This window comes from Streptomyces sp. SolWspMP-5a-2, from assembly GCF_900091845.1.
GTDB classification, from domain to species: domain Bacteria; phylum Actinomycetota; class Actinomycetes; order Streptomycetales; family Streptomycetaceae; genus Streptomyces; species Streptomyces doudnae.
This window is the reverse complement of sequence record NZ_FMCI01000087.1, coordinates 1-55,792: the sequence shown is the minus strand read 5'-3', so window position 1 is coordinate 55,792 and position 55,792 is coordinate 1. Positions and strand designations below refer to the sequence as shown.

Below are 55,792 nucleotides of genomic sequence, written 5' to 3'. Positions count from 1 at the left end.
CGCACGTCTTCGATGCCGCGAACGGCGGAGCACTGCTCTGGCAACATCTCTTCTGGTTCTTCGGCCATCCAGAGGTGTACATCATCGCCTTGCCGTTCTTCGGCATCATCAGTGAGGTCATCCCGGTCTTCTCCCGCAAGCCGATGTTCGGCTACATGGGTCTGATCGGCGCGACCATCGCCATCGCGGGCCTCTCCGTGACGGTGTGGGCGCACCACATGTACGTCACCGGCGGTGTGCTGCTGCCGTTCTTCTCCTTCATGACCTTCCTGATCGCGGTACCGACCGGTGTGAAGTTCTTCAACTGGATCGGCACCATGTGGAAGGGGTCACTGAGCTTCGAGACACCGATGCTCTGGGCCACCGGCTTCCTGATCACCTTCACCTTCGGTGGTCTGACCGGCGTCATCCTGGCCTCGCCCCCGATGGACTTCCACGTCTCCGACTCCTACTTCGTGGTGGCGCACTTCCACTACGTGGTCTTCGGGACGGTCGTCTTCGCGATGTTCTCCGGCTTCCACTTCTGGTGGCCGAAGTTCACCGGCAAGATGCTCGACGAGCGGCTCGGCAAGATCACCTTCTGGACGCTGTTCATCGGCTTCCACGGCACCTTCCTGGTCCAGCACTGGCTGGGCGCCGAGGGCATGCCCCGCCGGTACGCGGACTATCTCGCGGCCGACGGCTTCACCGCCCTGAACACGATCTCGACGATCAGCTCCTTCCTGCTCGGCCTGTCGATCCTGCCGTTCCTCTACAACGTGTGGAAGACGGCCAAGTACGGCAAGCCGGTCGGGGTCGACGACCCGTGGGGCTACGGCCGCTCCCTCGAGTGGGCCACCTCGTGCCCGCCGCCGCGGCACAACTTCCTCACCCTGCCGCGGATCCGCAGCGAATCCCCGGCGTTCGACCTGCACCACCCGGAGATCGCCGCTCTGGACCAGCTCCAGAACGCGCCTCACGGTGACAAGGCTCTCGCGGGTGGCAAGGAGGCCGGCAAGTGAAGATCCAGGGCAAGATGTTCATGTGGCTGAGCGTCTTCGTCCTCGCCATGGCGGTCGTCTATGGCGTGTGGTCGAAGGAGCCGGCCGGTACCACGGCCCTCTTCCTGGCCTTCGGCCTGTGCATCATGGTCGGCTTCTACCTGGGCTTCACCGCCCGGCGGGTCGACGCGGGCGCGCAGGACGACAAGGAAGCCGATGTGGCGGACGACGCCGGCGAGGTCGGGTTCTTCAGCCCGCACAGCTGGCAGCCGCTCTCCCTCGCGGTCGGCGGCGCGTTCGCCTTCCTCGGGGTGGCGCTCGGCTGGTGGTTGCTGTACTTCTCGGCGCCGCTGGTCCTCATCGGCCTGTGGGGCTGGGTCTTCGAGTACTACCGCGGTGAGAACCGCACCCAGTAAGCACGCGCGGCACCGCCGCCGGGCCCGGACCTTCCGCCAGGAGGGTCCGGGCTCGTGCTTTTGCCGCACCGCCGCTACCACGTCCGGGTTACCCGGCGTGCCGGAGCGGGGGCGACTCCTTAGCGTGAGGCCATGAGCCACTCTCCGCGCACCCGCACCGTCGTCAGCTGCACGCTGCTGGTGATCGCCCTCGGTGCGGGCGTCACCGCGTGCGGCGACAGCGGCAACCCGCTGTCCTCCAAGCCGTACGACGCGTCGGCCCAGATCTCCTTCAACGGGCCGAAGGGCGGCCTGAAGAAGGTCGACCCGGACAAGCCCCTGGAGGTGACGGCGTCGGGCGAGGACAACCACATCACCGACGTCACCGCCACCGATGCCATGGGCCGCTACGTGACGGGCGAACTCAGCGCCGACGGCCGTCGCTGGCACTCCACCTCCGCGCTGGCCTCCGACGCCCGCTACACGGTCCACGTGAGCACCGAGAACGAGGACGGGGCGCCCGGCCGCAAGGTCCTCACCTTCGACACCAGCAAGCCGACCAGCAAGAAGCGGCTGACGGTGACGTTCGGCCCCGACGCCGGTGAGTACGGCGTCGGCCAGCCGGTCACCGCCGAGCTGAGCGAGCCGGTCAAGGACAAGGCCCAGCGGGCCATCGTCGAACGGGGGTTGCGGGTCACCTCGGTGCCCGCGACCCAGGGCACCTGGCACTGGGTCGACGACAAGGAACTGCACTTCAGGCCCAAGGAGTACTGGCCCGCCCACGCCACCATCCAGGCCCGCGGCGAACTGGACGGCGTGAAGATCAGCGACCGGATGTGGGGCGCGAGGACCAAGCCGCTGAAGCTGACCACCGGCGACCGGGTCATCGCCGTCACCGACGCCTCCGCGCACTCGATGACGGTCTACCGCAACGGCGAGGAGATCAACGAGATCCCCGTCACCACCGGCAAGCCCGGCTTCGAGACCCGCAACGGCGTCAAGGTCGTGCTGGGCAAGGAGTACTTCGTACGGATGCGCGGCACCACGGTCGGCATCTCCGCGGGTTCCTCGGACGGCTACGACCTGCCCGTGTACTACGCCACCCGGGTCACCTGGAGCGGCGAGTACGTGCACGCCGCGCCCTGGTCGGTCGGCTCACAGGGCTCCGCGAACGTCAGCCACGGCTGCACCGGCATGAGCACCGGCAACGCCGCCTGGTTCTTCGAGAACGTCCAGGACGGCGACGTGGTCAAGGTCATCAACTCGTACGGCGACGACATGGAGCCGTTCGGCAACGGCTACGGCGACTGGAACCTCGACTGGAAGGAATGGCGCGACGGCAGCGCCCTGGTGGGCGGCAGGCCGGAGGGCCCGCGGCCGGAGGAAGCGGCCAGGCTCCGTCCGACGGCCGTGTGAGCGCCGACGGCACGACGGCCCGCGGTCACCCGACCGCGGGCCGTCCGGCGGCCGTCTCAGGCGTTCAGGGACCGCTTCTCGCGCAGCAGGGCGGCCAGCGCCGTGGCGAACTCCACCGGGTCCACCGGAAGCGTCACGGCGGCCTCGGCGCGGCTCCAGGTGGCCAGCCAGGCGTCCTGCGGGCGCCCGATCAGCACCAGGGACGGCGGGCAGTTGAAAATCTCGTCCTTGATCTGGCGGCACAGGCCCATGCCGCCCATCGGCGCGGCCTCACCGTCCAGGACGCACACGTCGACGCCGCCGCGGTCCAGCTCCTTCAGCACGGCGGCGGGCGTCGCGCACTCCAGGAACTCCACCACGGGGACGTCGGGGGCCGGCCTGCGTCCGGTGGCCAGGCGGACCTGTTCGCGGGTGTTGGAGTCGTCGCTGTAGACCAGCACCGTGGCGGTCGGCTGCATTCTTCCTCCGGCGGGACGTCGTCGTCTTACGGACAGGAGCGATGCGCCGGATGCTACTCCCTTGAACACCCCGTCAACACCTGTGGGAACACGGCTTCGACAGGGCGCCGGATGGGCCATACGGGCAGTACACGGGGTACGGACACTCCGAACGGCACCCCCGGGAGTGAGGGCGGGATAAGCGACCGACATAATGTCGGTCGTGGCGACAGCAACGACAGTAGAAACCGGGCACGCGCACCCGTCGGTCAACCGGCCGAACCTCACCAGCGTCGGAACCATCATCTGGCTGAGTTCCGAGCTGATGTTCTTCGCGGCCCTCTTCGCGATGTACTTCACCCTGCGATCGGTGACCGGTCCGGATCACTGGAAGGAGATGGCGAGCCATCTCAACTTCCCGTTCTCCGCGACCAACACGACGATCCTGGTGCTCTCCTCCCTCACCTGCCAGCTCGGCGTCTTCGCCGCCGAGCGCGGGGACGTGAAGAAGCTCCGGGGATGGTTCATCGTCACCTTCATCATGGGTGCGATCTTCATCGGCGGTCAGATCTACGAGTACACCGAGCTGGTGAAGGAGGACGGCCTCTCGCTCTCCTCCGACCCGTACGGCTCGGTCTTCTACCTGACCACCGGCTTCCACGGCATGCACGTGACGGGCGGCCTGATCGCCTTCCTGTTCGTTCTGGGCAGGACGTACGCGGCCAAGAGGTTCACCCACGAGCAGGCGACCGCGGCGATCGTCGTGTCCTATTACTGGCACTTCGTCGATGTCGTCTGGATCGGCCTCTTCGCGACGATCTACATGATCAAGTAGCCGGGCCCGTTCCACGCGCACAGCCGAAGCGCACTTTCCAGAAGCATCGACGCAGAAGATCCTGACACCGGGGTAATCCGTGAAAAAGCTCTCCGCACGACGACGCCATCCGCTGGCGGCCGTCGTCGTCCTACTCCTCGCGCTGGCGGCCACCGGGGGGCTGTACGCCGCGTTCGCGCCCGCGAGCAAGGCGCAGGCCGATGAAACCTCCCAGTCTCTCGCCATCGACGAAGGCAAGAAGCTGTACGCCGTGGGCTGCGCCAGCTGCCACGGAACCGGCGGTCAGGGCACCTCCGACGGGCCGAGCCTCGTGGGTGTGGGCGCCGCCGCCGTCGACTTCCAGGTCGGCACCGGCCGGATGCCGGCCCAGCAGCCCGGCGCGCAGATCCCCAGCAAGAAGGTCATCTACTCGCAGGCCGAGATCGACCAGCTTGCCGCGTACATCTCCTCGCTCGGCGCGGGTCCCGCCGTCCCCGGCAAGGCCCAGTACGGCCCCGAGGGCGCCGACATCGCCAAGGGCGGCGAGCTGTTCCGCACCAACTGCGCGCAGTGCCACAACTTCACCGGCAAGGGCGGCGCGCTGACGCACGGCAAGTTCGCGCCGAGCCTGGAGGGCGTCAGCCCGAAGCACATCTACGAGGCCATGCAGACCGGCCCGCAGAACATGCCGTCCTTCAACGACACCACGCTCACCGAGCAGAACAAGAAGGACATCATCGCGTACCTGAACGCGGTCAACGGGGAAGAGACCGAGAGCCCCGGCGGCCTGGAGCTGGGCGGCCTCGGGCCGGTCAGTGAGGGTCTGTTCGCCTGGATCTTCGGACTGGGTGCCCTGATCGCGGTCGCCGTCTGGGTCGCCGCTCGGACCGCAAAGGCCAAGAAGTCATGAGTAGCCAAGACATTCCAGAAGAGAACCTGCCCGCAGAGCAGGACCACGCGCACGGCGCGGTGACCGTCGCCGACGACACGGACCCGTTCGCGGACCCCGGTCTCCCGCCCCACGAGCACCGTGTCCAGGACATCGACGAGCAGGCCGCCAAGCGGTCCGAGCGCGCCGTCGCCCTCCTGTTCACGCTGTCGATGCTCGCCACGGTCGGCTTCATCGCCTCCTACGTGGCGATCCCGCACGACCAGGCCGTCTACGTCTTCCCGATCGGGCACATCAACGCGCTGAACTTCGCGCTGGGCCTGACCCTCGGGGTGGCGCTCTTCGCGATCGGCGCGGGCGCGGTCCACTGGGCCCGCACCCTGATGTCCGACGTGGAGGTCGCCGACGAGCGGCACCCGATCGAGGCGGCCCCCGAGGTCAAGGCCAAGGTCATGGCCGACTTCAAGCAGGGCGCCAAGGAGTCCGCGCTCGGCCGCCGCAAGCTGATCCGCAACACCATGTTCGGCGCGCTGGCCCTGTTCCCGCTCTCCGGCGTCATGCTGCTGCGCGACCTCGGCCCGCTGCCCGGCACCAAGCTGCGTCACACCCTGTGGTCCAAGGGCAAGCTGCTCGTCAACATGAACACCAACGAGCCGCTGCGCGCCTCCGACGTCGCCGTCGGCTCGCTGACCTTCGCCAAGCCCGAGGGCCTGGAGGAGCACGACGAGGACTTCCAGAAGGAGATCGCCAAGGCCGCCCTGATGATCGTCCGCATCCAGCCGGACAACATCAAGGACAAGCGCGAGCTCCAGTGGTCGCACGAGGGCATCGTCGCGTACTCGAAGATCTGCACCCACGTGGGCTGCCCGATCTCGCTGTACGAGCAGCAGACGCACCACGTGCTGTGCCCCTGCCACCAGTCCACCTTCGACCTCTCCGACGGTGCCCGAGTGATCTTCGGCCCCGCCGGTCACGCCCTGCCGCAGCTGCGCATCGGCGTGAACGACGAGGGCTACCTCGAGGCGCTCGGCGACTTCGAAGAGCCCGTCGGTCCTGCATTCTGGGAGCGCGGATGAGCACCAACGAGAGCACCGAGACCCGGCGCGGCAAAGCGCCGGCCGGCGAGCGCGTCGCCGACTGGGCCGACGGCAGGCTGGGGATCTACTCCCTCGCCAAGAGCAACATGCGCAAGATCTTCCCCGACCACTGGTCGTTCATGTTGGGCGAGGTCTGCCTCTACAGCTTCATCATCATCATCCTCACGGGTGTGTACCTGACGCTGTTCTTCCACCCGTCGATGAACGAGGTGGAGTACCACGGCAGCTACGTCCCGCTCCAGGGACAGCTGATGTCGGAGGCGTTCAGCTCGACCCTGCACATCTCCTTCGAGGTGCGCGGTGGCCTGCTCATCCGGCAGATCCACCACTGGGCCGCGCTGATCTTCCTGGCCGGCATGTTCGTGCACATGATGCGGGTCTTCTTCACGGGCGCGTTCCGCAAGCCGCGTGAGATCAACTGGCTGTTCGGCTTCCTGCTGTTCGTCCTGGGCATGTTCACCGGCTTCACCGGTTACTCGCTCCCCGACGACCTGCTCTCCGGCACCGGTGTCCGCTTCATGGAGGGCGCGATCCTGTCCGTGCCGATCGTCGGCACGTACCTGTCGTTCTTCCTCTTCGGCGGCGAGTTCCCGGGCGGCGACTTCGTGGCCCGCTTCTACTCGATCCACATCCTGCTGCTGCCCGGCATCATGCTCGGCCTGGTGGTCGGCCACCTGATCCTGGTCTTCTACCACAAGCACACGCAGTTCGCGGGCCCCGGAAAGACGAACAACAACGTCGTCGGCATGCCCCTGCTGCCCGTGTACATGGCGAAGGCGGGCGGCTTCTTCTTCCTGGTCTTCGGCGTCATCGCGGTCGTCGCGGCGATCGCCTCGATCAACCCGATCTGGGCCCTCGGCCCGTACCGGCCCGACCAGGTCTCCACGGGCGCGCAGCCCGACTGGTACATGGGCTTCTCCGAAGGCCTGATCCGTGTGATGCCGGGCTGGGAGATCAACCTCTGGGGCCACACGCTCGTCCTGGGCGTGTTCATCCCGCTGGTCATCTTCCCGCTGGTGCTGGTCTCGATCGCGGTCTACCCGTTCATCGAGTCCTGGGTCACCGGTGACAAGCGCGAGCACCACATCCTGGACCGCCCGCGCAACGCCCCGACCCGCACCGCGTTCGGCGTCGCCTGGATCTCCTGGTACTTCGTGCTGCTCGTCGGTGGTGGGAACGACCTCTGGGCCACCCACTTCCACCTGTCGATCAACGCGATCACCTGGTTCGTGCGCGTCGGCTTCTTCGTCGTGCCGGTCCTCGTCTTCATCGCCACCAAGCGGATCTGCCTCGGCCTCCAGCGCCGGGACCGCGAGAAGGTGCTGCACGGTCGGGAGACCGGCACCATCAAGCGGCTGCCGCACGGCGAGTTCATCGAGGTCCACGAGCCGCTCAGCCAGGACGCGCTGCACACGCTCACCGCGCACGAGCAGTACCGCCCGGTCGAGATCGGCGGCACCGTCGACGAGAACGGCGTCGAGCGCAAGGTGAAGGGCTCCGAGAAGCTGCGCGCCAAGCTCAGCGAGTCGTACTACGGCGCGGAGTCGCAGATCCCGAAGCCGACGGTCGAGGAGTACAAGGAGATCACCAGCGGCCACGGCCACCACTGATCACCGCGTCGCCACACGACGGTCGAAGGGCCCCCGTCCGGTCTCCGGACGGGGGCCCTTCCACGTGCCCCGGGCTGGATAGGGTGGGGAGCGGGACGAATCCCCTTCCCCGACCCTTCCACGACACCCCAGGAGCGGCCTGATGAGCGCTGTGACCCCCGCCGGAGGCGACACCGCGGCGGCCCGTTCCTGGCCCGTCCTGCTGAACGGCCTGCTCGCCGGGCAGGACCTGAGCGCGGACGACACCGCCTGGGCGATGGACCTGATCATGCGCGGTGAGGCGACCGACGCGCAGATCGCCGGGTTCGTGGTGGCGCTGCGCGCCAAGGGCGAGACCGTCCAGGAGATCGACGGGCTGGTCCGCACGATGTACGCGCACGCCAACGTGATCGAGGTGCCCGGTCCCTGCGTGGACATCGTCGGCACCGGCGGCGACGGCGCGAAGACGGTGAACATCTCCACCATGTCGTCGATCGTGGTGGCCGGTACCGGCGCGCGGGTCGTCAAGCACGGCAACCGGGCCGCCTCCTCCGCGTCGGGGGCGTCCGACGTCCTGGAGAAGCTCGGCGTCAACCTGGACCTGCCGCTGAAGCGGGTGCCCGAGGTCGCCATGGAGGCCGGGATCACCTTCTGCTTCGCGGTGAAGTTCCACCCGGCGCTGCGGCACGCGGGCGCCGCCCGCGGCCAGTTGGGCATCCGCACCGTCTTCAACGCGCTCGGCCCGCTCACCAACCCGGCCCGGGTGGGGGCGCAGGCGGTCGGTGTGGCCGATCCGCGGATGGCGCCGATCGTGGCCGGTGTCTTCGCCGCCCGGGGCAACTCCTCGCTGGTCTTCCGGGGCGACGACGGCCTCGACGAGCTGACCACGACGGCCACCTCCCGGGTCTGGACCGTCGCCGACGGCCAGGTCGCCGAGGAGCGCTTCGACCCGCGCGACGTCGGCCTCGACCTGGTACCGGTGGAGGCGCTGCGCGGCGGCGACCCGTCGTACAACGCGGAGGTCGCCCGCAGGCTCCTGGACGGCGAGGGCGGCCCGGTGCGCGACGCCGTCCTGCTGAACTCGGCGGCCGCGCTGGTGGCCCTGGAACGGGGCTCGGGCACGCTCGTCGAGCGGATCGCCGCCGGGATGGCGAAGGCGGCCGAGTCGATCGACTCCGGCGCGGCCGGGCGGGTCCTCGACCGCTGGGTGGCGGCCAGCAACGCCTGACCGGACGCCGTCACGGTCCCGCGATCCGGACACGGGTTGCGGGACCGCGCGCGTTTCGCATAAGTTCCGGAGCAGGTCATGAGTGACAGTCATGAGGCCCCGGCCGACTGTCCGGCAACCCTCCGTCCGTGGCGGGGTGCCCCGGGTGAAGACCAGGCCGTGGGCAGCGAGGTCCACGGCAAGCGCGGACCCCTCGTGCCACCAGGGGTCCTGGTCGTCGAGGAGCCTTCCGTGAGCAAGCGAATGCGCTAGGGCGCGTCAGCGGACCCCTGTCCGCCCGGCGACGCCCGGCACGTCCTCCCGCCGCACCCGGCACAGACCCGCGTACGCCCCGTACGAGGGTCCGCGGCCGGCCCGCCGGGAGGACGGCACCGGATGACGCCGGTCCCGCCCGCCGGGCGGACGACAGGACTCCGCGGATCCGCCCAGGGCGTCGAGCCCCGCCTCCGCACCCCTTCTTCCCTTCCTCGCCCGGAGCCCTTCCGCGTTCGAGCCGTACCCGCTCGCGCGGCCGACTCCGCCGTCCTCTCACGGGAGTTCGCCATGTCTGTCCCCACCGCTGCCGCCGACCGTTCCGTCTGTGCCCCGCTGCCCGTCCTCGGCCGGGACGTGACCGTTCCGCTCGTCACCGGCGGCGAGGTCGGCTACGCGGCCCTCGACTACGCGGCGAGCGCCCCGGCCCTCCAGCGGGTCTGGGACGACGTGGCCGCCTACGCCCCCTACTACGGCAGCGTCCACCGGGGTGCCGGATACCTCTCGCAGCTCTCCACCGACCTCTTCGAGAACGCCCGCAGGACCGTCGCCGAGTTCCTCGACTGCCGCGCCGACGACCAGCTCGTCTTCACCCGCTCCACCACCGACTCGCTGAACCTCCTCGCCGCCGCGCTCCCCGAGGACTGCCAGGTCTTCGTCTTCGAGACCGAGCACCACGCCTCGCTGCTGCCCTGGAAGGACGCCCGGGTCAGCTACCTGGACGCCCCGCGCACCCCGCGCCAGGCGGTCCTGACCCTGGAGCGGGCCCTCGCCGACCGGGACCCGCACGGCCCGGCCCTGGTCTGCGTCACCGGCGCCTCGAACGTCACCGGTGAGCTGTGGCCGGTGCGGGAGCTGGCCGCCGCCGCCCACGCGCACGGCGCCCGGATCGTCCTGGACGCCGCCCAGCTCGCCCCGCACCACCCGGTCTCCGTCCAGGACCTCGACGTCGACTGGGTCGCCTTCTCCGGCCACAAGCTGTACGCCCCGTTCGGCTCCGGCGTCCTCGCGGGCCGCGCCGACTGGCTGACCGCGGCCGACCCCTACCTCGCGGGCGGCGGCGCCAGCCGCAAGGTCACCCGGCGCGCGGACGGCGGGGTGGACGTGGAGTGGCACGAGAGCGCCGCCCGGCACGAGGCGGGCTCCCCGAACGTGATCGGCGCCTACTCCATCGCCGCCGCCTGCAAGGCGCTCACCGAGGCGGGCTTCGACACCCTGGTCGCCCGCGAGCAGCACCTCGTGGACACCGTCAGGGCCGGGCTCGCGGACGTGCCCGAGGTGCGCGTGCTGTCCCTGTTCGGCGACGACGCGCCGCGGGTCGGGGTGCTCTCGTTCGTCGTCGACGGCTGGAACAGCTCCCACTTCGCCGCCGCGCTCTCCGCCGAGTACGGCATCGGCGTCCGGGACGGTCTGTTCTGCGCCCACCCGCTGGTGCGCACCCTGCTGGACAGCGCCCCCGAGGCGCAGGGCGAGTGCGGGGCACCGGAGGCCGCGCCGGGCGAGAAGTCCCTGAACGCGATCCGGGTGAGCTTCGGCGCGGGGACCCCGGACGAGCACATCGAGCGCTTCGTGACGGCGGTCCGTGAGCTGGTCGCGGACGGCGCCCGGTGGAGCTACCGCACCGAGAACGGCCGCTGCGTGCCCGCGCTGGGCTGACGCCGGCCGGTCGCGGACGTCAGGAGTCGAGGCCGATGGCGAAGGCGGCCTCCAGGTCGTGCTGCGAGTAGGTGCGGAAGGCCACGTGGGTGTCGGTGCCCTCGACGCCGGGGATCTTGCTGATCCGCCCCGGGATGACGTCCGCGAGGTCCTCGTGCTGGCGCACCCGCACCATCGCGATCAGGTCGTAGGTGCCGGTCACCGAGAACACCTCGCTCACCGACTCCAGCGCCGCGATCGACTCCGCGATCTCGGGGATCCGGTCCACGCTGGTCTTGATGAGGACGATCGCGGTGATCACGGCTGGTTCTCTCCCTCGGGAGCCGGAGCTGGGGCGGCCCTCACTCTAGTCGTCCGGCCGAAGGCCACCCACGCGTAGAGGAAGCCGAGCCCGAAGCCCACCAGGTGGGCGAGGTAGGCGACCCCGGGGCCCTCCTCGGCCCGGCCCGCCGCCAGCCACTGCAGGGCCGCCCAGAACGGCAGCACCAGCCAGGCCGGGAAGCGCAGCGGCAGGAAGAACAGGAACGGCAGCAGACTGGTGACCCGGGCGCGGGGAAAGAGGAACAGGAACGCGCCCAGGACCGCCGAGATCGCCCCGGACGCGCCGACCAGCGACTGCTCCGAGGTGGCGTTGGCGACGGCGTACCCGAGGAGGGCGAGGTAGCCGGAGCAGAGGTAGAAGAGGGTGAAGCGCAGGCGGCCCACGCGGTCCTCGGTCATGGCCCCGAAGACGTAGAGGAAGAGCATGTTGCCCAGCAGATGCATCCAGCTTCCGTGGACGAAGAGTGCCGTGGCCGGGGTGAGCGCCTCCCTGGGGGACCAGTCGAACAACTGTGCTGGAACGACGCCCCAGTGCCGGAAGTACTCCTGCTGGGCCGCGAGCAGGGTGTCCCCCGAGCCGTAGCCGGGGTTCAGGCCCGACGCGGGGCTGATCGCGAAGGTCAGACAGCACAGCGCGATCAGGCCGTAGGTGACCGGGGCCGCGGGTCTGGCGGCCTGGCCGGGGAGCGGACCGGCCGTCGTGCTCCAGTTGCTGGTCATGACTACAGAGCATGACGTAACGGGACGCACCGGGCCCGGCCGCCTCGCCGCCGCGGACAGGCGGGCGGCGACGGTCCGGCAGGCCGTAGGGTTACCGCCACACGCTCCAGGGAAGCTGGCGCGTCACGGACACTAGAAGGAAAGTGAACACGCCACGATGACGGTTCCCCTGCCGACCGCCTCGACGCGGTGGCGCTGCACGCTCTGCGGCAACCTCACCCGCTTCGACGTGACCCGCTCCTCGAAGGTCGTGGAGTACGTCCACCTCGACCTCGCCGGTGAGCCCAAGGTCGAGGAGCGCGAGGTGGTCAGTGAGACCATCGAGTCGGTGCGCTGCCGGTGGTGCAACGCGGTGGACCAGGTGGAACTCGTGGACAGGCCGGGCACCGACTCCTGACGGGAGCGGCCCCGCACAGGCATAGGGGTGTGACGGATGGTGGAGACCACGGGCGGGGCGCCGGGCGACGGCGCCGCCGAGGTGCTCGACCGTCCGCTGCCCGACGGGGTGCGCAAACGGGTCGTCCAGATCGCCTCGGACGGCTTCGGCGGACTCACCGTCGGCGAGCTGCCCGCCCAGCTCCGGCAGTACGCCCGGTTCACGCCGAGCCGCCGCGCCAAGTTCGCGGGCAACGCCATGGCCTCCGCGCTGGAGACCGACGCCCTCTTCCGCCAGCGGATCGGGGAACGGCTCAGAGAGGCCCAGCCGGAACTCGCCGGCGCCCTCGACTCCGGCGCCCCGCCCCCGGCCGCGGACCCGCTCGACGTGGCGGCCGCGGCCTACGTACTGCGCCCCACCGGCTGGGTGAAGCTGGTCACGGCCGCGGGCGAGGAGGCCCAGCGCGCCGACGCCGAACGCGCCGACGAGGAGAGCCGCGCCGAACTGGACCGGCTGCGCCAGGAGTTGGCCGCCGCCCGGGACCACACCCGGGCCGAGACCGAACGGCTGCGCGCCGACCTGGACGCCGCCAGGCGGGAGGCTGAGGCGCTGCAGCGCAAACTGCGCGCCGCCCTCAGCGACGTCAAGCGGGGCGAGGCCGCCCTGCGCAGGCTGCGCGGCGAGGCCGAGGCGGCGCGCGCCGAGGGGCAGACCCAGGTGTCCGCGGCGGAGAGCGAGACCCGGCGCCTCAAGGCGCGGCTCGGCGAGGCCGAGGCGGCGCTCGAGGCCTCCCGCAAGGCCGCGCGCGAGGGGCGCAGCGTCGAGGACATGCGGCTGCGGCTGCTGCTCGACACGGTGCTGGACGCGGCCCAGGGGCTGCGCCGGGAGCTGGCGCTGCCGCCGGTCGCGGTGCGGCCCGCGGAGACGGTGGACGCCGTCGAGCCGGGGCGGATGACCCCGAAGGACATCGCGGCGCGGGCGCTGTCGGAGCACGATCCCGCCGTCCTGGACCAGCTTCTCGCGCTGCCGCAGGCGCACTTGGTGGTCGACGGCTACAACGTCACCAAGACCGGTTATCCGCAGATGCCGCTGGAGAAGCAGCGGTTGCGGCTGCTCGGCCAGCTCTCCCAGCTCGCCGCGCAGACCGGTGCCGAGGTCACCTGTGTCTTCGACGGCGCCGAACTGCTCGCCCCGGTGCTGCTGGCGCCGCCGCGCGGGGTGCGGGTGCTGTTCTCCAAACCGGGCGTCACGGCCGACGAGTTGATCCGCCAGCTGGTGCGCGCGGAGCCGCCGGGGCGTCCGGTCATCGTGGCCTCCACGGACCGTGAGGTGGCCGACGGGGTGGCCCGCGCGGGCGCCCGTCCGATCGCGTCCGCGATGCTCCTCAAGCGGCTGATCTGACGCCCGTCCGGGCGGGTGCGGCGGGGCCGTTCCCGGCCTCTGTCCCGATCGTCAACGTACAGGTTCAATGCCCGAATTGATGGTTTCGTCACGCAACGTAGCGTCAATCGAGCATCACTGCACGTGTGTTGAGTGTAAAGAATGCGGTCGGTGACCGACATTTTTCACCCGAGGATTTGAACTGATCACAAGAACATCACTATGGTCTGGGCTCGAACCTCCGAACGGGTGATCACTCACATGAAGGAGCCCGCGTCCGTGGCGTCCCATCGTCGACCGAAGCAGCCGAGCCGCGCTCGTGTGACTGTGCTCACCACCGCAGCCGCCGCCGCTGTCGCGCTCAGTTCCCAGGCCGCCAACGCGGCACCCAGCGAGAAGCTGAGCAAGGACGAGGTCAAGTCCAAGGTCGACAAGCTCTACGAGCAGGCGGAGCAGGCCACCGAGAAGTACAACGGCGCCAAGGAGAAGCAGGAGAAGCTCCAGAAGGAGATCTCCAGCATCCAGGACAACGTCGCCCGCGGCCAGGAGGAGCTCAACGAGCTGCGTGACTCCATGGGCCTCGCGGCGGCCGCCCAGTACCGCACCGGCTCCATCGACTCCTCGCTCCAGCTGTTCCTGTCGTCGGACCCCGACGACTACCTGGACAAGGCGTCCACCGCCGACCAGCTCAGCAGCCAGCAGGTCGAGGCGCTGAAGAAGATCCAGCAGAAGCAGCGCGAGCTGGCCCAGGAGCGCTCCGAGGCCTCCGGCAAGCTCAAGGACCTCGCCTCCACCCGGACCGAACTGGGCAAGAAGAAGAAGGAAGTCCAGGGCAAGCTCGCCGAGGCGCAGAAGCTGCTCAACACACTGACGGCGAAGGAGCGGGCCGCGCTCGCCGCCGCCGACGAGCGTGCCAGCCGCTCCTCCAGCAGCCGCGTGGACCTGGGCGACGTGCCCAGCGCCTCCGGCCGCGCCGGGGCCGCGTTCTCCGCCGCGCAGACCAAGCTGGGCAGCGCCTACGTCTACGGCGCCACCGGCCCGTCCTCCTTCGACTGCTCGGGCCTGACCTCCTGGGCCTACGCCCAGGCCGGCGTCACCATCCCGCGCACCTCCCAGGCCCAGGCCAACGCCGGTACCCGGATCTACAGCGCGAGCGACCTCAAGGTCGGCGACCTGGTGATCTTCTACGGCGACCAGCACCACGTCGGCCTCTACGCGGGCAACGGCCAGGTGCTGCACGCCCCGCGCACCGGCACCGTCGTCCGCTACGAGTCGATCGGCAACATGCCGTTCCAGTTCGGCGTCCGTATCTGAGCCCGCCCCGGTCGTCCGGCTCCCGCGGGATCCGGACGACACACCGCCCGAACGGGCGAATCCGGTGAGCCTTCGCTGACCCCGCGCCCCGCCCATGACCTGCGTCAGAGGCGGGGCGTCACCGTGTGTGCGCACGGCGGTCTTTGGCCGACCCCCGGTCGCGGGGCTACTGTCTGCCGCGTTCCTCGTCCGCCAGCGGAAGGAGTGCGGCTTCTCGTGGGTTCCCATCGCCGCCTTGCACCGTCGTCCGGGTTCAACCGGGGGGCCGGCACCGCCCTGTGCGTGCTGTCGGCCGCCGCGGCGGGACTCTCCGCCGTCCCGGCCGACGCCGCCCCGCACACCGACACCCGCGCCGAGGTGGACCGGCTCTACACCGCGGCCGAGAAGGCGACCGAGGCCTACAACAAGGCCGGGGAGCGCGCCGGTGTGCTGCGCCGCGAGCTCTCCGCCACCCAGGACCGCATCGCCCGCCAGCAGGAGCGCATCAACTCCCTGCGGGACAAGCTCGGTTCGCTGGCCGGGGCGCAGTACCGCTCCGGCGGCATGGACCCCTCGCTCGCGCTGCTGTTCTCCGACGACCCGGCCGAGTACCTCGACAAGGCCGCCGCCCTGGACCGGATCAACGCCCGCGAGGCCGGCCGGCTGCGGGAACTCGGATCGGCCCTGCGCGAGCTGGACCAGGAGCGCGCCGAGGCCGACGGGAGCCTCGCCGAACTGGACCGCAGCCGCCGGGCGGTGGCCACCCACAAGCGGACCGTCGAGCGCAAGCTCGCCACCGCCCGCCGCCTCCTCGACTCGCTGCCGCACGCCGAACGCGCCGCGTGGGACCGCGCCTCCCGGGGCACCCGCGAGGAACTCCCCGACCCCGGCGCCGCCGCCCCCTCGGGCCGCGCGGCCGCCGCCGTCGCCGCCGCCCGCTCCGCCCTCGGCAGGCCCTACGTGTGGGGCGCCAACGGGCCCTCCGGGTTCGACTGTTCGGGCCTGATGCAGTGGTCGTACGCGCGGGCCGGGGTCGCCCTGCCGCGCACCTCGCAGCAGCAGCGGTTCGCCGGGCACCACGTCCCGCTCTCCCAAGCCCGCCCCGGCGACCTGGTCACCTACCGGTCCGACGCCAGCCACGTCGCGATGTACGTGGGCGGCGGCCAGGTCATCCACGCCCCCTACCCGGGCGCCCCGGTCCGCTACGACCGGGTCGGCATGATGCCGATCTCCTCGGTCACGCGGGTCTGACCTCCCCGCGCCGCTGCCCGTACGATCAGGACGTGGCTGGTCGCGGGCGCGCATCGAGGACGGCGGCGGTGCTCCTCGCGCTGCTGCTGGTCGGTCTGGTGTCGTGCGGCGGGCGGCACACCGGGAACGCCGACACCGCCCGGCTCCAGCGGGTCCTGGACCGGCGGGCCGCCGCCGTCCTGGCCGGGGACCGGGCCGCCTTCCTCGCCACCGGCACCCTCGGCTGGTTCGAGAACCTCCGCGCGGTCCCGCTGGCCGCCTGGTCGTACCGGGTCACCTCGCTGCGCGGCACCGGCGACGACGCCACCGCCGACGCCGAGCTGAGCTACCGGGTGCGCGGCTGGGACCGCGCCCCGGTCACCGTGCACCGCGCCCTGGCCCTGTCCCGGAAGGCCGACGGGCAGTGGTCCGTGGACGCCGAGCGGCCCGCCGCGAAGGCACCGCAGCTGCTCTGGGACCAGGGGCGGGTGACCGCCGTGCGCGGGGCGCACGCCCTGGTCCTGGGGGTCGGGCAGTCGCAGGCGGCCCTGCGCTCCTACGCGGACCTCGCCGACCGGGCCGTACCGGCCGTCTCCGGGGCCTGGGGGAGCGACTGGGCGGCCCGCGTCATGGTGCTGGTCCCGCGGTCGCTGGAGGGCATGGCGGGGCTCCTGGGCACGCCTCCGTCCTCGTACCGGGGCATCGCCGCCGTCACCACCGGCGAGGTGGGCGGCGCGGCGAAGGCACCGGCCGACCGGGTCATCGTCAATCCGGACGCCTACGCGGTCCTCGGCGACCTCGGCAGACAGGTCGTCCTCACCCACGAGACGACCCATGTCGCCAGCCGCGCCCACACCAGCGCGGCCACCCCGCTCTGGCTCTCCGAGGGGTACGCGGACTGGGTCGGCTACCGGGGCACCGGACGCACCCCGCGGCAGGCCGCGCCCGAGCTGGAGCGCGCGGTGGCCGCGGGACGGACGCCGAAGGCGCTGCCGACCGACGACGACTTCGGGTTCGGCAGCGACGCGACGGCGCTGGCGCGCGCCTACGAGGGCGGCTGGCTGGCCTGCCGGATGATCGCCGACGAGTGGGGCGAGGAGCGGCTCGGCCGGTTCTACCGGGCGGTGGGCGACCACCAGGGCCGGTCGGGGTCGGTGGCCGAGGCGCTGCGGCAGGTGCTCGGCACCACCCCGGAGCGGTTCACCGCGCGCTGGCGCGACTACCTGGACGAGCGGCTCGGCTGACCGCTCAGGACGGCACCGACGACTCCCGGGTGCGGGACGCCTGGCCGGGCAGCCGGGCCGGGGTGTCGCGGGGCGCCGTCTCCTTCCACAGGACGCGGGCCGCGACGAGGGTGGCGACCACCAGCAGGCCGTTGCGGGCCACCAGCAGGCAGACGCCGAGGGTGTCGCTCTGCACGACGTGCGAGAACCAGATCGGGAACTCCAGCAGGGTCAGCCCGGAGGCCGCGAGGACCAGCACCGCGGGCAGCCCCATCCGGCTGCCCCGCAGGCAGACGCAGACCGCCGCGAGACCGATCAGCCACACCATGTACTGGGGGCTGATCACCCGGCTGGTCACGGTGAACATCAGCACCGCGACGAAGGCCGCGTCCGCCGCCGTGCGGGTGCCGAACCGGGTCGCCGCCAGCCGCCACAGCAGCAGCCAGCCGAACGCCATCCCGGTCAGGAACAGGGCTGCCGTGCTCACCAGGCCCACGTACGGCCCGACGAACTCCACCGAGCCGTAGTTGAGCAGCACCTGCCCGTCCCAGCCGTGGTGGCGGGCGACGTGGAAGACCAGCGAGCCCAGCGACTCGACCTCGGTGCCCCGGTCGCGCTGGAAGGTGAGGAACGCGAACGCGCCCGGCATCGACACCGCGAACAGCGCGGCGAGCCCGCTGACGCTCACCAGCGCGGCCAGCCACACCGACCAGCGGCGCACCCCGACCAGCAGCAGCGCGGGCCACACCTTGAGCATCGCGCCGAGACCGATCAGCGCGCCCATCACCCGCGGGTGCCTGGCCCCGGCGAGCAGCGCGGCGACCGCGACCGCGGTGACCATCACGTCGTAGCGGGCGTAGACGGTCGGGCCCAGCAGGGGTACGCCCACCACCCAGACCCAGGCGCCGCGCATGGACCGGCCGGGCCGCCGTCCCGCACGGCCGAGCAGCGCGAAGGCGGCCAGGTCGGCGAGGAAGGCCAGGCAGAAGAACGCGTGCGCGTAGTCCAGGAACGGCAGCAGGCCGGGGGAGAGGATCGCCAGGGCGGCGGCCGGCGGGTACTGCCAGGTCACGTCGTCCAGCGGGAAGGAGCCGGTGCGCAGCACCTCGAACCAGCCCTGGTAGATGACGGACACGTCGCTGGTGACGTCCGGGCCGGGGAAGACCCACACCTTGAAGACGAACAGCAGCAGCAGGAGGCGGGTCGCCCCCCAGGTCACCAGCAGCCACACCGGTGGCCGCGCCGTCGTCTTCACGTCATCCCCTGCCGTCCGCGTCCCGCTTTGAGGGGAACATGATGTCCCGCCCGACGGCGAGCGTGCCACACGACGTGCCAGGCCCGGCCGCCAGGCCACCGTTGGGTAGGGTCGGCGGCGATGCACAAGACCCTGATCGTCACGAACGACTTCCCGCCCCGCCCCGGTGGCATCCAGGCGTTCCTGCACAACATGGCGCTGCGCCTCGACCCGGAGCGGGTCGTGGTCTACGCCTCCACCTGGAAGCGGACCCGGGAGGGCGTCGAGGCCACCGCGGCCTTCGACGCCGAGCAGCCCTTCACCGTCGTCCGGGACCGTACGACGATGCTGCTGCCGACGCCCGCCGCGACCCGGCGTGCGGTCGGGCTGCTGCGGGAACACGGCTGCACGTCGGTCTGGTTCGGGGCGGCGGCGCCGCTCGGGCTGATGGCGCCCGCGCTGCGCGAGGCGGGCGCCCGGCGTCTGGTGGCGACCACCCACGGCCACGAGGCGGGCTGGGCCCAGCTCCCCGGTGCGCGGCAACTGCTGCGCAAAATCGGGGAGTCGACGGACACGATCACCTACCTCGGGGAGTACACCCGGTCGCGGATCGCCGCCGCGCTGACCCCCGAGGCGGCCGCCCGGATGGTCCGACTCCCGCCGGGCGTCGACGAGAAGACCTTCCACCCGGAATCCGGCGGCGACGCCGTGCGGGCCGCGCTCGGGCTCACCGACCGGCCGGTCGTGGTGTGCGTCTCCCGGCTGGTGCCGCGCAAGGGCCAGGACACCCTGATCCGGGCGATGCCCCGCGTCCTGGCCGCGCACCCGGACGCCGTCCTGCTGATCGTCGGCGGCGGACCGTACGAGAAGGAGCTGCGGCGGCTCGCCCGGGAGAGCGGGGTCGACGGCTCGGTGCGCTTCACCGGCTCCGTCCCCTGGTCCGCGCTGCCCGCCCACTACGGCGCCGGTGACGTCTTCGCCATGCCGTGCAGGACCCGGCGCGGCGGGCTGGACGTGGAGGGCCTCGGCATCGTCTACCTGGAGGCGTCGGCGACCGGGCTGCCGGTGGTGGCCGGAGACTCCGGCGGCGCCCCGGACGCGGTCCTCGACGGCGAGACCGGCTGGGTGGTGCGCGGCGGTTCGGCCGGGGACACCGCCGAGCGCGTCACCGCCCTCCTCGGGGACGCGGAGCTGCGGCGCCGGATGGGGGAGCGGGGCCGGGCATGGGTCGAGGAGAAGTGGCGCTGGGACACGCTGGCCCAGACCTTGCGCACGCTCCTCTAGTGCCCTGACGGAGAGGTCCACCGGCGAACCTCTCCGGTCACGGCCCTAGGCGGAACCGGATAGTCCGCCGATGCTGCCTCCATGACAGCAGAACTGACGCAGCATCAGCTGACGAGACGTCACATCCTGGGCATGATCGCCCTCCAGACCGCAGCGGCCGCCGGTCTCACCCGCGTCGGCCTCCAGTCCGCGCGGGCCGCCGAGCCCGCCGCCGTCGACAACGCCCCCGCCATCGTCGTCGGCTCCGGGTACGGCGGCGCCGTCGCCGCCCTGCGCCTGGGCCAGGCCGGTGTCCGCACCGTCGTCCTCGAAATGGGGCGGCTCTGGAACACCGCGGGCCCCGACGGCAAGGTCTTCTGCGCCACCAGCGCCCCCGACCAGCGCTCCATGTGGTTCCGGAGCAGGACCGAGGCGCCGCTGGCCAGCTTCCTCTGGCTCGACCTCGTCAACAAGGACATCACCCCCTACCCGGGGGTCCTGGACCGGGTGCACTACGACAACATGTCCGTCTACGTCGGCCGCGGGGTCGGCGGCGGCTCCCTGGTCAACGGCGGCATGGCCGTCACCCCGCCCGCCGCCTACTTCGCCGAGCAGTTCCCGACCGTCGACGCCGCCGAGATGTACGGCACCTACTTCCCGCGCGCCCGCGCCATGCTCGGCGTCAACACCGTGGACCCGGCCTGGTTCGAGTCGACCGACTGGTACCGGTTCACCCGCACCTCGCGGAAGGCGGCCACCGCCGCCGGGCTGAAGACCACCTTCGTACCCAACGTCTACGACTTCGGGTACATGCAGCGCGAGGCCGCGGGCACCGCCACCAGGTCCGCGCTCGCCGCCGAGGTCATCTACGGCAACAACCAGGGCAAGCGCAGCCTCGACAAGACCTACCTGGCCGCCGCCCTCGGCACCGGCAACGTCACCCTGCACACCCTGGAGAAGGTGCGCGCGGTCACCCGGGCCGCCGACGGCTCGTACCTGCTCACCGCCGACCGGATCGACCTCACGGGCGCCGTCGTCGAGACCAAGCAGTACAGCTGCGCCTCCCTCTTCCTCGGCGGCGGCAGCCTCGGCACCACCGAACTCCTCGTCAGGGCACGGGACACCGGCACGCTTCCCGACCTCGACGCGAGCGTCGGCGCGGGCTGGGGCACCAACGGCAACACCATGCTGGCCCGCGCCAACCACGTCTGGGACACCGTCGGCGCCGACCAGTCGACCATGCCGGTCATGGGCATCGACGACTGGGCCAACGCCGACAACCCGGTCTTCGCGGAGATCGCCCCGCTGCCCATCGGCTTCGAGACCTGGGTCAGCCTCTACCTGGCGATCACCAAGAACCCCGAACGCGCCCGCTTCACCTGGGACTCCGCCTCGAAGACCGTCAAGCTCGGCTGGAGCGCCGCGCAGAGCGCCGTCTCCGTCGCCATGGCCAAGAAGCTCTTCGACCGGATCAACGCCGCCAACGCCACCATCTACCGCTACGACCTGTTCGGCTCCCCGAGCAAGGTCTTCGCCGACGACTTCTGCTACCACCCGCTCGGCGGCTGCGTGCTCGGCAGGGCCACCGACGGCTACGGCCGGGTGAAGGGGTACAAGCGGCTCTACGTCACCGACGGCTCGCTGGTGCCCGGCTCGATCGGGGTGAACCCGTTCGTCACGATCACCGCGCTCGCGGAACGCACGATGGCACGCGTCCTCGCCGAGGACCTCGCGCCATGAGCGGACCGGGCGGTCACTTGGCGTAGATCGCCTCGATCTCGGCCGCGTAGTCCTTCGCCACCACATTGCGCTTGAGCTTCAGGGACGGCGTCAGGTGGCCCGACTCCTCCGTGAACGGAGAGGACAGAATGCGGAACTTCCGCACCGATTCCGCCTTCGACACCGCGGCGTTGCCGTCGTCGACCGCCGCCTGGATCTCCGCGAGCAGGTCCGGGTCGTCACGCAGCGACGCCGCGGTGGCATCCGCGGGCTTGCCGTGCTCGGCAGCCCACCGGCCCAGGAACTCGTCGTCCACGGTGACCAGCGCGCCCACGAACGGGCGCCCGTCGCCGACCACCATGCACTCCGCGACCAGCGCGTGCGCCCTGATCCGGTCCTCGATCACGGCGGGCGCGACGTTCTTGCCGCCCGCGGTGACGATGATCTCCTTCTTGCGGCCGGTGATCCGCAGGTACCCGTCCTCGTCCAGGGTGCCGATGTCGCCGGTGTGGAACCAGCCGTCGGTCAGCGCCTCCGCCGTCGCGCCCGGGTTGTTCCAGTACTCCTTGAAGAGATGCTCGCCGTGCAGCAGCACCTCGCCGTCGTCGGCGATCCGCACCACCGAACCCGGCAGCGGCTGCCCGACCGTACCGATCTTCGTGCGGTCCCACGGGTTGAACGCCGTCGCCGCGCACGACTCCGTCAGGCCGTACCCCTCCAGGACCGTGAAGCCGATCCCGCGGAAGAAGTGGCCCAGCCGCTCGCCCAGCGGGGCGCCCCCGGAGATCGCGTACTCGCCGCGCCCGCCCAGCACCGCGCGCAGCTTGCCGTAGACGAGCTTGTCGAACACCGCGTGCCGGATCCGCAGACCGAGCGAGGGGCCCGACGGGGTGTCCTGCGCCTTGCTATACGCGATCGCCGTGTCGGCGGCCCGGTCGAAGATCCTGCCCTTGCCGTCCGCCTGCGCCTTGGCCCGCGCCGCGTTGTAGACCTTCTCGAAGACCCGCGGGACGCCCAGGATCAGCGTCGGCCTGAACGACGCCAGCTCGTCCGTGAGGTGCTTGATGTCCGGGACGCAGCCCAGCTTGATCGGCGCCATCATCGGCGCGATCTGCACCAGCCGCCCGAAGACGTGCGCCAGCGGCAGGAACAGCAGCACCGAGCACTCGCCGGTGCGGAACAGCGGCCGCAGCCGCTCCACGATGTTGCCGCACTCCGCGAAGAAGCTGCGGTGGGTCAGCACACAGCCCTTGGGGCGCCCGGTGGTGCCCGAGGTGTAGACGATGGTCGCCGGGTCGTCGGCCCTGGCGAGCGAGCCGCGCTCCTCGACCGTGGCGTCCGAGACGTCCTGGCCGAGGCCGCCCAGCTCCTCGATCCCGCCGCCCTCGATCTGCCACAGGTGCTTGAGCGCGGGCAGCCGGTCGCGCACCGACTCGACGGTGGCCGTGTGGGCGTCCAGCTCCACCACGCACGCCGTCGCGCCCGAGTCGGACAGGATCCAGGCCACCTGCTCGGGCGAACTGGTCTCGTACACCGGCACGGTGACCGCGCCCGCGCTCCAGATCGCGAAGTCCAGCAGCGTCCACTCGTAGCGGGTGCGGGACATCAGGCCGACGCGGTCGCCCGGCTGCACCCCGGCGGCGACCAGGCCCTTGGCGGCGGTGACCACCTCGGCCAGGAACTCCGTCGCGGTCACGTCCCGCCACTCCCCGCCGACCTTGCGCGCGATCACGGCGACGTCGGGGTGCTGCGCGGCGTTTCTGCGGACGATGTCGGTCAGGTTGCCGTCCGCCGGGACCTCGTACAGAGCCGGAAGGCTGAACTCGCGCAAGACTGCTGCTCCTCATAGGGCGCCGGCGCCACGACGTCGTGGGCGACGGTGCGGTCCAAGGCTCGGGCAGGTGCTCGGGGCTTCCGCTGCGGAAAGGCCGAGCACGACTGGACCGCCCGGACGTTACCCGCCGGTATGGCTCCTCCGACAGGGGGTCCCGGCGTGATGTTCGCCGCGTCACACGGATTGGTGTTGCTGCCCGTACGGTAGTCCACCCGCTAACTGACTGGCCAGTAACAGCAGGCCCGGTCGGCACTGTTCACGCCCGCCGCACACGCCTACCCTTGATCGTCATGGCACCCACACCCTCCGGTCGCGGCAGCACGCGCGTTCATGTGGTCAGTGACGTGCACGGCAACGCCCGTGACCTGGCCCGTGCGGGCGACGGCGCAGACGCCCTGATCTGCCTCGGCGACCTCGTCCTCTTCCTCGACTACGCGGACCACTCGCGCGGCATCTTCCCCGACCTCTTCGGCGAGGAGAACGCCGACCGCCTGGTCGAGCTGCGCACCGCCCGCCGCTTCGAGGAGGCCCGCGCCTTCGGCGCCCGCCTCTGGGCCACCGTGGGCACCGACCGGGCGGCCGCCATCGAGAGCGCGGTGCGCAGGCAGTACGCCGAGCTGTTCGCCGCCTTCCCGACCCCGACGTACGCCACCTACGGCAACGTCGACATGCCGCCCCTGTGGGCGCAGTACGCGGGCCCCGGCACCACCGTCCTGGACGGCGAGCGGATCGAGATCGGCGGCCGCACCTTCGGGTTCGTCGGCGGCGGCCTGCGCACCCCCATGCGCACCCCGTACGAGATCGGCGACGAGGAGTACGCGGCGAAGATCGAGGCCGTCGGCGAGGTCGACGTGCTCTGCACGCACATCCCGCCCGAGGTCCCCGAACTGGTCTACGACACCGTCGCCCGCCGCTTCGAACGCGGGAGCCGCGCCCTGCTCGACGCCATCCGCCGCACCCGCCCCCGCTACGCCCTCTTCGGCCACGTCCACCAGCCGCTGGTCCGCCGGATGCGGATCGGTGCCACCGAGTGCGTCAACGTCGGCCACTTCGCGGGCACCGGGCGCCCCTGGGCCCTCGAATGGTGAGGTGACGCAGGTGGGGGGTGACGGCGGGCAGGCCCGTGCGCGGTAGCCTTCACGCTGCACACTCGTGCGCACGACGACCTGTCTACCGGCACGTATCCGAGGAGCCACGGCGATGGCGGAACACACCAGTTCGAGCATCACGATCGAGGCGGCGCCGGCCGACGTCATGGCGGTGATCGCCGACTTCGCCCGCTACCCGGACTGGACCGGCGAGGTCAAGGAGGCCGAGGTCCTCAAGACCGACGACCAGGGCCGCGCCGAGCACGTCCGCCTCGTCATGGACGCCGGCGCGATCAAGGACGACCAGACCCTCGGCTACACCTGGACCGGCGACCACGAGGTCTCCTGGACCCTCGTCAAGTCCCAGATGCTCCGCTCGCTCGACGGCTCCTACCTGCTGAAGCCGGTCGGCGCCGACGCCACCGAGGTCACCTATCGCCTCACCGTCGACGTCAAGATCCCCATGCTCGGCATGATCAAGCGCAAGGCCGAGAAGGTCATCATCGACCGCGCCCTGGCCGGGCTGAAGAAGCGGGTCGAGTCCGGGGAGAAGTAGCACCGCCGGGGGACCTTCCCCGCCGCCAGGTAGCGTTCACCCCTATGCGCACGATCCTGATCACGGGCCCCGGCGGCGCCGGACGCACGACCGTGGCCGCGGCCACCGCCGTCGCCGCCGCCCGCGCCGGCACCCGCACCCTGCTGCTCGGCGCCGACCGCGCCGACACCCTGGGCGCGGTCCTCGGCACCCCGACCGGCCCCGCCCCGGTGACCGTCGTCCCGCACCTCACGGCCTGGCGCCCCGACGCCACCGCCGGGTTCCGCGGCGACCTCACCGCCTTCCAGGACCGCGCCGCGACCGTCCTCGACCTGCTGGGCGCCGCCCGCCTGGACGCCGAGGAGGTCACCCCGCTGCCCGGCGCCGAGGAGCTGACCCTGCTGCGCGCCCTGCGCGACGCCGCCCTCAGCGACGCCCACGACCTCCTCGTCGTCGACCTGCCGCCCACCGAGCAGGCCCTCGCGCTGCTCGCCCTGCCCGGGGAGCTGCGCCGCTACCTGCGCCGCCTGCTGCCCTCCGAACGGCAGGCCGCCCGCGCCCTGCGCCCGGTCCTCGGCCGCCTGGCGGGCGTGCCCATGCCCGCGGAGTGGCTCTACGAGACCGCGGCCCGCTGGGAGGTGGAGCTGGGTGCCGTCGAGGCCGTCCTCGCCGACCCCGGCACCGTCGTCCGGCTGGTCGCCGAGCCCGGCCCCGCGGGCGCCGACGCCGTCCGCACCGCCGTCCTCGCGCTCGCCGTGCGCGGACTGCGTCCCGACCTGCTGGTCGCGGGCCGGGTGCTGCCCGAGTCCGCGGCCGAGGGCTGGCTCGCCGGTCCCGTCGCCCAGCAGCGCAAGGTGCTGGAGGAGTGGCGCGAGAGCCACGACGTCCGCCAGGTCCTCCACCTCGGCCACGACCCCCGCGGACCCGAGGACCTCGACGCCCTGGACGTCCCCGGCCCCGACGGCACCGCCTCCACCGTCGAGTGGCCGGTCACCGACGCCCTCGCCGACGAGGGCGTGCTCGTCTGGCACATCCCGCTGCCCGGCGCGACCCGCGACCAGCTCGACCTGATCCGGCGCGGCGACGAACTCGTCGTCACCGTCGGCCCGTTCCGCCGGATCGTCGCCCTGCCGTCCGCCCTGCGCCGCTGCACCGTCGCCGGGGCCTCGCTGCGCGAGGCCGTGCTGCGCATCCGGTTCGCGCCCGACCCCGCGCTGTGGCCCGACGGCCGGTGAACCTCCGGCGGCCGTTCGGGTAACGTCGGAGGGACGAACCGTAGTCAGGAGTCCGTCATGAGCGAACAGCTCCCCCGGTCGGATGACGGCGAGCCGCAGGCCGCCGAGGAGGCGCGGGCCACCGACGCCGACGCCTGGTCGACCGCGTGCGCCGAGGACCTCGCCGAGGAGAAGGCCCGCCGCCGCGAACGGCACGGAACCCCGCCCGGCTCGGCCGCCGAGGAACTGCGCAGGCTGCTCGACACGGTCGCGGACCGGCTGTCGGCGTCGGGGTCGCCGCTGCTCGGCGCCGTCGGCGGACCGGCCGCCCAGCAGGCGGTGCGCCAGGTCGTGCAGCAGGCCAGGGCCGCCGTCGAACCGGTCATCGAACGCAACCCGGACGTCTTCGACCACCTGGCCGCCGCGGGCGGAGAACTGCTCGCCGCCTACCGCTCCGCGGTCGGGACCCAGGAGCAGCGCTGGACCACCCGCGCCGCCGACCAGGACCCCGGCGGACGGCCCGCGAAGGGCCGCGACGACGGCGACGCCGGACCGTCCCCCGGCGAACGCATCGACGTGGACTGAGTGCCCCCTCGGGTACGGTTGGCCGTAGCGGGGCTCGACCGAAACTGAGGGATTCATGGGACTCACCATCGGCGTCGACATCGGCGGCACGAAGATCGCGGCCGGCGTGGTCGATGAGGAAGGCAACATCCTCTCGACGCACAAGGTGCCGACTCCGGGCACGCCCGACGCCATCGTGGACGCGATCGCCGCCGCCGTGGAGGGCGCGCGTGCCGGACACGAGATCGTCGGCGTGGGCATCGGTGCCGCCGGATACGTCAACCGCCAGCGTTCCACCGTCTACTTCGCGCCGAACATCGACTGGCGCCAGGAGCCGCTGAAGGAGAAGGTCGAGACCCGCGTCGGCCTCCCGGTCGTCGTGGAGAACGACGCCAACGCGGCCGCCTGGGGCGAGTACCGGTTCGGCGCCGGCAAGGGCCACCGCAACGTCATCTGCATCACGCTCGGCACCGGCCTGGGCGGCGGCATCATCATCGGCAACAAGCTGCGCCGCGGCCACTTCGGTGTCGCCGCCGAGTTCGGCCACATCCGCATGGTGCCCGACGGCCTGCTCTGCGGCTGCGGCTCCCAGGGCTGCTGGGAGCAGTACGCCTCCGGGCGCGCCCTGGTCCGCTACGCCAAGCAGCGCGCCAACGCCACCCCGGAGAACGCCGAGATCCTGCTCGGCCTGGGCGACGGCTCCCCGGACGGCATCGAGGGCAAGCACATCTCCATGGCCGCCCGGCAGGGCGACCCGGTCGCCGTCGACTCCTACCGTGAGCTGGCCCGCTGGGCCGGGGCCGGGCTCGCCGACCTCGCCTCGCTCTTCGACCCGTCCGCGTTCATCGTCGGCGGCGGCCTCTCGGACGAGGGCGAGCTGGTCCTCGACCCGATCCGCAAGTCGTACAAGCGCTGGCTGGTCGGCGGGAACTGGCGCCCGGTCGCCGACGTGATCGCCGCCAAGCTCGGCAACGAGGCCGGCCTGGTCGGCGCGGCGGACCTGGCCCGGGAGCCCGACCCCATCATGTGACCCCGTCCGCGGGGAGGACGCACCCACCCACGGGGCGCGAGGACCGTGCCGCGAGCCGTCGCACCAGGCTCGCGCGCTCGGGGCTCGCGCCCCGGCGCGTGAGGCGTACATTGATCACCATGCCGCTGCTCCCTCCCTCCCGCACGGAGCCCGACGGCTCCGCGGTCATCAGGGTCCTGAGCTACAACATCCGCTCGATGCGCGACGACACCGCGGCCCTGGCCCGGGTCATCGGCGCCTGCGCCCCCGACCTCGTCCTCCTCCAGGAGGCGCCCCGCTTCTTCCGCTGGCGCAAGAAGCTCGCCCGGCTCGCCGCGGCCTCCGGCCAGGTGATCCTGACCGGCGGCGGCACGGCCGCGGGCCCCGCGATCCTGTGCGGTCTGCGGGCCACCGTCGAACGGACCGAGGATGTGCTGCTGCCCCTCACCCCCGGGCTGCACCGGCGCGGCTTCGCCACCGCCGTGGTCCGCTTCGGCGACGCCAGGCTCGGCGTGCTCAGCTGCCATCTGTCGCTGAGCGGGCGGGAGCGCCTGGCCCAGGGCGGGCTGCTCCTCGACCGGCTCGCGGCGCTCGGCACGGAGCACGCCGTCGTCGGCGGCGACCTCAACGAACGGCCCACCGGACGCACCTTCCGGCGCCTGGCCGGGGGGCTCCAGGACGGCTGGGCCACCGCGCCCTGGGGCGGCGAGCACACCTCGACCCCGGCCGACCCGCACCAGCGCATCGACGCGGTGTTCGCCACCCGGGGTGTCGAGGTGCTGGGCTGCGGGGTCCCGCTGGACCAGCCCGGGGTGACCGGGACGGACCTGAGGGCGGCCACGGACCACCTTCCGGTCCTGGCCGCGCTCAGAATCCCCGCGCGCCCGGGGACGGCGCCCGGAGCGGCCTAGCGGGCCCACCTCCGGGCCGCCGCCGGTGCGCGCGCCCCCGGGTGTCGCCGGAGCGCCCGCCCCGGATGCCGCCGGAGAGCCCGCCCCGGGTGTTTCAGACGACCGCGCCCCGTCTCGGGTGTCTCAGACGACCGCGCCCCGGCCCGGGTCGATGTCGTCCTCGTCGTCCGGTCTCATGCGGACGACGAGGGTGGCGAAGCCGCCCAGGAAGCCGCCGATGCAGAGGGTGGCCAGCCACCAGGTCATGTCCCAGCCGAACAGCACCGCCAGCAGGAGCAGCACAGGACCGCCGATGACACCCAGCCACGCGAAGGTGGAGGTGGGGTCGGCGGCGGGCAGCGGCGGCGGCTCCGGCGGCACGAAGTGCCCCTCGTCGTCCTCGTCGCCCTCGCCCCCGGAGGGTTCCCGCGGGGAGTAGTCGCGGGGTCCGACGCCCGGGGCGAAGGAGACGGAGCCGCCCAGCGGGGTGGCGCCTCCCGCCCGCTCCGGCCGCTCGGGCTCGTCCGCCTCCTGCTCGGCGGGAGAGGCAGACCCGGCGGGGCCCGCGGAACCGGCCGGACCGGCCGATCGGGTGGGTCCGGTCGCGTCGCCCGGACCTGCCGGGTCGGTCGCCGCCGGGGGCTCCCCCTGGGCGGTGGGCCCGGTGGACCCGGCGGGCCCGGGGGTGTCGGCGGGGGCGTTGGTCTCCGATTCCAGCAGGGCCAGATCCTCGACCGACTTGAACGGCTTGGCGCCCGGCGGATCGCTCGGCTCCTCGCCGTACCCCGCGACGATCGCCGCCCACGCCGCGTCCTCGTCGAACGGCACGCCCCGCTCCTCCGGTTCGCGGCCCTCGCGCTCGGAGTCGTGTTCAGCCACCTGTGGCCGTCCCTTCCTTGCCGACACTGGGTGCGAGCCGGCCGATGAACGCGAGGCTCTCCTGCACGATCCGGTCCGCGTCGTGGTCCAACGTCGCGACGTGGTAGCTCTGTTCCAGCAGCACCTCGCGGACGTCGCGCGAGGAGACCCGGCTGAGGACGCGCGCCGAGTCGGCCGGTGGCACCACATGGTCCTGCGGGCTGCGCAGCAGCAGCAACGGCTGCGTGACCTGCGGGAGTTCGCGGTCGACCACCCGGAAGAGGGCGCGCAGCGAGTGCGCCGCGTGCAGCGGCACCCGGTCGTACCCCAGCTCCTCGGCGCCCGGCTTGGCGATGTCGCTGGCGATGCCCTTGGTGGAGGGCAGCAGATGGCGCAGCACCGGCAGCGCGTACGCGGCCGGGCCGTGCATGTGGTTGGCCGGGTTGACGACGACGACACCGCTCACCGCGTCCCCGTGCCGGGCGGCGAGCCGCAGGGCGAGGGTGCCGCCCATCGAGAGACCGGCCACGAAGACCTGGTCGCAGCGGTCGCGGAGGGCACGTAGCTCGCGGTCCAGCTCGGCGTACCAGTCCTGCCAGCCGGTGAGCTGGAGGTCCTCCCAGCGGGTGCCGTGGCCGGGCAGCAGGGGCAGCGAGACCGTGAGGTCGCGCTCGGCGAGCCGCTCGGCCCAGGGGCGCAGCGACTGGGGGGACCCGGTGAAGCCGTGGCAGAGGAGGACGCCGACCCTGCCGCCCTCGTGGCGGTACGGCTCGGCTCCAGGAAGGACCGGCACCATCGGTCTCCTGTTCGTGTGGAAGGGGCGGGACATATGCGGACGACGGTCGTCGGACGACGTTCGGCACAAGGACGCGAACGAGGGGCACACGGTCTGCGAAGCGTTGTTTGCAGGACCTTCACGGTACGCGACCGCACTGACACCGACCAGGGTCGTCGGCTTCCCGGGCGGTGCTCCGGGTTAAGGTCGGACCGACGGACACAGGAGGCACACGGGTGATGTACGGCGCGATGAAGGTCGCTATCGGGGGACCGCTGAAGGTCACCTTCAGGCCCTGGGTGGAGGGGATGGAGAACATCCCCGCCGAGGGCGCGGCGATCCTGGCGAGCAATCACCTCTCGTTCTCGGACTCCTTCTTCCTCCCCGCGGTGCTCGACCGCAAGGTCACCTTCATCGCGAAGGCCGAGTACTTCACGACGCCCGGGGTCAAGGGACGGCTGACCGCCGCGTTCTTCAAGGGCGTCGGCCAGCTCCCGGTGGACCGCTCCGGTGCGCGCGGCGCGGGCGAGGCGGCCGTCAGGAGCGGCATCGAGGTCCTGGAGCGCGGCGAGCTGTTCGGCATCTACCCGGAGGGCACCCGCTCGCCCGACGGCAGGCTCTACCGGGGCAAGCCCGGCGGTCTCGCCCGGGTGGCGCTGGCCTCCGGCGCCCCGGTGATCCCGGTCGCGATGATCGACACCGAGAAGATCCAGCCGCCCGGCCAGGTCATGCCGAAGCTGATGCGGCCCGGCATCCGGATCGGCGAGCCCCTGGACTTCAGCCGCTACCAGGGCATGGAGCACGACCGCTTCGTGCTGCGCGCGGTGACCGACGAGGTCATGTACGAGATCATGAAGCTCTCCGGCCAGGAGTACGTCGACATCTACGCGACGGCGGCCAAGCGGAAGATCGCGGACGCGGCGAAGGCGGAGAAGGCGGCGCGATCGGCCGCCGCCCAGGCGCAGAAGAACGGGACGCCGGGCGGCTAGGGCCGTGCCGGGCATCGCGAGCCGGTGAACCTTTCCGGCCAGGGCACTAGGGTCGGTCCGGTGGTGCCCGTCGTGGCCGGAGGGCGGCCGGGCGGGGTCCGGGGGGTGGGGGAGATGGTCGGGCGCGAGCGTGTCGTGCGGATGTCGGTCGAGCAGCCGCTGTGGCGTGCGCTGACCGGCTACCGGGTGCTCACCCTGCTCTACGCGGTGGGCCTGTTCGTCTCCGGCTGGGCGCACTTCCGCCGCCCCGGGGTCGCCGTCGCCTACTACGTCGTCCTGACGGTGTGGACGCTGGCCACCCTGCCCCGGGTGGCGAACGCGGCCGCCTGCACGAAGCGGTTCCTCGCCGTCGACCTGACCGTCGCGCTCACCGGCATCCTGCTCACCCCGGTCGCCGACTCGCCCGCGCGGGTCCTCGACGGCGGGCCCACCCTGCCGTCGATATGGACGGCCGGGTCCGTGCTGGCCTTCGCCATCAAGGGCGGCTGGCGCTGGGCGGCCGTCGCCTCCACGCTGGTCGCGGGCGCCAACCTGGCCGAGCGGGGCGCCCCCGCCCGCGACACCGTCCACAACGTGGTCCTGGTGTGGGTGGCGTCCATCGCGATCGGGTACGTCGTCGAGGTCGCCCGCGCCTCCGAGCGGACGCTGGCCCGCGCCCTGGAGATCGAGGCCGCGACCCGGGAGCGGGAACGGCTCGCGCGGGACATCCACGACGGGGTGCTCCAGGTGCTGGCGATGGTGCAGCGGCGCGGCGCGGTCCTCGGCGGCGAGGCGGCCGAGCTGGGCCGCCTCGCGGGCGAGCAGGAGGTGGCGCTGCGCACGCTGGTCTCGGCCGGTCCGGCCCCGGTGGCCCCCGCTGCGGGCGGTGACGGTGGCGCCGTTCACGCCGCCGGTGAGGGGGACGGGCCCGGCGGTCCCCTCGACCTGCGGCTGCTGCTCGCGCCGTACGCGTCGGCCCGGGTCAGCCTCGCCGGGCCCGGGGCCGCCGTGCTGCTCCCGGCGCCCGAGGCGCGTCAGCTCGCGGCGGCGGTCGGCGCGGCCCTGGACAACGTGGACCGGCACGCGGGCGACGGCGCGCGGGCCTGGATCCTCGTCGAGGACGAGCCGGACGAGGTCGTGGTGACCGTCCGGGACGACGGGCCCGGCATCCCGGAGGGGCGCCTCGCGCAGGCCGAGGGGGAGGGGCGGCTCGGGGTCGCCCAGTCGATCAGGGGACGGCTGCGGGACCTCGGCGGCCGTGCCGAACTGCTCTCCGTGCCGGGTCAGGGCACCGAGGTCGAGCTGACCGTACCGAAGCAGGCGAAGGACCCACGGGGGAAGGCGGAACGACGATGAACGAGCGTGCTCCGATCCGGGTGATGGTGGTAGACGACCACCCCATGTGGCGCGACGCGGTCGCCCGGGACCTCGCCGAGTCGGGGTGCGAGGTGGTCGCCACCGCGGGCGACGGCGAACAGGCGGTGCGCCGGGCCAAGGCCGTCTCGCCCGACGTCCTGGTCCTCGACCTCAACCTGCCGGTCCTGCCCGGGGTGCGGGTGTGCCAGGAACTCGTCGCCCACCAGCCGGCGCCGCGGGTCCTGGTGCTCTCGGCGAGCGGCGAGCACGCGGACGTCCTGGAGGCCGTGAAGTCGGGGGCGACCGGCTATCTGCTGAAGTCGGCCTCCACGGAGGAGCTGATCGACGCGGTCCGCCGCACCGCCGCCGGGGACCCGGTGTTCACGCCCGGCCTCGCCGGTCTCGTGCTCGGCGAGTACCGCAGGCTGGCGTCCGAACCGGCGCCGGGACCGGCGGGCGGCGACGAACCGGGCGCGCCCCGGCTGACCGACCGCGAGACCGAGGTGCTGCGCCTGGTCGCCAAGGGCCTCAGCTACAAGCAGATCGCCGAACGCCTGGTGATCTCGCACCGCACGGTCCAGAACCACGTCCAGAACACCCTGGGCAAGCTCCAGCTCCACAACCGGGTCGAGCTGGTCCGCTACGCGATCGAGCGCGGTCTCGACGAGGTGTAGGGCCGGGCCGCGCCGATCCGTCCCGGGTCAAGTCTCCCTCCCCGCGCGGGAATTGCCGTCCCGCCCATCGCGGTGTGACCTGGGTCACCCTTAGCGTGGCCTCACGGCACCCCTCGGCGAAGGGACATTTCCATGCGGATCGGAGTACTGACCGGAGGCGGCGACTGCCCCGGACTCAACGCCGTCATCCGGGGCATCGTCCGCAAGGGCGTGCAGGAGTACGGGTACGAGTTCGTCGGCTACCGGGACGGCTGGCGGGGCCCCCTGGAGAACGCGACCGTACGGCTCGACATCCCCGCCGTGCGCGGCATCCTGCCCCGCGGCGGCACCATCCTCGGCTCCTCCCGCACCAACCCCCTCCAGCGCGCCGACGGCATCGACCGGATCAGGGAGAACCTGGCCGACCTGGCCGTCGACGCGCTCGTCGCGATCGGCGGCGAGGACACCCTCGGCGTCGCCGCCCGGCTCCACGACGAGTACGGCGTGCCCGTCGTCGGCGTCCCGAAGACCATCGACAACGACCTGTCCGCCACCGACTACACCTTCGGCTTCGACACCGCGGTCAACATCGCCACCGAGGCCATCGACCGGCTGCACACCACGGCCGAGTCCCATATGCGGGTCCTGGTCTGCGAGGTGATGGGCCGTCACGCGGGCTGGATAGCCCTGCACTCGGGACTGGCGGGCGGCGCCAACGTCATCCTCGTCCCGGAGCGGCGCTTCGACGTCGACCAGGTCTGCGCCTGGATCACCTCCCGGTTCCGCGCCTCCTACGCCCCGATCGTCGTCGTCGCCGAAGGGGCGGTGCCGCAGGACGGCGAGGTGGTCCTCAAGGACGAGTCCCTCGACTCCTTCGGGCACGTCCGGCTCTCCGGGGTCGGCGAGTGGCTCGCCAAGGAGATCGAGAAACGCACCGGCAAGGAGGCCCGCACCACCGTCCTCGGGCACATCCAGCGCGGCGGCACGCCCAGCGCCTTCGACCGCTGGCTGGCCACCAGGTTCGGCCTGCACGCCGTCGACTGCGTCCACGACGGCGACTTCGGCGTGATGGTCGCGCTGCGCGGCACCGACATCGTCCGCGTCCCCCTCGCCGAGGCGACGGCCCGCCTGAAGACCGTCGACCCGGCGCTGTACGAGGAGGCGTCGGTGTTCTTCGGCTGACGGGCGGGCCGCTCCCCGGGGCCGGGCTACCGCGCGGGCCGTCCCCCGGGGGCCGTGTCCGCGCCGCGCAGCCCGGCCACCAGCTCCCGCACGATCGTCGCGCCGTTCAGCGACAGCACCGACTCCGGATGGAACTGCACCCCGGCGAACCCGGGCCCGCGCACCGCGTGGACCTCGCCGTCTGCCGCCCGTGCCACCTCGATCCCGCGGGCCGCGAGGGCGGTGTGCGCGGGGTCGGCGCAACGGGCCGTGAAGCTGTTGTAGAAGCCGACGGTCTCCGCCCGCCCGAACAGGTCGATCACGGTCTGCGCCCCCTGGTGGGGCACCGCCTTGCGGACGACGGGCAGGCCCAGCTCCGCCGCGATCAGCTCGTGGCCCAGGCAGACCCCGAGCACCCCGTGCCGGTGCCCGCGCAGCACCTCGGCGGTCAGGGCGCGCAGGAAGACCATCCGGGGGTCGCCCGGGTCGCCCGGGTCGCCGGGGCCGGGGCCGAGCACCACGGGACCGGCGTGCGCCAGGACCGCCGTCCGCAGGTCGGGCTCGTCGTAGCGGCGGACGGTCACCTCCAGGCCGCCGGAGCGCAGGACGTGCGCCAGCATCGCCGTGAAGGTGTCCTCGCCGTCCACGACCAGCGCGTGCCCCCGCAGGTCGCCGCCGCGCTCCTGCATCCGCAGCCAGAACGGCGCGAGCGAGGACCTGCGGCCGTCGAGCGCGGACCGCACCCGGGGGTCGTCGGCCAGCCGGGGCCGGTCCGCCTCGGCGGCGGGGCGGGCCGGTCGCACCCCGAGCGCGGCCAGCACGCCCGCCGCCTTCGCGTGGGTCTCCGCGACCTCGCCCGCCGGGTCCGAGCCGCGCACCAGGGTCGCGCCGACCGGCACCCGCAGCGCGCCCGCCGCGTCGATGTCGGCGGTGCGGATCAGGATCGGGGAGTCCAGGTTCTGGGCGCCGCCCGCGTCCCGGCCGAGCAGCGCGAGGGCGCCCCCGTAGTAGCCGCGCGCGCCGCCGTCGGGGCCCAGCGGCTCGTACCGCTCGATGACCCGGCAGGCGTTCTGCACCGGCGAGCCCGTGACGGTCGCCGCGAACATCGTCTCCCTGAGCACCTCCCGCGCGTCCAGCGACGAGCGGCCGCGCAGCTCGTACTCGGTGTGCGCGAGGTGCGCCATCTCCTTCAGCCGCGGCCCGACGACGACCCCGCCCATGTCGCCGACGGTGCACATCATCTTCAGCTCCTCGTCGACGACCATCGACAGCTCCTCGATCTCCTTGCGGTCGGCGAGGAAGCCGAGCAGGTGCTCGGGGGTCGGGCCGTCCGCCGGATAGCGGTAGGTCCCGCTGATCGGGTTCATCACCACCGTCCCGCCGGCCATCCGCACATGGACCTCGGGGCTCGCCCCGACCAGCGTCCGCTCCCCGGTGTGCACCACGAACGTCCAGTAGGCGCCCCGTTCGCCCGCCAGCAGACGGCGGAACAGGGCGAGCGCGTCGGCCCGCCCGAAGCCGGGGACCTCACCGGTGTAGGTGCGCCTGATCACGAAGTTGGCGCCCTCGCCGCGCCCGATCTCCTCCCGCAGCACCCGGTCGACGATCGACGCGTAGGCGTCGTCGGCCACGTCGAAGCCGCCGTCCGTCACCCGTACCTCGTGCGCCGGGAGCTGGGCGAGGGCGTCCGCGAGGGGCAGCGTCCAGGTCTCCTCGGGGACCAGCGCGGTGAGCGGGGTGCCGTCGTCGCGGACGTCGAAGCCGCGCTCGCGGATCTGCCGGAAGGGCACCAGGGCGAGGCAGGTGTCGGGCAGGTCGGCCAGGCGCTCGTGGTCGGCCACCCGGCCGACGAGGACCTCGACGGTCTCGTGGTCCTGTCCGGGGGTGCGGCGGCGCAGCAGGGCGAACGGGCGGGGGTCGGCGAGGAGATCGGCCAGATCGAACCGGGGCATGGGTCGTGTCCTTGGTCACGGGGGCCCGCCGGTTCCCTGGGGACCGGCGGACCGGGTGGAGAGGAACGGCCCCGGAAACACCGAAGGCCGCCCCTCGGGCGGCCTTCGCGAAATCGTGCGTACGCGCAGTCAGTGGGCCGCCGGATGAGCGGTCCACCACCAGTTCTGGGTCGGGTGCGCGAACATGCCGGGCACTCTATCCCACGGTCCGCGCGGACACAGATGAGCGGCCCGCCGTCTCACCTGTCGGGCCGGGACGAAAACCACTCGACACGACCCTTTAATGTGGGGGCGTGACCGTGAACGCTGATTCCCACGCCGTCGCCGCGCAGGCGACCTGGCGAGACCTGCCCGCGGCGCAGCAGCCCGATTACCCCGACGCCGAGGCTCTGCGCAAGGTGATCGCCGAGCTGGAGTCGTATCCGCCGCTCGTCTTCGCCGGTGAGTGCGACCAGCTGCGCGCTCGCCTGGCGGCCGTCGCCAAGGGGGAGGCGTTCCTCCTTCAGGGCGGCGACTGCGCCGAGGCCTTCGACGCCGTCGGCGCCGAGCAGATCCGCGCCAAGCTCAAGACGCTGCTCCAGATGGGCGCCGTGCTGACGTACGCCGCCTCGGTGCCGGTGGTCAAGGTCGGGCGGATCGCCGGGCAGTACTCCAAGCCGCGCTCCAAGCCGACCGAGACCCGCGACGGCGTGACGCTGCCGACCTACCGGGGCGACTCGGTCAACGGCTTCGACTTCACCGAGGAGGCCCGCGTCCCGGACCCCGAGCGGCTGAAGCGGATGTACAACGCCTCCGCGTCGACGCTCAACCTGGTGCGCGCCTTCACCACCGGTGGCTACGCCGACCTGCGCCAGGTGCACGCCTGGAACCAGGACTTCGTGCGCTCGTCCCCCTCCGGCCAGCGCTACGAGCAGCTCGCCCGCGAGATCGACAACGCGCTGAACTTCATGCGGGCGTGCGGCACCGACCCGGAGGAGTTCAAGACCGTCGAGTTCTACGCCTCCCACGAGGCGCTGCTGCTGGACTACGAGTCGGCGCTGACCCGCGTCGACTCCCGCACCGGCTCGCTGTACGACGTCTCCGGGCACATGGTGTGGATCGGTGAGCGCACCCGTCAGATGGACGGCGCGCACATCGAGTTCGCGTCGAAGATCCGCAACCCGATCGGCATCAAGCTGGGTCCGACGACGACGGCGGAGGACGCCCTCCAGTACGTCGAGCGCCTCGACCCCGAACGGGAGCCGGGACGGCTGACGTTCATCGTGCGGATGGGCGCCGACAAGGTCCGCGACCGGCTGCCCGAGCTGGTGGAGAAGGTCACCGCGTCCGGCGCGGTGGTCGCGTGGGTGACCGACCCGATGCACGGCAACACCTTCGAGGCCGCCTCCGGTCACAAGACCCGGCGCTTCGACGACGTGCTGGACGAGGTCAAGGGCTTCTTCGAGGTCCACAAGGCCCTCGGCACCCACCCGGGCGGCATCCACGTGGAGCTGACCGGCGACGACGTCACGGAGTGTGTCGGCGGCGGCGACGAGATCTTCGTCGACGACCTGCACCAGCGCTACGAGACGGCGTGCGACCCGCGGCTCAACCGCAGCCAGTCGCTGGACCTGGCCTTCCTGGTGGCGGAGATGTACCGGGACCAGTAGGGCCGGTGGGGCGGAAGACGCAGGTGGGGCGTGGATCACAACGGATCCACGCCCCACTCCACTGTTGCGGACCCGGCGCGGCGGGTAAGGTTAGGTTAGCCTCACCGACTAGCGGGACGGCGTATCGATTCCATCCCGGCGAGAGGTGACACCGCGTGTTCGTGTGCAGCTGCTTCGGAGTCACCGAAGCGCAGGTCAAGCGACACGCCGCGGACGGTGCCTGCACCCCCCGCCAGATCGCCTCCGCCTGCAAGGCGGGCACGGACTGCGGGTCCTGCGTCCGCACGATCCAGGCGCTCCTCGGCCGCGGCTCCTGCCCCCGCCGCGACCTCGCCGACCAGGGCCGCCCGGTCCTCGCCGACGTGGCGGAACCCGCCCGGCTGGACGAGGCGGCCTAGCTCTCCGGCTGCTCGATGAGCTGCGCGATGTAGAGGGCCTCACCGAGCTTCTCGACCAGTTCGAGCTGGGTGTCGAGGTAGTCGATGTGGTGCTCCTCGTCCTCCAGGATCGACTCGAAGATGTTCGCCGACGTGATGTCGCCCTTCTCGCGCATCACCTTGATGCCCCGCCGCAGCCGGTCGATCGCCTCGACCTCCACCTGGCGGTCCGCCTCGAACATCTCCTTGACGGTCTGGCCCACCCGGACGTGGAAGAGGCGCTGGTAGTTCGGCAGCCCCTCCAGGAACAGGATCCGGTCGGTGAGCACCTCGGCGTGCTTCATCTCGTCGAACGACTCGTGCCGGGTGTACTTCGCGAGCTTCGTCCAGCCGAAGTTCTCCTGCATCTTGGCGTGCAGGAAGTACTGGTTGATCGCGGTCAGCTCACCGGTGAGCTGTTCGTTGAGGAACTCGATGATCTCGGGGTCGCCCTGCATGGCAGCGGCTCCTTCCGTGCGGGCTAACTGGCAGGTTGCGCCGCATGATTGCACCCGTCACGAAGATCGTCCAGTAAGTCTTCACTTAGTAAGTAAGTGCTGCCTTAGTCCAGTTTGACCCGTTCTCGGGTCAACTCCCGCGCCGCTGCCGCGAAGGCGCCTCAACCGCGCAGCTTCTTCAACCGCTCCACGTCCGCCGCGTGTCCCTCCTTGCCGCCGGGGGTCTCGATGATCAGCGGCACCCCCTCGGTCGCCGGATGCGTCATCAGCGCGCGGAACGGGTCCTCCCCGATGTGGCCCGCGCCGATGTTCTCGTGCCGGTCCTTGTGCGCGCCCGCGACGTCCTTGGAGTCGTTGGCGTGCACGAGGCGCAGCCGCCCCGCGCCGACGGTCTCCACCAGCAGGTCGAGCGTCTGGTGCATGCCGCTGGGGCCGGTCAGATCGTGCCCGGCGGCGAAGATGTGGCAGGTGTCCAGGCAGACACCCAGCCGGGGATGGGACTCCAGCGCCTCGAAGTACGGCCCGAAGTCCCAGGTCCGCGAGCAGAGCGAGGACCCCTGGCCCGCCGTCGACTCCAGCAGCAGGAACGGGTCGTCCTCGTGGGTGAGTTCGTCCAGCAGGGGCAGCAGCCGCTCGTGGACCTGCCGCAGCGCCACGGCGCGCTCCCGGCCGCCGGTCGCGCTGCCGGTGTGGACGACGACGCCGAGCGCCCCGATCTCCCGACCGCGGCGCAGCGAGTGCCGCAGCGACTCCACCGACCGGTCGGCCGTCGCCTCGGTGTGCGAACCGAAGTTGATCAGGTACGGGGCGTGCACGTACGCCGGGATCGACGCCTCGGCGCAGGCCGCCCTGAACGCCTCGTCCTGCCGCGGGTCGCCGACCGGGGTGGCCCAGCCGCGCGGATTGGCGACGAAGACCTGCACCGCCTCCGCCCGCAGCTCACGGGCGTAGGACAGGCCGACGGAGTGCAGTCCGCCGGCGACCGGGACATGACCGCCGACGGGGTTGCGGGAGAGGTGCTGGCTGTTCACCCGCCCAGGGTGTCACGGCGCCCGGGGCGTCCCGTCACCGGATCTTGAGGGTGATCGTCGACCCCTTGGCCGCCGTCTGCCCGCCCTTGACCGACTGGCCCTTGACGGTGTCGCCGAACAGCCCGAGCAGCCCCCGGTCCTCCTCGACCTGGAACCCGGCGTTCTCCAGCGCGCTGGTGGCGTCGTCCACGCTCTGTCCCACCACGTCCGGGACCTCGACCTGCTCGGGGCCCTTGGAGACCGTCAGCGTCACCGTGTCGCCCTCGGCGAGCTGGCTGTCGGCCCGCGGGCTCTGCGCGGCGACCTGGCCCTTGTCGAACTCGGAGTTGACCTGCGCGGCGGCGACCTTCACCTTCAGGCCCGCGTCCTGCAGCTCCTGCCGGGCGTCCGCCAGGTCCTCGCCCGTGACGTCCGGCACGTCCACCGGGCTGCCCTTGCTGACGGTCAGCGCCACGGCCGCGCCCGCGCGCCGCTCGGTGCCCGCCGCCGGGTCCGTGCCGATCACCGACCCCTTGGCGACGTCCTCGCTGAACTCCCGGGTGACCATGCCCGGTTCGAGCCCGTCCTTCTTCAGCCGCGCCCGCGCCTCGTCGAGGGCGACGCCCCCGAGGCCCGGGACGCGGACGGTCTCGGGGCCGTCGGAGACGACCAGCGCCACCGGCGCGTGGTCGCGCACCCGGCTGCCGGGCTTCGGGTCGGTGCTGATGACCGTGCCCCGGTCCACCGTGTCGCTGTAGCGGTGGGTGACCTCGCCGAGCTTCAGCCCGGCGTCCGACAGCTTCTTCCCGGCCTCGCTCTGCGTCTTCGCCAGCACCGGGGGGACCTTCGTGAACTGGCCGGAGTTGATGTACCACACGCCCGTGGAGACGCCCAGCACCAGCAGCACGACGATCACGAGGGCCAGCGGCCCGCGCCGCCTGCCGCCCGGTCCGCGGCGCCGGGGCGGCAGCGGCGCGGGCGACTCCAGGACGCTGGTGTGCAGCACCTCGGAGCCGTCCTCGCCGGGCCGGCCCAGCGGGACGGTCAGCGACCGCGGGATGACGCTCGTGCGGTCCTCGGAGCCGTCCCGGTCGCCCTCGGTCGCCCGCGGCGGCACCGCGTCCAGCTGCTCCTCGGTCAGCGCGGCGCGGGCCTCACGGGCCACCGCGAGCAGCGCCACCGCGTCGTACGGGCGCGACTCGGGGGCGCGCGCGGTGGCCGCCGCGGTCAGCTCGTCCAGCGGGCCCGCCAGCCCCGGCACGGCGGCCGACGGCGGCGGCACGTCCTCGTGGATGTGCTTGTAGAGGACGACGGCGGGGGAGTCCCCGGCGTGCGGGCGGTCGCCGGTCAGCATCTCGTAGAGGACGACACCGCACGCGTACACGTCGGCCCGCGGATCGGAGGTGCCGTGTTCTATCTGCTCCGGGGCGAGGTAGGAGACCGTGCCCAGGACGGTGTCGTTGGTGTGGGTGACCGTGTCCATCGAGCGCACCAGGCCGAAGTCGGCGACCTTGACCCGGCCGTCGTCCCCGATCAGCACGTTCTCCGGCTTCATGTCCCGGTGCACGAACCCGGCCCGGTGCGCGGCGCCCAGCGCGGCCAGCACCGGCTCCAGGATGTCCAGCGCGGCCCGCGGGCGCAGCGCGCCGCGCTCGCGCAGCACGTCCCGCAGGGTGCAGCCCGCCACGTACTCCATGGCGAGGTACACGTACGTGCCGTCCGTGCCCTGGTCGAAGACCTGCACCACGTTCGGGTGGGCGAGCCGGGCGACCGACTTCGCCTCCCGGATGAACCGGTCGACGAAGGTGCCGTCGGCGGCCAGCGCCGGGTGCATCACCTTGACCGCGAGCACGCGGTCCAGGCGGGTGTCCAGGGCCCGGTAGACCGTGGCCATCCCGCCGACCGCGATCCGCGCGTCCACGCGGTAGCGCCCGTCGAGCACCTGCCCGACCAGAGGGTCCTGAAGGGTCGTATCCACGCAGATGAGTCTACGAGCCGCCACCGACAGGGCCCCCGGCTCCGGGCCGTCCCGGGACGAATGCAGCAGAGCTGTGACTAGAACGCGGGGCGTTCGGGATCCAGCCGGGCCCGCCCCTCGTGCGGCGAGGAGGCCCGCGCGAAGTGCCGCCTGGGGATGCGTCCGGCCCGGTGGGCGAGGCGTCCGGCCTCCACCGCGTGCCGCATCGCGTCCGCCATCAGGCGCGGTTCCTGGGCCCGGGTCACCGCTGAGGCGAGCATCACACCCGCGCACCCCAGCTCCATGGCGAACGCCGCGTCCGACGCCGTCCCCGCGCCCGCGTCCAGGATCACCGGTACGCGCGCGTGCTCGACGATCAGCTCGAAGTTGTGCGGGTTGCGGATGCCGAGCCCGGAGCCGATGGGCGAACCGAGCGGCATCACCGCCGCGCACCCCACGTCCTCCAGCTTCCGCGCCAGGACCGGGTCGTCGTTGGTGTACGGCAGCACCGTGAAGCCGTCGTCGACGAGGGTCTCGGCCGCGTCCAGCAGCTCGATCGGGTCCGGCAGCAGGGTCCGCTCGTCGGCGACGACCTCCAGCTTGACCAGGTCGGTGCCGAGCGCCTCCCGGGCCAGCCGGGCGGTGAGGACCGCCTCCCCCGCGGTGAAGCAGCCCGCGGTGTTGGGCAGCACCGTGATCCCCAGCCGCTCCAGGACGGAGAGCACCGAGCCGCGCACCGTGGGGTCGACCCGGCGCATCGCGACCGTGGTCAGCTCGGTGCCTGACGCCACCAGGGCCCGCTCCAGGACCTGCAGCCCGGGGGCACCGCCGGTGCCCATGATCAGACGGGACGCGAAGGACGCGCCGCCCAGGACGAGCGGGTCGTCGGCCATCGGTTCAGCCTCCCTGGACGGCGGTCAGGATCTCGACCCGGTCGCCCTCGCGCAGCGGGGTCGACGGCCACGCGGCGCGCGGGACGACGGTCTCGTTGAGGGCGGCGGCCACCCCGGAGGGCGCCGGGGCCAGCGCCCGGACGACGCTGTCCAGCGCGGTGCCCGGCGCGAGGGCCGTCGGCTCGCCGTTGACCAGGACGTTCATACGGGCAGCTCCGAACGGGAGAAACGCAGGGGCGTGAACGGGCGGGCCTCGTCAGGGAGTTCCCCGCAGGCCAGGGCATGGGCGAGGGCGTCGCCGGTGACCGGGGTCAGCAGCACGCCGTTGCGGTGGTGCCCGGTGGCCAGCAGCAGCCCGTCCAGGCCGGTGGGACCGAGCAGCGGCGCGTTGTCCGGGGAGCACGGGCGCAGACCGGCCAGCGTCTCGGTCAGCGGCAGCTCGGTGATGCCGGGCACCAGCTCGTGGGCGTCCCGCAGCAGCTCGTACACGCCCCCCGCGGTGACGGTGGTGTCCCAGCCCAGTTCCTCGCTGGTCGCGCCGATCACCAGCTCGCCGTTCTCGCGGGGCACCAGGTACACGTGGCTGCCGCGCACCACGGCCCGCACCGTGCGGCTCAGGAACGGCGCGTACCGCTCGGGCACCGTCAGCCGCACCACCTGCCCCTTCACCGGCCGCACCGGCGGCAGCACCGGCTCGGGGACGCCCGCCAGCCGCCCGCTGAGGCTGCCGCCCGCCAGCACCACCTGACCCGCGGCCAGCGCGGTGCCGTCCGCCGCGGTCACCCCGGCGGCCCGGTCCCGCACCACGTCCAGGCGCTCGGCCCAGCTCCGGTGGAGGACCACCCCGGCCCGCTCGCAGGCGGTGAGCAGGGCGCGGGCCAGCCTGCGCGGGTCGATCTGGTGGTCGCCGTCCACCCGGAGCCCGCCGCGCACCCCGGGCGCGAGCATCGGTTCCAGCCGCCGGCACTCCCGCCCCGACAGCCACTCCGACGCCAGCCCCGAGCGCCGCTGGAGGGCGTGCAGGTCCCGCAGATGGGCGCGGTCGTCGGCGTCCAGGGCGACCGCGAGGGTGCCGCAGCGCCGGTAACCGAGGTCCTGGCCCGTGACGTCGGCCAGCTCCGCCGCGAAGTCCGGATACCGCTCCGCCGACGCCAGGTTCAGCCCCAGCAGCGTCTGCTCGCCGTAGTGCAGTTCCGTGACGGCGGCGAGCATCCCGGCGGCGACCCGCGCGGCGCCGCGGCCCGGCTCGGGGTCCGCCACGGTGACGGAGAACCCGCGCAGCGCGGCCCGCCACGCCGTGACCAGACCGATGATCCCGCCCCCGACCACGAGGACGTCCGAGGTACGTGACGACATGGGCGTCGAGCCCCTCCCTTCGCCGGCATGACCCGGATCAGGTTCGTACGGTCGGAGGCCGCCAGCCTCCCTCTCAGCCCGGTGCGTCCGGGCTCCCGCGAGTGCGTGTACGCCCGCCACCCTAGCCCGTGGCCCGGCGGCCGGGTAAGGGAGTCCGGACGCGCGGCACCGGGAGATCAAGACCACAGGGCGCTGACGTCGTGCGCGGCCCCGCGCTGGGTACCCGAGAGGGAGACCGACTGGACTCCCGCCGCGCGCGGCACCCGTCCGCCGGTGCCACGCCCCCGGGCGCCGCGCGCCGCCGGTCGCGGCACCGCGGCGGCGGGCGCGAGTGAGGAGACCTGCGCATGGACGTCACGGGCGGACCGAGGGACCAGTCGAGCGGAGCGGGTCACGGGCCCGGGGCGCAGACTGACGGTCCGTCAGGTGACTATGGTGATCCGGTGAGCGAGCAGACGCAGCAACGGACGACTCCGGCCGGGCGCCGAGTCGTCGTGGTCGGCGCGGGCATGGCCGGGGTGCAGACCGCCGTCGCCCTGCGCGAACAGGGCTTCACCGGCACCGTGACACTGATCGGGGCCGAACCCCACCCGCCCTACGACCGGCCGCCGCTCTCCAAGGCCGTCCTGCTCGGCAAGGCCGACGGCGCCGCCTTCGACGTCGACTTCGCCGCCCTCGGCATCGAGCTGCGGCTCGGCGAGGAGGTCCGCGCCGTCCGCCCCGCCGACCACGAGGTCGACACCGCGTCCGGACCCGTGCCCTACGACGCCCTGGTGCTGGCCACCGGTGCCGAACCGATCCGCCTGCCCGGCACCGAGGACGTGCCCGGCGTCCACCTGCTGCGCACCCTCGACGACGCCGAACGGCTGCGGCCCGTCCTCGCGGACCAGCGCGACGTCGTGGTCGTCGGCGCGGGCTGGATCGGCGCCGAGTTCGCCACCGCCGCACGCGAGGCGGGCTGCGCGGTCACCGTCGTGGAGGCCGCCGACCGGCCGCTCGCCGGAGCCCTGCCCGCCGAGGTGGCCGCCCCCATGACCGGCTGGTACGCCGACGCGGGCGTCGTCCTGCGCACCCACGCGCGCGTGGCCCGCGTCGAGCCCGGCACGGTCGTCCTGGACGACGGCACCCGCCTGCCCGCGGGCGCCGTCGTGGTCGGCGTCGGCGCCCGCCCGGCCACCGGCGTGCTGACCGGCTCGGGGATCGCCCTCGGCGCGCACGGCGAGATCGTCGCCGACGACCGGCTGCGCGCCTCGGCCCCGGACGTCCACGCGGTCGGCGACTGCGCCTCCTTCCCGTCCGCGCGCTACGGCGAACGCCTGCTGGTGCACCACTGGGACAACGCCCTCCAGGGCCCGCGCACGGTCGCGGCCGACATCCTGGGCGAGGCGCCGGTCGCCTACGACCCCGTCCCGTACTTCTGGTCCGAGCAGTTCGGCCGCTTCGTGCAGTACGCGGGCCACCACGCGGGCGCCGACACCTTCCTGTGGCGCGGCGACCCCGCCGGACCCGCCTGGTCCGTCTGCTGGTTGCGCGGGGGCAGGCTGGTCGCCCTGCTGGCGGTGGGCCGCCCCCGCGACCTCGCCCAGGGCCGCAGACTGATCGAGGCGGGCGCCGCCATGGACCCCGCCCTGCTCGCCGACCACGCCCGCCCGCTGAAGGCGGCGACGCTCTGAACCGCCCGGAAAGACGCAGGTCACGGGGGTCCGGCTTCCGACTGTCAGTGGGAGATGGCAGGCTTGTCCCGTGACCGAGATTGACGCAAGGATCGATGCTCTCGTCCCCGCCTGGCTCACCCTGCCCGACATCGCCGAACAGCTCGGTGTCGAGGTGACCCGGGTGCGGCAGCTCGTGAAGGACGGCCAGGTGATCGCCGTACGCCGGGGTGAGAACCGCGCGCTGCACGTCCCCGCCGCCTTCATCGACGGGGACAAGGTCGTCAAGGGCCTCACCGGGACCCTGACGCTGCTGCGGGACGACGGCTTCACGCCCGACGAGATGATCGAATGGCTCTTCACCCCCGACCCGACCCTGCCCGGCACGCCCGCGCAGGCGCTCAGCGAGAACCGCGGGACGGAGGTGAAGCGCCGCGCCCAGGCGCTCGCCGTCTGACCTGAACACCGCCCGACGGCACGGCCCGGGGCCACCAGGCCCCGGGACGCCGAGCGGTGCGGCTCCGGTCGACGGCCGCGCGCGGCGTCCACGAGCGACGAGCGCGCGTTCCGCCGTCCGGCGCCCCAGTCGCCCGGCAATCGTCGTCGTGCGGGTGCCGTCCCGCAGGTGGCGCCGCGCACGCGCCGTCCGCGCTCCGGTCGGCCGCCCGTCGCGAGCCTGCGCCGCGCCCTGGGTTCTCCGTCCGTGAAGGGTCCGCCCTGTGTTCCGGGGTTCCCGCCTGCCGGGCACGCCCTGCGGCACGGCCGCCGTGGCCGTCGTCCCACGCGCCGGGCGTCCGACGCGTCAGGGTCCGGGTGTCGGCCGTGAGGCGGGGGTGGCCACCGGCGAGTGCCCGCCGGGCCCTCGCAGTCGGGGGTCGCGGGTCGGGGCGGTGTGCTCACGGGCGGTGCCAGTGCCCGGTCCTCGCAGGCGCGGAGCGCGGGGCCTTGCTGGGCTCGGCCGTCTTGTGCGTGTCGCCCGGTCCTCGCACGCGCGGAGCGCGGCACCCGTACCCTCGGCCAGCGGGCGTCACGAACGCCCGGTCCGCGCACGTGCGGAGCGCGGATCTCCGTGCCCGGCCGGACGCGCCACGACGACTCCCGGTCCCCGCCCGCGCGGACCGCAGACCACCACGGACCTTCCACGGGGGAGACCAGCCATGCCCGACGCCGCCCGCGACCAGCTCGCCGACGCCCGCCTCTACCTGTGCACCGACGCCCGCAGGCGCCAGGGTGACCTCGCGGAGTTCCTCGACACCGTGCTGGCCGCCGGAGTCGACATCGTGCAGCTCCGGGACAAGGGCATCGAGGCCGCCGAGGAGCTGGAACTGCTGAAGATCCTCTCCGACGCCTGCGCCCGGCACGGGAGGCTGGCCGCGGTCAACGACCGGGCCGACGTCGCCCACGCGGCCGGTGCCGGGGTCCTGCACCTCGGCCAGGGCGACCTCCCGGTCCCCGCCGCCCGCGCGATCCTCGGCGACGGCATCCTCATCGGCCGCTCCACGCACGCCGTCCCCGAGGCGGCCGCCGCGGCCGTCCAGCCCGGCGTGGACTACTTCTGCACCGGCCCCTGCTGGCCCACCCCCACCAAGCCCGGCCGGACCGCCCCCGGCCTCGACCTGGTCCGCGCCACCGCCGCCCTCGGCACCGACCGGCCCTGGTTCGCCATCGGTGGCATCGACCTCGGCAACCTCGACGAGGTGCTGGCCGCCGGGGCCCGCCGGGTCGTGGTGGTCCGCGCGATCACCGAGGCGGCCGACCCGGGCGCCGCCGCGGCGGAGTTCGCCGAGCGGCTGCGCGCGACCGTGTGACGGGCGGGCCCGCCCTCCGCGGGTCTCCGGACGCCGGGGTGTCCGAGGAGTGGACAACAAGTCCGCAAATCCGGCAAATCACCGCCGCCCGGTTGGGTGACCGCCGTCCCCTGGCTAACCTGCGAGTATGGCCCTCGGAACCGCATCCACCAGGACGGACCACGCACGCACCGTGCGTGACATGCTCGCGGCCGGTGAGACGACGTACTCCTTCGAGTTCTGGGCTCCCAAGACGGAGAAGGGCGAGCGCAACCTCTGGAACGCGCTGCGCCGGGTCGAGGCGGTGGCCCCCAGCTTCGTCTCCGTGACGTACGGGGCGGGCGGCTCCACCCGCTCGGGCACCGTCCGGGCCACCGAGCGGATCGCCGCCGACAGCACCCTCACCCCGGTCGCGCACCTCACCGCCGTCAACCACTCCGTCGCCGAACTGCGCAACATCATCGGGCAGTACGCCGACGCGGGCATCCGCAACATGCTCGCCGTGCGCGGCGACCCGCCCGGCGACCCCATGGGCGACTGGGTCCCGCACCCCGAAGGCCTCACCTACGCCGCCGAACTGGTGCGTCTCATCAAGGAGTCGGGGGACTTCTGCGTCGGCGTCGCCGCCTTCCCCGAGCGGCACCCGCGCTCCACGGACTGGGACACGGACATCGCCCACTTCGTCGACAAGTGCCGGGCGGGCGCCGACTACGCCATCACACAGATGTTCTTCCGGCCCGAGTCCTATCTGCGGCTGCGCGACCGGGTCGCCGCGGCGGGCTGCGAGACGCCGCTGATCCCCGAGGTCATGCCGGTGACGAGTGTGAAGATGCTGGAACGTCTGCCACAACTCAGCAACGCCGCTGTCCCGTCCGTCCTGAAAGAGCGGATCCTCACAGCGAAAGACGATCCGGCGGCTGTACGCTCCTTGGGAATCGAGTTCGCCACCGAGTTCTGCGCGCGACTGCTGGCCGAGGGAGTTCCCGGGCTGCACTTCATCACGCTCAACAACTCCACGGCGACACTGGAAATCCACGAGAACCTGGGCCTGCACCACCCCCCGCGGGCCTAGACCGGCCGCGCGGACATACGACACACTGCGTAGCGGCCACTGGGAGAGGGGCGTACATGGGCTGGACGGTCCTCTACATCGCGTTCGGCATCGTCGCGCTGTGGCTGCTCGGTGAGGTGCTGCTGCAGTACAAGGCACGGCTGCGCTGGCGGCTGCTGGCCTTCGGCGGCTTCCTCGGCGTGGTCATCGGCGTCCTGATCCCCGCCGTGGTCGTGATCGCCCTCGGCGCCATCGCCTTCGCGGTCGGCCAGACCTACGTCACCCTCTCCTTCCGGCGCGGCTTCGAGTCCGGCTGGGCGGTCAGGGGCCCGGAGAGCGACGGCGGCAGCAAGCGCCGCCGCGGCGAACCGGACCACGACGACGACCTGCCCCCGGACGGACCGGGACCGGAGCGGCCGGAGCCCGGCCACCGCGAGGACGACGGCTACGGCCGGTCCTTCGGCTCCGAGAGCGAGTTCGACCGCGACGACGTCTTCACCCCGGCCCGCTCCGCGCAGAGCGCCGCCGAGACCACCGCCGTCTACGAGCCGCAGCCGATGCCCGACGACACCGGCTCCTACGGCGTCTACAACGACAACGGGTACGGCGGCCAGTCCCAGGAGCAGTACGCCAACGCCGCCCAGAACAGCGCCGACCAGGGCTACGGCTACGACGGCTACACCGGCTACGACCAGCAGCAGTACGGCTACGACGCCACCGGCCAGCAGCAGTACGCGGCCTACTCCGACCCGTACATCGGCACCCAGACCTACGGCGGCTACGACACCGGCTACGGCCAGTACGACCAGCAGCAGGGCTACGGCCAGGACCAGTACCAGGCCGGTGGCTACGGCGCCGAGACCCCGCCCGGCGGTGTCTGGGTGCCGCAGCAGCGCGCCGACGACTCCTACGGCGGTGAACTCCCGCCGGAGCAGCAGTACCCGTACCAGGGCGACCAGCGCGACCAGCAGCACAACGGGCAGAACCAGCAGCACAACAGCGGCTACGACGGGCAGCAGTACCGCTTCTGACCCGCGCCCCGGGTCACTGCGAGCCGCGGAACCCGGGCCCCTCCACGATCAGCCCGGCCACCAGCGCGCCCGACATGCCCGCGTGCGGCAGACCGCCCCCCGGGTGCGACCAGCCGCCGACCCCGAACAGGCCGGGCAGCGCGGTGCCGTTGGCCGGATGCAGCAGACGGCCCCGCGACGCCGCGAGCGAGGGCGCCGGGACGCCCCCGAACTCCGCGCCGGTCTCCCGGGCGGTCTCCAGGGGGGTGCGCACCTCGCGCCAGAGCGTGCGCTCCCGCAGCCCCGGTACGGCACGCTCGGCGGCGGCGACCATCCGGTCCGCGACGGCGTCCGCGGCCCCCGGCGCGCTCCAGTCGTGGTGGGCCCCGGACGGGACGGTCGCCGTCAGCACCACCGACTCGTGCGCGTCGTCCGGGCGCAGCGCCGGGTCGTCCGGCCGGTCGACGCGGACCGTGGGCCGCTCGGACGGCGTGCCGTCGAAGAGGGCCAACTCGGCGGCCCGGTCGGGGGCGTGCACCACCGTCCGGTGCGCGGTACCCGCCGGACGCCCGCCGCGCAGGGCCAGACAGACCACCACCCGGCCCGGCACCCCGCCCTCCACTACCGGCCCCACCGCGTCCGCGCCAGGCGCCTCTACGCCCAGACGCCAGGGCGCGACGCCCACGACGGTGTCCGCCTCCACGACGGTGCCGTCCGCCAGTGCGAGGCCCGCTGCCCTGCCGTCCTTCTCCACCACCTCGCGCACCTCGGCCCCGAAGTGGAACGCGACCCGGCGGGCCAGGCACCGCTCGTGCACGGCCCGCGCCAGCTCCCGCATCCCACCGCGCACGTACCAGGTGCCGAAGGCGTGGTCCAGATACGGCAGGACGGCCGCGGCGGCCGGAGCGGTCCGCGGATCGAGCCCGTACCCGAGGGCGTGACTCTCCAGGAGCGCGGCCAGCCGGGGATCGCGCAGCTCCCAGGCGCCGATCTCGGCGAGGGTGGCGGCCCGCCGGGTGCGCAGCAGCCGCTTGTGCGGCACCGACGGATAGGGCTCGCGCTCGGCCAGCACCCGCCAGTCGGACCACAGGGGCTCCTCCAGGAGCGGGCGCCTGGTGCGGTCCCACGCCTCCCGGGCGCGCACCAGGAAGTCGCCCCAGCGTTCGCCCGCGCCCGCGCCGAGCGCCTCGTCCAGCGCGGTGACGGCGCCCGCGCGGGACGCGTTCGGCAGGGTGGCGTCGGTGCCGTCCGCGAAGACGTGCCGGGCGGCCGGGTCGACCTGGACCAGGTCGACGCACGCCTCGAGCGGCTCCTTGCCGGTCTTCACGAACAGGTCCCGCCAGACGGCGGGCAGCGGCAGCAGACCGGGACCGGTGTCGAAGGCGAAGCCGTCCCGCTCGAAGCGGCGCAGCGCGCCGCCGTAGGTCTCCGTGCGCTCGTACACCGCCACCCGGTGGCCCGCGACGGCCAGCCGGGCGGCGGCCGCCATCGCGCCCATGCCGGCGCCGATCACCGCAATGCGTCCCATGGCGGCGACTGTACCGACCGCCACTGACAGTCACGGCCGCGGGACGTCACCCCGGCGGCGGTCCCGCCCTCCCCGACCTGCGCGACCCCCTGCGCGCGACGGCCCCGGCGGGCTGCCCCTCCTCCTCCGGCGGGCCGCTGCCGCCGGGCCGCCGGGAGAGCGCGCGCTCCTCGCGGCGACGGGCCCTGCGGCGCAGATAGCGGCGGATGCGGGAGATCAGGAGGACCAGCACCACCAGACCCGCCGCGAGCAGCACGCCCGCGATCACCGCCGCCGCCACCGGATGGAACATCGCGAACGTGACGACCCCGCCGACCCCGAGGTCCTCCGCGATGCTCAGCACCACGTTGGTGAACGGCTCGGGCGAGGTGTTCACGGCCATCCGGGTGCCGCTCTTGACGGCGTGGCTCGCCAGCGCCGTCGAACCGCCGAGCAGGCCCGCGGCCACGTCCGGGAGCGAGCCGCTCTGCCCGGCCAGCAGCGCCCCGATCCAGGCACCGGCCAGCGGCCTGACCACGGTGTGCACGGTGTCCCAGAAGGAGTCGAGGTAGGGGATCTTGTCGGCGACCGACTCGCACAGGAAGAGGACACCGGCCGCGATGAGGACCTCGGGGCGCTGGAGGGTCTGCGGGATGTCGTCGCTGAGACCGGTCGCGCCGAAGACGCCGAGCAGCAGCACCACCGCGTAGGCGTTGACGCCGCTGGCCCAGCCGCTCGTGAAGACCAGGGGGAGTACGGACACGCAGGCGATCGTAACCAGTGCGCGCCCCCGCGTCCTGGGGCCGGGCGCACAGGGCTGAGTACCCGTACCTAGACGGAGAGATGAGTAGGCGGGCGGATGGGCCGCGACCTGCGGGGACGAGAGAGTGGGGACCACGGAGAGGGGCCACGGCCCCGGTACCGGCGTCACGGGGCGCCGGAACGGGAACCGGCCCGCGATCCGCTCCTTCCGCCGGCGCACGCCGTCGGAAGCGAGACGGGGGAACGGTACGGGGGAGACCGTACGGGGGAGCAGGGAAGGCGCCGGTCGGGGGCGGCCCGCGGGGGACGCGGCCACCACGGACCGGCGCCTTCCCGCGTCCGGTCCCGCCCGGTGGGCCCTCCTGCCGTCGCCCGGCCGGTTCAGCGGCCGCCGGTCACGCTTCCCTGGAGCAGCCGGGACAGCGCCGCGTGGACGTCGTCCAGGGAGCGTTCCGGCTGGAACGACTGCCAGTCGAGCGCGGCCACCAGGACCATCCCGACCAGCGCCGCCGCCGTCAGCCTGACGTCGATGCCCGCGTCGAACTCGCCGCTGTCCACCCCCGCCCGCAGCACGTCCTCCACCGCGGTGTTGACCTGCCCGCGCACCACCATGAGCGTGGGCTGCCAGGACCGGTTGGTGCGCCACAGCTCCGCCACGTACAGCTGCGTGAAGGCCGGGTAACCGGCGATGAAGCCCAGCCCCGCGCGGATCATCGCGTCCAGGGCGTCGACCGTGCCGCCGCCCCGCCGCGCGGACTCCTCGGCCGCCTCCCGCAGCGAGGCGGCCAGCAGCCCGACGCCGTGCCGCAGCAGCTCCTCGAAGAGGACGGACTTGCTGGCGAAGTTGTAGTAGACGGTGCCCTTGGCGACCCCGGCCCGCTCGGCGATCTCGTCCACGGTGGTGGCGGAGAAGCCCTGTTCGGCTATGAGCGTGACGGCCGCCTCGTAGAGCTTCTGCCGGGTGGCCTCGCGGCGCGTGCCGCCGCCCGAGGGGGCGCTGGTGCTTTCCATGGCCCCGATTGTCACAGGAACCGAACGGCCGGATGACCGCGCCGGCACGCACCGGGCGAGGGGGCGGCGCGGGCCCCCGCGCGGCCGGTCCGCTCCCGGCCCCGCGGACCGGCGGGACAGGTGTCGGAACCCGGCGATCGTCACGAAAGCGCAGGTCGGAACGGATTGTCAGTGCCATATCGCACGATGGGCACATACGGCCACCGAGCCGTCACGTTGACGACAGGAGGTTCGTCATGGCCAGGTTCCACGAGACCGCCGCACGACGACACCGCGCCATCGGCCCTGCCCCCTCACCGACCGGTCCCGCGAGCGACGTGCACCCCGTCCTCCGCCGGGCCACCGCCCCGCCCGCCGCCCTCGATCTGCTCGCCCAGGCCCGCGCCGGCCTGGACGAGGCGGCCGGCCTGGAGACGGCGAACGAGCGCTACGCCATCGCGCACCTCGCCGCCCTGCGCACCGCGGCCGCCGTGCTCGCCGCGCGCGGACGCCCCGAGCCCGTCTCCCGGCGCCGCGCCCGGATCCGCAGCGCCTGGGAGGTCCTGCCGGAGATCGTCCCCGAACTCACCGAGTGGAGCGCCCTGTTCGCGTCCGGCGCCCACCGCAGGGCCCGTGCCGAGGCGGGCATCCAGGGCGCGGCCAGCCGCCGGGACGCGGACGACCTCATACGCGACGTGGCGATGTTCCTGCGCCTCGTCGAGCGGATGCTCGTCCTCCAGCCCGTCCTGCCCCAGCCCCGGCCGGACGGCGACACCACCCGGGCCCGCCCCGACGGAGCGTCCGGCAGGGGGAGGGAGTACCCGGACGCGGGCTGAACGGACCCCCGGGGCCGCGCGCGGGTCCACCGCCCCGCCTCGGCGGCGGGGCGGGCCGGGACGGTGGGATCGGCCGAGCCCGTCGGAAGGGCCCGCGGAGGGCTCCGTCAGGGCCCCGTGGTGTCCGGCCCGCGAGACGTGCCGGTGGCGCGGTGCCGGGATGACCAGGCGCGGGGGACGAGGCCATAGGGTGGAGAACGCCTGTCGCCTCCCCTCCCGCACCCTGCCGGGGAGGCATCCCGATCGCTCCGCCGTGCCAGTGGCGGTGCCGCGCCGAGGAGTCAACTGCCGTGCCGGACCCGATGCGCCCCCGCGCCTCTCTCCGTACCGCCGTGGTCTGGGACGTCCTGCAGGACGCCCTCGACCGCCGGGTCAAGGCCACGGGACGCGAGTCGCTCGACGTCCTCGACACCGGGGGCGGCAGCGGCAACTTCGCGGTGCCCGTCGCCCGCCTCGGGCACCGCGTCACCGTCGTCGACCCCAGCCCCAACGCCCTCTTCGCGCTGGAGCGCCGGGCCGCCGAGGCCGAGGTCGCCGACCGGGTCCGCGGCGTCCAGGGCGACACCCACGGCCTCTTCGACGTCGTCGGGCGCGGCGGCTACGACGCGGTCCTCTGCCACGGCGTCCTGGAGTACGTCGACGACCCCGCGGAGGGGGTGCGCAACGCGGTCGCCGCGCTGCGCCCCGAGGGTGTCCTCAGCCTCCTCGCAGCCGGTCTCGGCGGCGCCGTGCTGGCCCGCGCCCTCGCCGGACACTTCACGGAGGCCCGGCAGGCCCTCGGCGACCCGGACGGCCGCTGGGGCGACGGCGACCCCGTGCCGCACCGCTTCACCGCCGAGCAGCTCGCCGGACTGGTCGAGGGCGCGGGGCTGCGGGTCGGCGCGGTGCACGGCGTGCGGGTCTTCGCCGACCTGGTGCCCGGGGTCCTCGTGGACACCGAGCCCGGCGCGCTGGAGGCCCTGCTCAAGCTGGAGGAGACGGCGGCGGCGCTGCCCGCGTTCCACGCGGTGGCCACGCAGCTTCATGTGCTCGGTGAGGCCCAGGGGGCGGCCGGGGCCTGAGCGCCCGCCCGCGCGGCGCCGCTGATCAGGTACTTGGCTGCACATGGAGTACGCCACAGGCCCCCCGATCGGGCGTTCGGCGCCGTATGATCGAGGGAGACCGGTCGGCATGACGGGTCGGCCGCTGGGGAATGGAAGATTCAGCGGCCGGGACGTCATGGCGGTACCGGTTGGCCAATTGGCGTAGAGGGGCGGGTTTCACGGGGGCGATTCCCTGCCTATCCTTAAGGGACCCCCCGGGTCGCCCCGGCGACTGCACGATGAGGAGGACTCCGTGCCGCTCTCGGAGCACGAGCAGCGCATGCTCGAGCAGATGGAGCGAGCGCTGTACGCCGAAGATCCCAAGTTCGCGTCGGCGCTTGAGGGAAGCGGGCTGCGCACGTACACCCGGCGTCGGGTCTACCAGGCGGTCGCGGGCTTCCTCGTCGGTATCGCGCTCCTCATGGCCGGCATGGTGGCCAAGCAGGTCTGGCTCAGCGTGGTCGGCTTCCTGGTCATGCTCGGCTGTGCGGTCCTCGCGGTCACCGGATGGCGCAAGGCCCCCAAGCCGGGTGAGCAGCCGGCCAACGGCGCCCCGCAGGCACGCGGCCAGGGACGGCAGCGGCGCTCGATGATGGACCGCATCGAGGAGCGCTGGCAGCGCCGCCGCGACGAACAGGGCCAGTAGCGCGCTCGGACGAGAACGACGCGAGGGTGATCTCCCGACAGCACGGGGAGGTCACCCTTTCGCGTCGGCACCGGGGCCCTGCCGGGCGCCGCGGGCCGTCCTGACCCCGGCCGCGGGCGTCACCGCCGTCCCGGAGCACGCGTGAGCCACTCTTTTCGGCCGACCTCGGCGACTTGGCCCAGGCGGTCCCAGCCCCGGCGACTCGACCTCGGCGATCCGGCCCCGCCCCGGCGCCCTGATCTCGGCGACTCGGCCCCAGCGATCCGATCTCGGCGCCCCGGCCCCAGCGATCCGGTCTCGGCGCTCCGGCCTCGGCGACTCGGCCCCAGCGATCCGGTCTCGGCGGCCCGGCCCTCGGCGA

At 73.0% G+C, this 55,792-nt stretch carries 54 protein-coding genes and 2 riboswitches; of the genes, 36 read left to right on the top strand and 18 right to left on the bottom strand.

The annotated features are described in order from the left end of the window. The 3 genes from GA0115242_RS08520 to GA0115242_RS08510 all read left to right on the top strand — a co-directional run. On the top strand, positions 1–1,001 hold a 1,001-nt coding region (locus tag GA0115242_RS08520; protein WP_176729770.1), incomplete at its 5' end, for a cytochrome c oxidase subunit I. Next, the gene (locus GA0115242_RS08515) at positions 998–1,396 is read left to right on the top strand and encodes a cytochrome c oxidase subunit 4 (RefSeq protein WP_093826222.1); all 399 of its coding nucleotides are present in this window, start codon (positions 998–1,000) and stop codon (positions 1,394–1,396) included. The genes GA0115242_RS08520 and GA0115242_RS08515, both read left to right, overlap by 4 nt. 132 nt (positions 1,397–1,528) lie before the next feature. Next, on the top strand, positions 1,529–2,791 hold the full coding sequence (locus GA0115242_RS08510) for a L,D-transpeptidase (RefSeq protein WP_093826220.1): 1,263 nt from the start codon (positions 1,529–1,531) through the stop codon (positions 2,789–2,791). A 56-nt stretch (positions 2,792–2,847) separates the two neighbouring features. Here the strand turns inward: GA0115242_RS08510 and GA0115242_RS08505 are convergent, their stop codons facing one another. Then, complete coding sequence (locus GA0115242_RS08505; RefSeq protein ID WP_093826218.1) at positions 2,848–3,249, bottom strand: hypothetical protein; 402 nt, start codon at positions 3,247–3,249, stop codon at positions 2,848–2,850. Positions 3,250–3,442: 193 nt separating this feature from the next. Between GA0115242_RS08505 and GA0115242_RS08500 the strand changes: the two genes are divergently transcribed. From GA0115242_RS08500 to GA0115242_RS08475, 6 genes are all read left to right on the top strand, one after another. After that, positions 3,443–4,063 (top strand): aa3-type cytochrome oxidase subunit III, encoded by a 621-nt coding sequence (locus GA0115242_RS08500; RefSeq protein ID WP_093826215.1) that lies wholly within the window; start codon positions 3,443–3,445, stop codon positions 4,061–4,063. Between the two features lie 79 nt (positions 4,064–4,142). Continuing rightward, positions 4,143–4,952 carry a cytochrome bc1 complex diheme cytochrome c subunit gene (locus GA0115242_RS08495; protein ID WP_093826212.1) on the top strand — a complete coding sequence of 270 codons (810 nt, stop codon included), beginning with the start codon at positions 4,143–4,145 and terminating at the stop codon, positions 4,950–4,952. Then, a complete protein-coding gene (locus GA0115242_RS08490; RefSeq protein WP_093826210.1) occupies positions 4,949–6,007 on the top strand; it encodes a cytochrome bc1 complex Rieske iron-sulfur subunit in 1,059 nt (352 codons plus the stop codon). The genes GA0115242_RS08495 and GA0115242_RS08490 overlap by 4 nt, the downstream gene beginning before the upstream one ends. Continuing rightward, positions 6,004–7,638: a cytochrome bc1 complex cytochrome b subunit gene (locus tag GA0115242_RS08485; RefSeq protein ID WP_093826208.1), complete on the top strand. Its 1,635-nt coding sequence runs from the start codon at positions 6,004–6,006 to the stop codon at positions 7,636–7,638. Before GA0115242_RS08490 ends, GA0115242_RS08485 begins: the two co-directional genes overlap by 4 nt. Positions 7,639–7,780: 142 nt before the next feature. Beyond that, positions 7,781–8,845: an anthranilate phosphoribosyltransferase gene (trpD, locus tag GA0115242_RS08480; protein ID WP_093826206.1), complete on the top strand. Its 1,065-nt coding sequence runs from the start codon at positions 7,781–7,783 to the stop codon at positions 8,843–8,845. Between the two features lie 74 nt (positions 8,846–8,919). Beyond that, positions 8,920–9,036: riboswitch (SAM riboswitch) on the top strand. Between the two features lie 352 nt (positions 9,037–9,388). Next, positions 9,389–10,753 carry an aminotransferase class V-fold PLP-dependent enzyme gene (locus GA0115242_RS08475; protein WP_093826204.1) on the top strand — a complete coding sequence of 455 codons (1,365 nt, stop codon included), beginning with the start codon at positions 9,389–9,391 and terminating at the stop codon, positions 10,751–10,753. A gap of 19 nt (positions 10,754–10,772) precedes the next feature. Here GA0115242_RS08475 and GA0115242_RS08470 read toward each other — a convergent pair whose 3' ends face one another. Together GA0115242_RS08470 and GA0115242_RS08465 are read right to left on the bottom strand one after the other, a co-directional pair. After that, complete coding sequence (locus tag GA0115242_RS08470; RefSeq protein ID WP_093826202.1) at positions 10,773–11,054, bottom strand: Lrp/AsnC family transcriptional regulator; 282 nt, start codon at positions 11,052–11,054, stop codon at positions 10,773–10,775. Further along, complete coding sequence (locus GA0115242_RS08465) at positions 11,051–11,794, bottom strand: rhomboid family intramembrane serine protease (RefSeq protein WP_093826200.1); 744 nt, start codon at positions 11,792–11,794, stop codon at positions 11,051–11,053. The genes GA0115242_RS08470 and GA0115242_RS08465 overlap by 4 nt, the downstream gene beginning before the upstream one ends. A 157-nt stretch (positions 11,795–11,951) precedes the next feature. Here GA0115242_RS08465 and GA0115242_RS08460 point away from each other — a divergent pair, with 157 nt between their 5' ends. From GA0115242_RS08460 to GA0115242_RS08440, 5 genes are all read left to right on the top strand, one after another. Next, a complete protein-coding gene (locus GA0115242_RS08460) occupies positions 11,952–12,191 on the top strand; it encodes a hypothetical protein (protein ID WP_093826198.1) in 240 nt (79 codons plus the stop codon). Between the two features lie 36 nt (positions 12,192–12,227). After that, on the top strand, positions 12,228–13,571 hold the full coding sequence (locus tag GA0115242_RS08455) for an NYN domain-containing protein (protein WP_093826196.1): 1,344 nt from the start codon (positions 12,228–12,230) through the stop codon (positions 13,569–13,571). 258 nt (positions 13,572–13,829) lie between these two features. Further along, positions 13,830–14,864: a C40 family peptidase gene (locus GA0115242_RS08450; protein ID WP_093826193.1), complete on the top strand. Its 1,035-nt coding sequence runs from the start codon at positions 13,830–13,832 to the stop codon at positions 14,862–14,864. Between the two features lie 216 nt (positions 14,865–15,080). Next, positions 15,081–16,094: a C40 family peptidase gene (locus GA0115242_RS08445; protein ID WP_093826191.1), complete on the top strand. Its 1,014-nt coding sequence runs from the start codon at positions 15,081–15,083 to the stop codon at positions 16,092–16,094. A 32-nt stretch (positions 16,095–16,126) separates the two neighbouring features. Further along, complete coding sequence (locus GA0115242_RS08440) at positions 16,127–17,317, top strand: hypothetical protein (protein ID WP_093826189.1); 1,191 nt, start codon at positions 16,127–16,129, stop codon at positions 17,315–17,317. Between the two features lie 4 nt (positions 17,318–17,321). On the opposite strand, the gene GA0115242_RS08435 is transcribed toward GA0115242_RS08440, so the two are convergent. Beyond that, positions 17,322–18,551 (bottom strand): glycosyltransferase family 87 protein, encoded by a 1,230-nt coding sequence (locus GA0115242_RS08435; RefSeq protein WP_093826187.1) that lies wholly within the window; start codon positions 18,549–18,551, stop codon positions 17,322–17,324. 120 nt (positions 18,552–18,671) lie between these two features. On the opposite strand from GA0115242_RS08435, the gene GA0115242_RS08430 reads away from it, so the two are divergent. Further along, entirely contained in the window at positions 18,672–19,814 is a 1,143-nt protein-coding gene (locus tag GA0115242_RS08430; protein ID WP_093826186.1) for a glycosyltransferase family 4 protein, read from the top strand. Between the two features lie 132 nt (positions 19,815–19,946). After that, complete coding sequence (locus tag GA0115242_RS08425; RefSeq protein ID WP_093826184.1) at positions 19,947–21,533, top strand: GMC oxidoreductase; 1,587 nt, start codon at positions 19,947–19,949, stop codon at positions 21,531–21,533. A 13-nt stretch (positions 21,534–21,546) separates the two neighbouring features. Here the strand turns inward: GA0115242_RS08425 and GA0115242_RS08420 are convergent, their stop codons facing one another. Further along, positions 21,547–23,343 (bottom strand): AMP-dependent synthetase/ligase, encoded by a 1,797-nt coding sequence (locus GA0115242_RS08420; protein ID WP_093826182.1) that lies wholly within the window; start codon positions 23,341–23,343, stop codon positions 21,547–21,549. Positions 23,344–23,636: 293 nt separating this feature from the next. Between GA0115242_RS08420 and GA0115242_RS08415 the strand changes: the two genes are divergently transcribed. The 6 genes from GA0115242_RS08415 (at position 23,637) to GA0115242_RS08390 (ending at position 28,667) form a co-directional block, all read left to right on the top strand. Beyond that, positions 23,637–24,434, top strand: a complete 798-nt coding sequence (locus tag GA0115242_RS08415; RefSeq protein WP_093826180.1) for a metallophosphoesterase family protein — start codon at positions 23,637–23,639, stop codon at positions 24,432–24,434. A 112-nt stretch (positions 24,435–24,546) separates the two neighbouring features. Then, positions 24,547–24,990, top strand: a complete 444-nt coding sequence (locus GA0115242_RS08410; RefSeq protein WP_093826178.1) for an SRPBCC family protein — start codon at positions 24,547–24,549, stop codon at positions 24,988–24,990. A 44-nt stretch (positions 24,991–25,034) separates the two neighbouring features. Then, entirely contained in the window at positions 25,035–26,204 is a 1,170-nt protein-coding gene (locus GA0115242_RS08405) for an ArsA family ATPase (protein WP_093826176.1), read from the top strand. A 57-nt stretch (positions 26,205–26,261) separates the two neighbouring features. Next, positions 26,262–26,768 carry a DUF5304 domain-containing protein gene (locus GA0115242_RS08400; protein WP_093826174.1) on the top strand — a complete coding sequence of 169 codons (507 nt, stop codon included), beginning with the start codon at positions 26,262–26,264 and terminating at the stop codon, positions 26,766–26,768. Between the two features lie 55 nt (positions 26,769–26,823). After that, on the top strand, positions 26,824–27,777 hold the full coding sequence (locus tag GA0115242_RS08395) for an ROK family glucokinase (protein WP_093826170.1): 954 nt from the start codon (positions 26,824–26,826) through the stop codon (positions 27,775–27,777). Between the two features lie 119 nt (positions 27,778–27,896). Continuing rightward, positions 27,897–28,667, top strand: coding sequence for an endonuclease/exonuclease/phosphatase family protein (locus tag GA0115242_RS08390; RefSeq protein ID WP_093826226.1), 771 nt, complete (start codon positions 27,897–27,899; stop codon positions 28,665–28,667). Positions 28,668–28,790: 123 nt separating this feature from the next. Here GA0115242_RS08390 and GA0115242_RS08385 read toward each other — a convergent pair whose 3' ends face one another. Next, positions 28,791–29,525, bottom strand: coding sequence for a hypothetical protein (locus tag GA0115242_RS08385; protein WP_093826166.1), 735 nt, complete (start codon positions 29,523–29,525; stop codon positions 28,791–28,793). Further along, positions 29,518–30,297: an alpha/beta hydrolase gene (locus tag GA0115242_RS08380; RefSeq protein WP_093826224.1), complete on the bottom strand. Its 780-nt coding sequence runs from the start codon at positions 30,295–30,297 to the stop codon at positions 29,518–29,520. Before GA0115242_RS08380 ends, GA0115242_RS08385 begins: the two co-directional genes overlap by 8 nt. 221 nt (positions 30,298–30,518) lie before the next feature. Here GA0115242_RS08380 and GA0115242_RS08375 point away from each other — a divergent pair, with 221 nt between their 5' ends. The 4 genes from GA0115242_RS08375 (at position 30,519) to GA0115242_RS08360 (ending at position 34,438) form a co-directional block, all read left to right on the top strand. After that, positions 30,519–31,268, top strand: a complete 750-nt coding sequence (locus GA0115242_RS08375; RefSeq protein WP_093826163.1) for a lysophospholipid acyltransferase family protein — start codon at positions 30,519–30,521, stop codon at positions 31,266–31,268. Between the two features lie 114 nt (positions 31,269–31,382). Beyond that, positions 31,383–32,603, top strand: a complete 1,221-nt coding sequence (gene macS, locus GA0115242_RS08370) for a MacS family sensor histidine kinase (protein WP_093826161.1) — start codon at positions 31,383–31,385, stop codon at positions 32,601–32,603. Beyond that, a complete protein-coding gene (locus GA0115242_RS08365) occupies positions 32,600–33,277 on the top strand; it encodes a response regulator (protein ID WP_093826159.1) in 678 nt (225 codons plus the stop codon). The genes macS and GA0115242_RS08365 overlap by 4 nt, the downstream gene beginning before the upstream one ends. Positions 33,278–33,409: 132 nt before the next feature. Then, positions 33,410–34,438 carry a 6-phosphofructokinase gene (locus GA0115242_RS08360; RefSeq protein ID WP_093826158.1) on the top strand — a complete coding sequence of 343 codons (1,029 nt, stop codon included), beginning with the start codon at positions 33,410–33,412 and terminating at the stop codon, positions 34,436–34,438. 26 nt (positions 34,439–34,464) lie between these two features. Here the strand turns inward: GA0115242_RS08360 and GA0115242_RS08355 are convergent, their stop codons facing one another. Beyond that, complete coding sequence (locus tag GA0115242_RS08355; protein WP_093826156.1) at positions 34,465–36,369, bottom strand: anthranilate synthase family protein; 1,905 nt, start codon at positions 36,367–36,369, stop codon at positions 34,465–34,467. Between the two features lie 129 nt (positions 36,370–36,498). Then, positions 36,499–36,555 (bottom strand): trp operon leader peptide, encoded by a 57-nt coding sequence (locus tag GA0115242_RS42435; protein ID WP_352173385.1) that lies wholly within the window; start codon positions 36,553–36,555, stop codon positions 36,499–36,501. Between the two features lie 107 nt (positions 36,556–36,662). On the opposite strand from GA0115242_RS42435, the gene GA0115242_RS08350 reads away from it, so the two are divergent. Together GA0115242_RS08350 and GA0115242_RS08345 are read left to right on the top strand one after the other, a co-directional pair. Further along, the gene (locus tag GA0115242_RS08350) at positions 36,663–38,018 is read left to right on the top strand and encodes a class II 3-deoxy-7-phosphoheptulonate synthase (protein WP_093826154.1); all 1,356 of its coding nucleotides are present in this window, start codon (positions 36,663–36,665) and stop codon (positions 38,016–38,018) included. A 155-nt stretch (positions 38,019–38,173) separates the two neighbouring features. Next, on the top strand, positions 38,174–38,416 hold the full coding sequence (locus tag GA0115242_RS08345; protein WP_093826152.1) for a (2Fe-2S)-binding protein: 243 nt from the start codon (positions 38,174–38,176) through the stop codon (positions 38,414–38,416). Here GA0115242_RS08345 and bfr read toward each other — a convergent pair. From bfr to thiO, 6 genes are all read right to left on the bottom strand, one after another. Further along, positions 38,413–38,892 (bottom strand): bacterioferritin, encoded by a 480-nt coding sequence (gene bfr / locus GA0115242_RS08340; protein ID WP_093826150.1) that lies wholly within the window; start codon positions 38,890–38,892, stop codon positions 38,413–38,415. The two genes, GA0115242_RS08345 and bfr, sit on opposite strands and share 4 nt — an antisense overlap. A 161-nt stretch (positions 38,893–39,053) precedes the next feature. After that, positions 39,054–39,923 (bottom strand): deoxyribonuclease IV, encoded by an 870-nt coding sequence (locus GA0115242_RS08335; RefSeq protein ID WP_093826148.1) that lies wholly within the window; start codon positions 39,921–39,923, stop codon positions 39,054–39,056. 34 nt (positions 39,924–39,957) lie between these two features. After that, a complete protein-coding gene (gene pknB, locus GA0115242_RS08330; protein WP_093826146.1) occupies positions 39,958–41,880 on the bottom strand; it encodes a Stk1 family PASTA domain-containing Ser/Thr kinase in 1,923 nt (640 codons plus the stop codon). Positions 41,881–41,957: 77 nt separating this feature from the next. Then, positions 41,958–42,752, bottom strand: a complete 795-nt coding sequence (locus GA0115242_RS08325) for a thiazole synthase (protein WP_093826144.1) — start codon at positions 42,750–42,752, stop codon at positions 41,958–41,960. A gap of 4 nt (positions 42,753–42,756) precedes the next feature. Continuing rightward, entirely contained in the window at positions 42,757–42,957 is a 201-nt protein-coding gene (gene thiS / locus GA0115242_RS08320; RefSeq protein ID WP_093826142.1) for a sulfur carrier protein ThiS, read from the bottom strand. After that, a complete protein-coding gene (gene thiO / locus GA0115242_RS08315) occupies positions 42,954–44,108 on the bottom strand; it encodes a glycine oxidase ThiO (protein ID WP_093826140.1) in 1,155 nt (384 codons plus the stop codon). The genes thiS and thiO overlap by 4 nt, the downstream gene beginning before the upstream one ends. Next, positions 44,106–44,217: riboswitch (TPP riboswitch) on the bottom strand. Its footprint overlaps the gene before it by 3 nt. A gap of 334 nt (positions 44,218–44,551) precedes the next feature. Between thiO and GA0115242_RS08310 the strand changes: the two genes are divergently transcribed. From GA0115242_RS08310 to GA0115242_RS08290, 5 genes are all read left to right on the top strand, one after another. Continuing rightward, complete coding sequence (locus tag GA0115242_RS08310) at positions 44,552–45,781, top strand: NAD(P)/FAD-dependent oxidoreductase (protein WP_093826137.1); 1,230 nt, start codon at positions 44,552–44,554, stop codon at positions 45,779–45,781. 70 nt (positions 45,782–45,851) lie between these two features. After that, positions 45,852–46,217 (top strand): Rv2175c family DNA-binding protein, encoded by a 366-nt coding sequence (locus GA0115242_RS08305; RefSeq protein ID WP_093826134.1) that lies wholly within the window; start codon positions 45,852–45,854, stop codon positions 46,215–46,217. A gap of 700 nt (positions 46,218–46,917) precedes the next feature. Then, a complete protein-coding gene (thiE, locus tag GA0115242_RS08300; RefSeq protein ID WP_093826130.1) occupies positions 46,918–47,568 on the top strand; it encodes a thiamine phosphate synthase in 651 nt (216 codons plus the stop codon). A 127-nt stretch (positions 47,569–47,695) separates the two neighbouring features. Continuing rightward, positions 47,696–48,619 carry a methylenetetrahydrofolate reductase [NAD(P)H] gene (gene metF, locus GA0115242_RS08295; protein WP_093826128.1) on the top strand — a complete coding sequence of 308 codons (924 nt, stop codon included), beginning with the start codon at positions 47,696–47,698 and terminating at the stop codon, positions 48,617–48,619. 56 nt (positions 48,620–48,675) lie between these two features. Further along, positions 48,676–49,629, top strand: a complete 954-nt coding sequence (locus tag GA0115242_RS08290; protein ID WP_093826125.1) for an SCO2102 family sporulation regulator — start codon at positions 48,676–48,678, stop codon at positions 49,627–49,629. A 13-nt stretch (positions 49,630–49,642) separates the two neighbouring features. Here GA0115242_RS08290 and GA0115242_RS08285 read toward each other — a convergent pair whose 3' ends face one another. From GA0115242_RS08285 to GA0115242_RS08275, 3 genes are all read right to left on the bottom strand, one after another. Further along, a complete protein-coding gene (locus GA0115242_RS08285; protein WP_093826123.1) occupies positions 49,643–51,136 on the bottom strand; it encodes a phytoene desaturase family protein in 1,494 nt (497 codons plus the stop codon). Positions 51,137–51,182: 46 nt separating this feature from the next. After that, positions 51,183–51,878, bottom strand: coding sequence for a DUF4126 domain-containing protein (locus GA0115242_RS08280; RefSeq protein WP_093826121.1), 696 nt, complete (start codon positions 51,876–51,878; stop codon positions 51,183–51,185). Between the two features lie 380 nt (positions 51,879–52,258). Next, positions 52,259–52,888, bottom strand: coding sequence for a TetR/AcrR family transcriptional regulator (locus tag GA0115242_RS08275; protein ID WP_093826119.1), 630 nt, complete (start codon positions 52,886–52,888; stop codon positions 52,259–52,261). A gap of 236 nt (positions 52,889–53,124) precedes the next feature. On the opposite strand from GA0115242_RS08275, the gene GA0115242_RS08270 reads away from it, so the two are divergent. The 3 genes from GA0115242_RS08270 to GA0115242_RS08260 all read left to right on the top strand — a co-directional run bounded on the left by GA0115242_RS08270 (position 53,125) and on the right by GA0115242_RS08260 (position 55,431). Beyond that, a complete protein-coding gene (locus tag GA0115242_RS08270; protein ID WP_093826116.1) occupies positions 53,125–53,703 on the top strand; it encodes an SAV_6107 family HEPN domain-containing protein in 579 nt (192 codons plus the stop codon). Between the two features lie 290 nt (positions 53,704–53,993). Next, a complete protein-coding gene (locus tag GA0115242_RS08265; protein WP_093826115.1) occupies positions 53,994–54,764 on the top strand; it encodes a class I SAM-dependent methyltransferase in 771 nt (256 codons plus the stop codon). 274 nt (positions 54,765–55,038) lie between these two features. Continuing rightward, positions 55,039–55,431: a DUF3040 domain-containing protein gene (locus GA0115242_RS08260; protein WP_093826113.1), complete on the top strand. Its 393-nt coding sequence runs from the start codon at positions 55,039–55,041 to the stop codon at positions 55,429–55,431. Positions 55,432–55,792 lie beyond the last annotated feature (361 nt).

Bases quoted from the DNA above. Each gene is read 5' to 3' on its own strand.
- GA0115242_RS08490 (WP_093826210.1), top strand. From the start codon at position 4,949: ATGAGTAGCCAAGACATTCCAGAAGAGAACCTGCCCGCAGAGCAGGAC.
- GA0115242_RS08395 (WP_093826170.1), top strand. From the start codon at position 26,824: ATGGGACTCACCATCGGCGTCGACATCGGCGGCACGAAGATCGCGGCC.
- GA0115242_RS08415 (WP_093826180.1), top strand. From the start codon at position 23,637: ATGGCACCCACACCCTCCGGTCGCGGCAGCACGCGCGTTCATGTGGTC.
- GA0115242_RS08365 (WP_093826159.1), top strand. From the start codon at position 32,600: ATGAACGAGCGTGCTCCGATCCGGGTGATGGTGGTAGACGACCACCCC.
- GA0115242_RS08465 (WP_093826200.1), bottom strand. From the start codon at position 11,794: ATGACCAGCAACTGGAGCACGACGGCCGGTCCGCTCCCCGGCCAGGCC.
- thiO (WP_093826140.1), bottom strand. From the start codon at position 44,108: ATGTCGTCACGTACCTCGGACGTCCTCGTGGTCGGGGGCGGGATCATC.
- thiE (WP_093826130.1), top strand. From the start codon at position 46,918: ATGCCCGACGCCGCCCGCGACCAGCTCGCCGACGCCCGCCTCTACCTG.
- GA0115242_RS08375 (WP_093826163.1), top strand. From the start codon at position 30,519: ATGTACGGCGCGATGAAGGTCGCTATCGGGGGACCGCTGAAGGTCACC.
- thiS (WP_093826142.1), bottom strand. From the start codon at position 42,957: ATGAACGTCCTGGTCAACGGCGAGCCGACGGCCCTCGCGCCGGGCACC.
- GA0115242_RS08325 (WP_093826144.1), bottom strand. From the start codon at position 42,752: ATGGCCGACGACCCGCTCGTCCTGGGCGGCGCGTCCTTCGCGTCCCGT.
- bfr (WP_093826150.1), bottom strand. From the start codon at position 38,892: ATGCAGGGCGACCCCGAGATCATCGAGTTCCTCAACGAACAGCTCACC.
- GA0115242_RS08425 (WP_093826184.1), top strand. From the start codon at position 19,947: ATGATCGCCCTCCAGACCGCAGCGGCCGCCGGTCTCACCCGCGTCGGC.
- GA0115242_RS08400 (WP_093826174.1), top strand. From the start codon at position 26,262: ATGAGCGAACAGCTCCCCCGGTCGGATGACGGCGAGCCGCAGGCCGCC.
- GA0115242_RS08270 (WP_093826116.1), top strand. From the start codon at position 53,125: ATGGCCAGGTTCCACGAGACCGCCGCACGACGACACCGCGCCATCGGC.
- GA0115242_RS08485 (WP_093826208.1), top strand. From the start codon at position 6,004: ATGAGCACCAACGAGAGCACCGAGACCCGGCGCGGCAAAGCGCCGGCC.
- GA0115242_RS08360 (WP_093826158.1), top strand. From the start codon at position 33,410: ATGCGGATCGGAGTACTGACCGGAGGCGGCGACTGCCCCGGACTCAAC.
- GA0115242_RS08510 (WP_093826220.1), top strand. From the start codon at position 1,529: ATGAGCCACTCTCCGCGCACCCGCACCGTCGTCAGCTGCACGCTGCTG.
- GA0115242_RS08500 (WP_093826215.1), top strand. From the start codon at position 3,443: ATGTCGGTCGTGGCGACAGCAACGACAGTAGAAACCGGGCACGCGCAC.
- macS (WP_093826161.1), top strand. From the start codon at position 31,383: ATGGTCGGGCGCGAGCGTGTCGTGCGGATGTCGGTCGAGCAGCCGCTG.
- GA0115242_RS08355 (WP_093826156.1), bottom strand. From the start codon at position 36,369: ATGCCCCGGTTCGATCTGGCCGATCTCCTCGCCGACCCCCGCCCGTTC.
- GA0115242_RS08285 (WP_093826123.1), bottom strand. From the start codon at position 51,136: ATGGGACGCATTGCGGTGATCGGCGCCGGCATGGGCGCGATGGCGGCC.
- GA0115242_RS08410 (WP_093826178.1), top strand. From the start codon at position 24,547: ATGGCGGAACACACCAGTTCGAGCATCACGATCGAGGCGGCGCCGGCC.
- GA0115242_RS08430 (WP_093826186.1), top strand. From the start codon at position 18,672: ATGCACAAGACCCTGATCGTCACGAACGACTTCCCGCCCCGCCCCGGT.
- GA0115242_RS08275 (WP_093826119.1), bottom strand. From the start codon at position 52,888: ATGGAAAGCACCAGCGCCCCCTCGGGCGGCGGCACGCGCCGCGAGGCC.
- trpD (WP_093826206.1), top strand. From the start codon at position 7,781: ATGAGCGCTGTGACCCCCGCCGGAGGCGACACCGCGGCGGCCCGTTCC.
- GA0115242_RS08290 (WP_093826125.1), top strand. From the start codon at position 48,676: ATGGGCTGGACGGTCCTCTACATCGCGTTCGGCATCGTCGCGCTGTGG.
- metF (WP_093826128.1), top strand. From the start codon at position 47,696: ATGGCCCTCGGAACCGCATCCACCAGGACGGACCACGCACGCACCGTG.
- GA0115242_RS08460 (WP_093826198.1), top strand. From the start codon at position 11,952: ATGACGGTTCCCCTGCCGACCGCCTCGACGCGGTGGCGCTGCACGCTC.
- GA0115242_RS08405 (WP_093826176.1), top strand. From the start codon at position 25,035: ATGCGCACGATCCTGATCACGGGCCCCGGCGGCGCCGGACGCACGACC.
- GA0115242_RS08390 (WP_093826226.1), top strand. From the start codon at position 27,897: ATGCCGCTGCTCCCTCCCTCCCGCACGGAGCCCGACGGCTCCGCGGTC.
- GA0115242_RS08505 (WP_093826218.1), bottom strand. From the start codon at position 3,249: ATGCAGCCGACCGCCACGGTGCTGGTCTACAGCGACGACTCCAACACC.
- GA0115242_RS08475 (WP_093826204.1), top strand. From the start codon at position 9,389: ATGTCTGTCCCCACCGCTGCCGCCGACCGTTCCGTCTGTGCCCCGCTG.
- GA0115242_RS08455 (WP_093826196.1), top strand. From the start codon at position 12,228: ATGGTGGAGACCACGGGCGGGGCGCCGGGCGACGGCGCCGCCGAGGTG.